The sequence below is a fragment of the Salinarimonas ramus genome (assembly GCF_014645695.1).
GTDB classification, from domain to species: Bacteria; Pseudomonadota; Alphaproteobacteria; order Rhizobiales; family Beijerinckiaceae; genus Salinarimonas; species Salinarimonas ramus.
Window position 1 is genome coordinate 389149 of the sequence record NZ_BMMF01000002.1, and the last position, 55130, is coordinate 444278.

General features: G+C 71.1%; 60 protein-coding genes and 1 pseudogene (2 of these 61 only partly in view). 40 read left to right on the top strand and 21 right to left on the bottom strand.

Features of this window, described 5'->3' with window-relative positions; translation table 11 throughout:
* Positions 1–753 carry the 3' portion of a histone deacetylase family protein gene (locus tag IEX89_RS04190; RefSeq protein WP_188909878.1) on the top strand. Its footprint begins 276 nt before the window's first position, so only the last 753 of its 1029 coding nucleotides appear in the window; its start codon lies off the left edge, out of view; its stop codon occupies positions 751–753.
* 10 nt (positions 754–763) lie between these two features.
* Here IEX89_RS04190 and cutA read toward each other — a convergent pair whose 3' ends face one another.
* Positions 764–1081 (bottom strand): divalent-cation tolerance protein CutA, encoded by a 318-nt coding sequence (cutA, locus tag IEX89_RS04195; RefSeq protein ID WP_188909879.1) that lies wholly within the window; start codon positions 1079–1081, stop codon positions 764–766.
* Positions 1082–1131: 50 nt separating this feature from the next.
* Here cutA and IEX89_RS04200 point away from each other — a divergent pair, with 50 nt between their 5' ends.
* The 3 genes from IEX89_RS04200 to IEX89_RS04210 are packed head-to-tail and all read left to right on the top strand — an operon-like array spanning position 1132 to position 3012.
* Positions 1132–1902, top strand: coding sequence for an NAD kinase (locus tag IEX89_RS04200; RefSeq protein ID WP_188909881.1), 771 nt, complete (start codon positions 1132–1134; stop codon positions 1900–1902).
* 18 nt (positions 1903–1920) lie between these two features.
* A complete protein-coding gene (locus tag IEX89_RS04205) occupies positions 1921–2412 on the top strand; it encodes a response regulator (RefSeq protein WP_188909883.1) in 492 nt (163 codons plus the stop codon).
* A gap of 6 nt (positions 2413–2418) precedes the next feature.
* Entirely contained in the window at positions 2419–3012 is a 594-nt protein-coding gene (locus IEX89_RS04210) for a hypothetical protein (protein ID WP_188909885.1), read from the top strand.
* Between the two features lie 16 nt (positions 3013–3028).
* On the opposite strand, the gene IEX89_RS04215 is transcribed toward IEX89_RS04210, so the two are convergent.
* From IEX89_RS04215 to IEX89_RS04225, 3 genes are all read right to left on the bottom strand, one after another.
* Complete coding sequence (locus tag IEX89_RS04215) at positions 3029–3496, bottom strand: DUF1203 domain-containing protein (protein WP_188909887.1); 468 nt, start codon at positions 3494–3496, stop codon at positions 3029–3031.
* A 90-nt stretch (positions 3497–3586) separates the two neighbouring features.
* Complete coding sequence (locus IEX89_RS04220) at positions 3587–4801, bottom strand: DUF2336 domain-containing protein (protein ID WP_188909889.1); 1215 nt, start codon at positions 4799–4801, stop codon at positions 3587–3589.
* Positions 4798–5718, bottom strand: a complete 921-nt coding sequence (locus tag IEX89_RS04225) for a transglycosylase SLT domain-containing protein (protein ID WP_188909897.1) — start codon at positions 5716–5718, stop codon at positions 4798–4800. Before IEX89_RS04225 ends, IEX89_RS04220 begins: the two co-directional genes overlap by 4 nt.
* 132 nt (positions 5719–5850) lie before the next feature.
* Between IEX89_RS04225 and IEX89_RS04230 the strand changes: the two genes are divergently transcribed.
* A complete protein-coding gene (locus IEX89_RS04230; protein WP_188909899.1) occupies positions 5851–6336 on the top strand; it encodes a MaoC family dehydratase in 486 nt (161 codons plus the stop codon).
* A gap of 29 nt (positions 6337–6365) precedes the next feature.
* On the top strand, positions 6366–7232 hold the full coding sequence (locus IEX89_RS04235) for an HpcH/HpaI aldolase/citrate lyase family protein (RefSeq protein WP_188909901.1): 867 nt from the start codon (positions 6366–6368) through the stop codon (positions 7230–7232).
* 7 nt (positions 7233–7239) lie between these two features.
* On the opposite strand, the gene IEX89_RS04240 is transcribed toward IEX89_RS04235, so the two are convergent.
* From IEX89_RS04240 to dusA, 3 genes are all read right to left on the bottom strand, one after another.
* The gene (locus tag IEX89_RS04240; RefSeq protein ID WP_188909903.1) at positions 7240–8070 is read right to left on the bottom strand and encodes a sulfite exporter TauE/SafE family protein; all 831 of its coding nucleotides are present in this window, start codon (positions 8068–8070) and stop codon (positions 7240–7242) included.
* 126 nt (positions 8071–8196) lie between these two features.
* Positions 8197–8652, bottom strand: a complete 456-nt coding sequence (locus tag IEX89_RS04245) for a PaaI family thioesterase (protein WP_308423807.1) — start codon at positions 8650–8652, stop codon at positions 8197–8199.
* Complete coding sequence (dusA, locus tag IEX89_RS04250; protein WP_188909905.1) at positions 8649–9656, bottom strand: tRNA dihydrouridine(20/20a) synthase DusA; 1008 nt, start codon at positions 9654–9656, stop codon at positions 8649–8651. Before dusA ends, IEX89_RS04245 begins: the two co-directional genes overlap by 4 nt.
* 284 nt (positions 9657–9940) lie before the next feature.
* Here dusA and rpmH point away from each other — a divergent pair, with 284 nt between their 5' ends.
* From rpmH to IEX89_RS04280, 6 genes are all read left to right on the top strand, one after another.
* Positions 9941–10075, top strand: a complete 135-nt coding sequence (gene rpmH, locus IEX89_RS04255; RefSeq protein WP_188909907.1) for a 50S ribosomal protein L34 — start codon at positions 9941–9943, stop codon at positions 10073–10075.
* A gap of 31 nt (positions 10076–10106) precedes the next feature.
* A complete protein-coding gene (gene rnpA / locus IEX89_RS04260; protein ID WP_188909909.1) occupies positions 10107–10655 on the top strand; it encodes a ribonuclease P protein component in 549 nt (182 codons plus the stop codon).
* Positions 10656–10661: 6 nt separating this feature from the next.
* Positions 10662–12500 (top strand): membrane protein insertase YidC, encoded by a 1839-nt coding sequence (gene yidC / locus IEX89_RS04265; RefSeq protein WP_188909911.1) that lies wholly within the window; start codon positions 10662–10664, stop codon positions 12498–12500.
* Positions 12501–12622: 122 nt separating this feature from the next.
* A complete protein-coding gene (locus IEX89_RS04270; protein ID WP_188909913.1) occupies positions 12623–12853 on the top strand; it encodes a type II toxin-antitoxin system CcdA family antitoxin in 231 nt (76 codons plus the stop codon).
* A gap of 146 nt (positions 12854–12999) precedes the next feature.
* Positions 13000–13233 (top strand): antitoxin, encoded by a 234-nt coding sequence (locus IEX89_RS04275; RefSeq protein WP_188909915.1) that lies wholly within the window; start codon positions 13000–13002, stop codon positions 13231–13233.
* Positions 13230–13634: a type II toxin-antitoxin system VapC family toxin gene (locus IEX89_RS04280; RefSeq protein ID WP_188910083.1), complete on the top strand. Its 405-nt coding sequence runs from the start codon at positions 13230–13232 to the stop codon at positions 13632–13634. Before IEX89_RS04275 ends, IEX89_RS04280 begins: the two co-directional genes overlap by 4 nt.
* A 23-nt stretch (positions 13635–13657) precedes the next feature.
* Here IEX89_RS04280 and IEX89_RS04285 read toward each other — a convergent pair whose 3' ends face one another.
* Entirely contained in the window at positions 13658–13942 is a 285-nt protein-coding gene (locus IEX89_RS04285) for a hypothetical protein (RefSeq protein WP_188909917.1), read from the bottom strand.
* 108 nt (positions 13943–14050) lie between these two features.
* On the opposite strand from IEX89_RS04285, the gene IEX89_RS04290 reads away from it, so the two are divergent.
* Entirely contained in the window at positions 14051–14827 is a 777-nt protein-coding gene (locus tag IEX89_RS04290) for an RNA methyltransferase (protein WP_188909918.1), read from the top strand.
* A complete protein-coding gene (gene murI / locus IEX89_RS04295; RefSeq protein ID WP_188909921.1) occupies positions 14824–15609 on the top strand; it encodes a glutamate racemase in 786 nt (261 codons plus the stop codon). The genes IEX89_RS04290 and murI overlap by 4 nt, the downstream gene beginning before the upstream one ends.
* Here murI and IEX89_RS04300 read toward each other — a convergent pair.
* Entirely contained in the window at positions 15606–16514 is a 909-nt protein-coding gene (locus IEX89_RS04300) for an SMP-30/gluconolactonase/LRE family protein (RefSeq protein ID WP_188909924.1), read from the bottom strand. The two genes, murI and IEX89_RS04300, sit on opposite strands and share 4 nt — an antisense overlap.
* Positions 16515–16618: 104 nt before the next feature.
* On the opposite strand from IEX89_RS04300, the gene IEX89_RS04305 reads away from it, so the two are divergent.
* The 4 genes from IEX89_RS04305 to IEX89_RS04320 all read left to right on the top strand — a co-directional run bounded on the left by IEX89_RS04305 (position 16619) and on the right by IEX89_RS04320 (position 19277).
* Positions 16619–17407 carry an SDR family NAD(P)-dependent oxidoreductase gene (locus IEX89_RS04305; protein WP_188909926.1) on the top strand — a complete coding sequence of 263 codons (789 nt, stop codon included), beginning with the start codon at positions 16619–16621 and terminating at the stop codon, positions 17405–17407.
* Between the two features lie 127 nt (positions 17408–17534).
* Positions 17535–18029, top strand: coding sequence for a ferritin-like domain-containing protein (locus IEX89_RS04310; RefSeq protein WP_188909928.1), 495 nt, complete (start codon positions 17535–17537; stop codon positions 18027–18029).
* 119 nt (positions 18030–18148) lie between these two features.
* Positions 18149–18988, top strand: coding sequence for a serine O-acetyltransferase (gene cysE / locus IEX89_RS04315; protein ID WP_188909930.1), 840 nt, complete (start codon positions 18149–18151; stop codon positions 18986–18988).
* A gap of 73 nt (positions 18989–19061) precedes the next feature.
* Positions 19062–19277 (top strand): DUF3126 family protein, encoded by a 216-nt coding sequence (locus IEX89_RS04320; protein WP_188909932.1) that lies wholly within the window; start codon positions 19062–19064, stop codon positions 19275–19277.
* A 36-nt stretch (positions 19278–19313) separates the two neighbouring features.
* Here the strand turns inward: IEX89_RS04320 and IEX89_RS04325 are convergent, their stop codons facing one another.
* The 5 genes from IEX89_RS04325 to IEX89_RS04345 all read right to left on the bottom strand — a co-directional run bounded on the left by IEX89_RS04325 (position 19314) and on the right by IEX89_RS04345 (position 23304).
* Positions 19314–20324 (bottom strand): hypothetical protein, encoded by a 1011-nt coding sequence (locus IEX89_RS04325; RefSeq protein ID WP_188909934.1) that lies wholly within the window; start codon positions 20322–20324, stop codon positions 19314–19316.
* A gap of 49 nt (positions 20325–20373) precedes the next feature.
* Complete coding sequence (locus tag IEX89_RS04330) at positions 20374–21000, bottom strand: alpha-ketoglutarate-dependent dioxygenase AlkB family protein (protein ID WP_188909936.1); 627 nt, start codon at positions 20998–21000, stop codon at positions 20374–20376.
* Positions 20997–21617, bottom strand: coding sequence for a 2,3-bisphosphoglycerate-dependent phosphoglycerate mutase (locus IEX89_RS04335; RefSeq protein ID WP_188909938.1), 621 nt, complete (start codon positions 21615–21617; stop codon positions 20997–20999). Before IEX89_RS04335 ends, IEX89_RS04330 begins: the two co-directional genes overlap by 4 nt.
* Positions 21618–21657: 40 nt before the next feature.
* On the bottom strand, positions 21658–22458 hold the full coding sequence (dapB, locus tag IEX89_RS04340) for a 4-hydroxy-tetrahydrodipicolinate reductase (protein WP_188910085.1): 801 nt from the start codon (positions 22456–22458) through the stop codon (positions 21658–21660).
* Positions 22459–22551: 93 nt separating this feature from the next.
* On the bottom strand, positions 22552–23304 hold the full coding sequence (locus IEX89_RS04345; protein ID WP_188909940.1) for an SOS response-associated peptidase: 753 nt from the start codon (positions 23302–23304) through the stop codon (positions 22552–22554).
* A gap of 100 nt (positions 23305–23404) precedes the next feature.
* On the opposite strand from IEX89_RS04345, the gene IEX89_RS04350 reads away from it, so the two are divergent.
* Entirely contained in the window at positions 23405–23914 is a 510-nt protein-coding gene (locus tag IEX89_RS04350) for a hypothetical protein (RefSeq protein WP_188909942.1), read from the top strand.
* Positions 23914–24408 (top strand): peptide deformylase, encoded by a 495-nt coding sequence (locus IEX89_RS04355; RefSeq protein ID WP_188909944.1) that lies wholly within the window; start codon positions 23914–23916, stop codon positions 24406–24408. Before IEX89_RS04350 ends, IEX89_RS04355 begins: the two co-directional genes overlap by 1 nt.
* Before the next feature lie 24 nt (positions 24409–24432).
* Here IEX89_RS04355 and IEX89_RS04360 read toward each other — a convergent pair whose 3' ends face one another.
* The gene (locus IEX89_RS04360) at positions 24433–25383 is read right to left on the bottom strand and encodes a hypothetical protein (RefSeq protein WP_188909945.1); all 951 of its coding nucleotides are present in this window, start codon (positions 25381–25383) and stop codon (positions 24433–24435) included.
* Positions 25384–25842: 459 nt separating this feature from the next.
* On the opposite strand from IEX89_RS04360, the gene IEX89_RS04365 reads away from it, so the two are divergent.
* The 4 genes from IEX89_RS04365 to IEX89_RS04380 all read left to right on the top strand — a co-directional run bounded on the left by IEX89_RS04365 (position 25843) and on the right by IEX89_RS04380 (position 30502).
* Complete coding sequence (locus IEX89_RS04365) at positions 25843–26331, top strand: DUF3800 domain-containing protein (protein WP_280513906.1); 489 nt, start codon at positions 25843–25845, stop codon at positions 26329–26331.
* A gap of 233 nt (positions 26332–26564) precedes the next feature.
* Positions 26565–28484, top strand: a complete 1920-nt coding sequence (gene dnaK, locus IEX89_RS04370; protein ID WP_188909953.1) for a molecular chaperone DnaK — start codon at positions 26565–26567, stop codon at positions 28482–28484.
* Between the two features lie 187 nt (positions 28485–28671).
* A complete protein-coding gene (gene dnaJ / locus IEX89_RS04375) occupies positions 28672–29820 on the top strand; it encodes a molecular chaperone DnaJ (protein ID WP_188909955.1) in 1149 nt (382 codons plus the stop codon).
* A 70-nt stretch (positions 29821–29890) separates the two neighbouring features.
* Positions 29891–30502, top strand: coding sequence for a class I SAM-dependent methyltransferase (locus tag IEX89_RS04380; protein WP_188909957.1), 612 nt, complete (start codon positions 29891–29893; stop codon positions 30500–30502).
* 17 nt (positions 30503–30519) lie between these two features.
* On the opposite strand, the gene IEX89_RS04385 is transcribed toward IEX89_RS04380, so the two are convergent.
* Positions 30520–31842, bottom strand: a complete 1323-nt coding sequence (locus IEX89_RS04385) for an aspartate aminotransferase family protein (RefSeq protein ID WP_188909959.1) — start codon at positions 31840–31842, stop codon at positions 30520–30522.
* A 91-nt stretch (positions 31843–31933) separates the two neighbouring features.
* Here IEX89_RS04385 and IEX89_RS04390 point away from each other — a divergent pair, with 91 nt between their 5' ends.
* Complete coding sequence (locus IEX89_RS04390) at positions 31934–32923, top strand: lysylphosphatidylglycerol synthase transmembrane domain-containing protein (protein WP_188909961.1); 990 nt, start codon at positions 31934–31936, stop codon at positions 32921–32923.
* Between the two features lie 58 nt (positions 32924–32981).
* Here IEX89_RS04390 and IEX89_RS24680 read toward each other — a convergent pair.
* Positions 32982–33701 (bottom strand): annotated as a pseudogene (locus tag IEX89_RS24680) (CDP-alcohol phosphatidyltransferase family protein); the annotation flags it as partial.
* A gap of 196 nt (positions 33702–33897) precedes the next feature.
* Between IEX89_RS24680 and IEX89_RS04400 the strand changes: the two are divergent.
* Positions 33898–34371 carry a hypothetical protein gene (locus IEX89_RS04400; RefSeq protein WP_188909963.1) on the top strand — a complete coding sequence of 158 codons (474 nt, stop codon included), beginning with the start codon at positions 33898–33900 and terminating at the stop codon, positions 34369–34371.
* A gap of 17 nt (positions 34372–34388) precedes the next feature.
* Here the strand turns inward: IEX89_RS04400 and pncB are convergent, their stop codons facing one another.
* The 3 genes from pncB to IEX89_RS04415 all read right to left on the bottom strand — a co-directional run bounded on the left by pncB (position 34389) and on the right by IEX89_RS04415 (position 37297).
* On the bottom strand, positions 34389–35684 hold the full coding sequence (gene pncB / locus IEX89_RS04405) for a nicotinate phosphoribosyltransferase (RefSeq protein WP_188909965.1): 1296 nt from the start codon (positions 35682–35684) through the stop codon (positions 34389–34391).
* Positions 35685–35781: 97 nt separating this feature from the next.
* Entirely contained in the window at positions 35782–36414 is a 633-nt protein-coding gene (mobA, locus tag IEX89_RS04410; protein WP_188909967.1) for a molybdenum cofactor guanylyltransferase MobA, read from the bottom strand.
* Positions 36407–37297 carry a formate dehydrogenase accessory sulfurtransferase FdhD gene (locus IEX89_RS04415; RefSeq protein WP_188909969.1) on the bottom strand — a complete coding sequence of 297 codons (891 nt, stop codon included), beginning with the start codon at positions 37295–37297 and terminating at the stop codon, positions 36407–36409. Before IEX89_RS04415 ends, mobA begins: the two co-directional genes overlap by 8 nt.
* Positions 37298–37857: 560 nt before the next feature.
* Between IEX89_RS04415 and IEX89_RS04420 the strand changes: the two genes are divergently transcribed.
* The 6 genes from IEX89_RS04420 (at position 37858) to IEX89_RS04445 (ending at position 44925) form a co-directional block, all read left to right on the top strand.
* The gene (locus tag IEX89_RS04420; protein WP_188909972.1) at positions 37858–38835 is read left to right on the top strand and encodes an efflux RND transporter periplasmic adaptor subunit; all 978 of its coding nucleotides are present in this window, start codon (positions 37858–37860) and stop codon (positions 38833–38835) included.
* Positions 38832–42092 carry an efflux RND transporter permease subunit gene (locus IEX89_RS04425; RefSeq protein ID WP_188909974.1) on the top strand — a complete coding sequence of 1087 codons (3261 nt, stop codon included), beginning with the start codon at positions 38832–38834 and terminating at the stop codon, positions 42090–42092. The genes IEX89_RS04420 and IEX89_RS04425 overlap by 4 nt, the downstream gene beginning before the upstream one ends.
* 35 nt (positions 42093–42127) lie before the next feature.
* Complete coding sequence (locus IEX89_RS04430) at positions 42128–42736, top strand: GNAT family N-acetyltransferase (RefSeq protein ID WP_244645082.1); 609 nt, start codon at positions 42128–42130, stop codon at positions 42734–42736.
* A 1-nt stretch (position 42737) separates the two neighbouring features.
* Positions 42738–43031: a DUF167 domain-containing protein gene (locus IEX89_RS04435; protein WP_188909976.1), complete on the top strand. Its 294-nt coding sequence runs from the start codon at positions 42738–42740 to the stop codon at positions 43029–43031.
* A gap of 92 nt (positions 43032–43123) precedes the next feature.
* Positions 43124–43867: a TetR family transcriptional regulator gene (locus tag IEX89_RS04440; RefSeq protein WP_188909978.1), complete on the top strand. Its 744-nt coding sequence runs from the start codon at positions 43124–43126 to the stop codon at positions 43865–43867.
* Between the two features lie 167 nt (positions 43868–44034).
* On the top strand, positions 44035–44925 hold the full coding sequence (locus IEX89_RS04445; protein ID WP_188909980.1) for a LysR family transcriptional regulator: 891 nt from the start codon (positions 44035–44037) through the stop codon (positions 44923–44925).
* 343 nt (positions 44926–45268) lie between these two features.
* Here IEX89_RS04445 and msrP read toward each other — a convergent pair whose 3' ends face one another.
* Positions 45269–46225: a protein-methionine-sulfoxide reductase catalytic subunit MsrP gene (msrP, locus tag IEX89_RS04450; RefSeq protein ID WP_188909983.1), complete on the bottom strand. Its 957-nt coding sequence runs from the start codon at positions 46223–46225 to the stop codon at positions 45269–45271.
* A 215-nt stretch (positions 46226–46440) separates the two neighbouring features.
* Here msrP and IEX89_RS04455 point away from each other — a divergent pair, with 215 nt between their 5' ends.
* The 8 genes from IEX89_RS04455 to IEX89_RS04490 form a co-directional block, all read left to right on the top strand.
* Entirely contained in the window at positions 46441–47211 is a 771-nt protein-coding gene (locus IEX89_RS04455; RefSeq protein WP_188909985.1) for an HpcH/HpaI aldolase family protein, read from the top strand.
* A 137-nt stretch (positions 47212–47348) separates the two neighbouring features.
* Entirely contained in the window at positions 47349–49325 is a 1977-nt protein-coding gene (locus IEX89_RS04460) for a bifunctional 2',3'-cyclic-nucleotide 2'-phosphodiesterase/3'-nucleotidase (RefSeq protein ID WP_188909987.1), read from the top strand.
* Positions 49326–49542: 217 nt separating this feature from the next.
* Positions 49543–50661, top strand: a complete 1119-nt coding sequence (dnaN, locus tag IEX89_RS04465) for a DNA polymerase III subunit beta (protein WP_188909988.1) — start codon at positions 49543–49545, stop codon at positions 50659–50661.
* A 40-nt stretch (positions 50662–50701) separates the two neighbouring features.
* A complete protein-coding gene (gene recF, locus IEX89_RS04470) occupies positions 50702–51847 on the top strand; it encodes a DNA replication/repair protein RecF (RefSeq protein ID WP_188909991.1) in 1146 nt (381 codons plus the stop codon).
* 36 nt (positions 51848–51883) lie between these two features.
* Positions 51884–52678 carry a CPBP family glutamic-type intramembrane protease gene (locus IEX89_RS04475; RefSeq protein WP_188909993.1) on the top strand — a complete coding sequence of 265 codons (795 nt, stop codon included), beginning with the start codon at positions 51884–51886 and terminating at the stop codon, positions 52676–52678.
* A gap of 108 nt (positions 52679–52786) precedes the next feature.
* The gene (locus IEX89_RS04480; protein WP_188909995.1) at positions 52787–53677 is read left to right on the top strand and encodes an alpha/beta hydrolase; all 891 of its coding nucleotides are present in this window, start codon (positions 52787–52789) and stop codon (positions 53675–53677) included.
* 88 nt (positions 53678–53765) lie between these two features.
* Positions 53766–54746, top strand: a complete 981-nt coding sequence (locus IEX89_RS04485; protein WP_188909997.1) for a lysylphosphatidylglycerol synthase domain-containing protein — start codon at positions 53766–53768, stop codon at positions 54744–54746.
* A gap of 279 nt (positions 54747–55025) precedes the next feature.
* A protein-coding gene (locus tag IEX89_RS04490) for an ABC transporter ATP-binding protein (protein WP_188909999.1) crosses the window boundary here: on the top strand, positions 55026–55130 show its start. Its footprint extends 618 nt past the window's final position; only the first 105 of its 723 coding nucleotides appear in the window; it begins with the start codon at positions 55026–55028; its stop codon lies off the right edge, out of view.

A 55130-nucleotide genomic window follows, 5' to 3' on the forward strand; every position in this document is an offset into this window, starting at 1 on the left:
TTCGCGCGCCCGCACATGAGCCGGCGCCCGGAGGGCATGCTCGGCCTCATCGGCTACCACACCGCCGATACGTCGACGCCGATTCGCCCGGGAACGTGGGAGGCGGTGCACGCCGCCGCGCAGGTGGCCGTCAGCGCCGCGGACGCGGCGCTCGAGGACGGTCGCGCCTACGCGCTCTGCCGTCCGCCCGGGCACCATGCCTATGCCGACTCGGCCGGCGGCTTCTGCTTCCTCAACAATTCCGCCATCGCGGCCGAGCGGCTGCGCACCCGCCATTCCCGGGTCGCCGTGCTCGACATCGACGTTCATCACGGCAACGGGACACAAGGCGTCTTTTACACACGCGGTGACATCCTCACGATCTCTATCCACGCGGATCCTGCGGATTATTTCCCCTATTACGCCGGGTACGCGGATGAAGTCGGGGTCGGCGACGGCGAGGGGGCAAATCGCAACATCCCCCTCCCCCACGGCTCCGGCGACGCGCCGTGGCTCGCCGCCATCGAGGACGCGCTGGAGGGCATCGCCCGCTTCGCGCCCGGGGCGCTCGTCGTCGCGCTCGGCCTCGACGCGTCCAAGGACGATCCGATCGGCGCGCTGGCCGTGACCACCGACGGCTTCGCCCGCGCGGCCGAGACGATCGCACGCGCGGGGCTCCCCACGGCCATCGTCCAGGAGGGCGGCTATCTCTGCGAGGCGCTGCCGCGCAACCTGCGCGCCGTCCTCGACGCCTACGACGCGGCCTGCGGCTGAGCCGCGACGATCACGCCCCCGTCGCTCCCATCAGCCACGCGGTCGTGGGCGCGTCGGCGCCGACGGGGATCGTGAGGACCACCGGCGTCTCGTAGGGATGCGTCTCGCGGATCGTCGCCGCGACCGCCTCCTCCAACCCCGAGCGCGTCTTGACGAGGCCGACGATCTCGCCGGCCTCCTCGATCGCACCCTGCCAGGAATAGACGCTGCGCATCCCCGGAATGAGGTTGACGCAGGCCGCGAGCCCGCGCTCCACGAGCGCGCGCGAGACGGCGGCCGCGGCCGCCTCGTCGGGAAAGGTCGTGTAGACGAGGAGCGGGCGTTCCATGCTATGCCTCCCGGTGTGCGTTTCGTCCCGACGATAGGTGGCGCAGTCTCATGAGCCGTGGCAAGGCGATCGCGTTCGTGGCGAGCGAGCATCCCGAGGCGCAGGCCGCCGCGGAGCGCCTGCGCGCGCGCTATCCCAACGTCGTGCCGGAGGCCGCCGACATCGTCGTGGCGCTCGGCGGCGACGGGCTGATGCTGCAGACGCTCCATCTCTTCATGGGCGTGGAGAAGCCGATCTACGGCATGAATCGCGGCTCCGTCGGCTTCCTCATGAACGACTACCGCGAGGACGGCCTGATGGAGCGCCTCGCCAGCGCCCAACGCGCCGTGGTGCATCCGCTGCTCATGACCGCGGTCGACACGCAGGGGAAGATGCACACGGCACGCGCCATCAACGAGGTCTCGCTCTTGCGCCAGACGCATCAGGCGGCCAAGCTGATCATCGCGGTGGACGGCAAGGTGCGCATGCCCGAGCTCATCGCCGACGGGATCCTCGTCGCGACCCCGGCGGGCTCCACCGCCTACAATTTCTCCACCGGCGGGCCGATCCTGCCGCTGAACGCCCCGCTCCTGGCGTTGACGCCGATCTCCGCCTTCCGCCCGCGGCATTGGCGCGGCGCGCTCCTGCCGGACCACGCCCGCGTCGCCATCGAGGTGAAGGAGCCCGAGCTCCGCCCCGTCGCGGCAGTGGCGGACCACACCGAATTTCGCCGCGTCGCTCGGGTGGAGGCCTCCCTCGATCGGACGGTGGACCTCGTCATGCTGCACGATCCCGGCCACGGCCTCGACGAGCGGATCCTGCGCGAGCAGTTCGGCCCCTGACGCGTCGTGTGAGCCGCCATGCGCATCGCCTTCGAAAACCTGAGCTTCATCGTCGCCGAGGACGACCCGTTCTGGCGCCGGCTGGTGGTCGCCTGGCTCGAGGCCTTCGGCGCGCGCTCCGTGCGCGACACCGCCGACGGCGCCCGCGCGCTGGCGCTGATGAACGAGGCGCCGGCCGACGTCGTCGTCACCGATTGGGAGATGCCGGGGCTCGACGGCATCGCGCTCACGAAGGCGCTGCGCGATCGCAAGACGAGCCCGGACGCCTTCGTGCCGATCCTGATGCTCACCGCCTACGGCGAGCGCGGGCGGGTGATGCGGGCGATGCGCGCCGGCGTCAGCGGCTATCTCGTCAAGCCGACGACGCCGCAGGCCTTCTACGAGCGCCTTCTCGCCGTCCTCGCCGACACGCGGCCCTTCGTGGCGACGCCCCATTATTTCGGGCCGGACCGCAGCCGGCCGCAGAGCTTCGCAGGCCCGCCCGCGCCGCCGCCCGTACCGGAGGAGTGAGCGAGCGTGCGCATCATCCCCGCCCCCCGCGACAAGGCAGCCGCCAAGAGCCGCGACGGCAAGACGGGCTCGTCGGCCAAGTCCGCAGCCGGAAAGCCGTCCGGCACGAAGCCCTCCCCCGCGAAACCCGCGCCTCCCCGCGAGACGGTGCCCGTCCCGGATCGTTTGCGGGCGAAGGCGCTCGCCTTCGACGCGGATTACGAGGAGGCGCTCGCCGCCGCGGTGTCGCGGGCGCAGGCCGCGGAGGTGCGGGTGCGGGCGCAGGCGGGCGAGACCCTCGCCGAGGAGGCCGCGCGCTGCGCCGGCATCGTGGAGGGGTTCGACCCGGCTCAGGCCGCCTCGCGGACGCGCTCGCTGCGCGCAGCCCACCGCCTGCGCGGCGCGGCGCTCGGCCTCGCCGTACCCGTCGTGGCGCGCATGGCGGCGAGCCTCGCGCGGCTCGTCGAGCGCGCGGGCGCACGCACGCCCGTCGCTCTCGTCGCCGCGCATGCGGACGCGATCCGCGCCGCGGTGTCGCCGAAGGCCGAGCCGCGCGCGGCCGAGGTGGTGGCGCGTGAGCTGGAGGTGGCGGTCGACGCCGTGCTCGCGCGCCTGAAATGACGCGCCGAGGCGGTCGCTACGCCCGCTCGATGCGCCCGGAATAGCAGCCGCGCTTCGCGTAATGCGCGTGGATGACGCTGACCTTCGGATCGGCGAGAAGCCGCTCGATCACCGGCTCCACCACGGCGCCCTCCACCACGTCCGCGTCGCGCATCATGCCCTCGTCGTCGAAGGCGCGTAGCGAGAGCAGGCGCCGGCGCATCACCTCCGGCACGATTCCCACCCGGTCGAACGTCTCCCGCGCGCCCTCGCGCACGAAGATCGCGTGCGTGGCGCGGTAGGGCGACGAAGCGGGCATGGAGACGTGGTTGAGGAGGAGCACGGTCTCGCCCACCGGGACCTCGCGCATCTCGATGCGATCGGGATAGCCCGGCTCGCCGTCGACGATCATGCGGCGGGCGTTGTGCAAGGCCAGCGCCTCGTCCGAGAGGCCGTAGAGCGGGAGAAAGGGTTCCGGCGAGAGGCCGGTGATGCGGAAGGTCATGGCTTCGTCCTCGGAATGGTGCAGTGGTCGATGCGCCGGAGGACACCACGGCCCGGGCCGAGCCGGCCACCCGTTTCCGCTGCTACCGCGTCACGCGGCGATCCCGAGCCTGCGCGAGCGGATCGCCTCGACGATCCCGCGCTCCACGTGGGAGAGCGCGACGTCGAGGGCGGCGTCCTCCGCCATGACGCGGCTCGCCTCGCGCGCCTCCTCGCGGGCGGCCTCCACCTCGTAGCGACGCAGAAGGACGAGGAGCTTGCCCGCTTCCTCCGCCGGCAGCGCCGCGCAGGCGGAGAGCACCCGCTCGACCATGCGCCGGGAGAGCTGCGCGCCGACGCCCGCCCCCTCCCCTTGCGGCTCGCGCAGCGCCGAGAACGCCGCCTCGAAGGCCGGAAGCAGCGCCGGCGGCAGCTTCGCGCGGCGGTAGAGCGCGGGGAAGCCGGCCCCGCGCGGATCGTGCAGCAGCGCGACGACGCGCTTGGCCGGCATGTCCGCGAGATCGGCGAAGGCGGCCTCGACGAAGGGCATGGCGCGCGAGAGGACCGCACGAAGGATCATCGCAGGCGTCAGCTGCCCCGTACGTCGCAGGTGGGTGACGAGCCGCAGCGCGTCGGCAGCCGGGCCGGCGGAGAGCGCGACGGTCGTCTTCTCCCGCGCCTCGCGCACGATGCGCGCGGAGCGCTCCGCCGACAGCCAGCCGCGCTCGACCACGAAAAGCTCGAGGCGCGACGCGAGCGCCACCGCGATCGCCTGGCGCACGTCCACGGGGCAATCGGCGCGCGCGAGCAGCGCTTCGCGGATCTCGGGATCCTCGCCGAGCCGCTCGTTGATCCGCGCGAAGGTGGAGACGGCGAGGGTGGCGCCGGGATTGCCGAGGAGCTCCGACACGGCCTGGGCGCAGGCGATCTCGGCGAGCGCGGCGGCGACGGCGGAGGTCAGGCGCGGGCGCAGCGCGATGGCGGTCTGGACGAAGTCGTCGCCGAGGGCAGCGGCGTCGACGAGGTCGGCGTCGGTCAGGAGCGGCGAGCGGGCGAGCACCAGGGCGGCGATGGCGCTCTGGTCGGAGGCGAGCGCGACGACGATGTGGCGCGGCGCGTCGGGCGCGTTGGCGACGGCCTCCGCGAGGGCCCGCCGCACGAGCGGCGAGGGATCGTCGAGCATCGCGGTGAGCGCGGTCTCGGCGTCGCGGCGATCGGCGGGGGCGAGCTCGCCGTAGAGATAGGCGCGGGCGAGCGCGCTCACGGCCTCGGCGCGATCGCCGGGAGACGCGGTGCGGGCCCAGAGCAGGAAACGGCGAACGATCATCGCGCCCCCCGTGCGATCGCCGCGAGGTCGAGCGGACCCGACGGCGGGGCCGCGCGTACGGTGCTCGCGGCCGCCGGGACGGCGGCCGGCGTCGGCATCGCGCCCTCCGGCGGCGCGCTCCACAGGCTCGCGACGGCTCCGGAGACGGGGCCCGGTGCCGCCTGATCGGTGCGGAAGAGGCCGTGGAAGGCCGGGCCGTCGGCGCGGGCGAAGGCGAGCGGGGTATCGGGCGCGAAGGCCGGCGCGGCGCTCGCCGCCGTCGTCGCGGTGCCGCGCGCGCGCTCGTGGGCGGCGGCGATGACGCGGTAGAGCTCGCCGACGCTGCGCGGCGCGCCCTCCGCATCGCGGAAGAGTGCGGGGTTCGCCTCCGCCGCCCGCGGGAACAGCGCGGTGGCGGACGTCTGCGGGTCCGTGCTCGCGGCGCGGATCAGCGTCGCCGCGCCGCTCGCGCCCAGCACGTGCGCCACGGCGAGATCCGATTCGCTGGGCGCCCGGCCGAGCGCAGCCTCGAGCGCCTCGGCGTTGCGGTTCGTCAGCACGCCGGCGAGCTGGGCCGCGATGCGCGGGTCCTCGCGCAGAGCGAGGATCTCGGCGCGCATCCGCGGGTCGGCGACGCCGAAGCGGCCGTCGGCGTCGCGCGTGATCGCGCGCGCCTCCTCGCCGAGCCCGAGGCGCGCGCCCTCGCCGTCGACGAGGCCGAGCCAGGTCTGCTCGATGAACTGGAAGAGCCCCGTGGCGGAGGACGTGCTCGCCTTCGCGCTCGGGTCGAGCGCCGATTCGCGTTGCGCGGCGGCGAGGAGGTAGTCGAAACTCAGCCCGTTCGCCCGCGCGCCGTCGCGGATGGCGTCGACCACCGGCGGCGGCGTCGCCGCCCCGGCGGGGCCGTTCTGCGCGGGAAGCGAGGTGAACAGGAACATGACGCGCCGCTCGTTCTCCGGCCCGGTCGCGCGGGGCGGGCGCGGCTCGGGTCAGGAGCGCATCCTCGCCCGATCATGGTAAACGAAGGCTTTAAGCGGCGCCGTTCGTGCGCCGACGAAGAGGAGACGCACATGCCCGACGAGGCGCAACGCCACCCGCGCGGCGGGATCTACTTCGAGGATTTCGCGCCCGGCAGCGTCATCCCCCATCGCCTCACGCGCACCGTGACGCAGATGGACAACATGCTGTTCTCCAACATGACGCTGAACCCGCAACCGCTGCACATCGATGCGCATTTCTGCGAGACGCAGACCGAGTTCGGCCGCCCGCTGATGAACTCGCTCTTCACGCTGGGGCTGATGATCGGCATCTCGGTGAACGACACGACGGTGGGCACGACGATCGCCAACCTCGGCATGACCGACGTGACCTTCCCCGCGCCGCTCTTCGAGGGCGACACGATCCGCTGCGAGACGGAGGTGCTGGAGAAGCGCGAATCGAAATCGCGCCCCAATGCGGGCATCGTCACCTTCCATCACAGGGCCTTCAAGCAGGACGGCACGCTCGTCGCGCAATGCCGCCGCCAGGCCTTCATGCTCAAGCGCCCCGCCGCCTGAGACGCCCACATCCGAGGAGCCCCGTTCTCATGCGTTCCTACCTCTTCGTCCCCGGCGACAGCGAGAAGAAGCTCGAGCGTGCGCTCTCCGCCGGCGCGGACGCGCTCATCGTCGACCTGGAGGATTCCGTCGCGCCCGGCGAGAAGGCGCGCGGACGCGAGGTCGCCGCCGCCTTCCTCGCCCGCGCCGCGGAGCAGGAGGGCGGGCCGCGCCTCTACGTGCGGGTGAATGCGCTCGACACCGATCTCATCGGCGCGGATCTCGATGCGGTGATGCCCGCGGGTCCCGCGGGCATCGTGCTGCCGAAGGCGTCCGGCGGGCAGGACGTGGCGCATCTCGCGGCGATGGTCGCCGTGCGCGAGGCGGAATACGCGCTGCCCGACGGCGCGACCGCGATCCTCGCCATCGCCACGGAGACGGCGCGCGGCGTCTTCGCGCTCGGCACATACGGCGGCTCGAGCCATCGGCTGCGGGGGCTCGCCTGGGGCGGCGAGGACCTCTCCGCGGACATCGGCGCGGAAGCCAACCGCGATGCCGCCGGCGCCTATACCGAGCCCTACCGGCTGGTGCGCGCGCTCGCGCTGATGGGCGCGGCCGCGGCCGAGGTCGACGCCATCGACGCCGTCCACACCACGTTCCGGGACCTCGATGCGCTCGCCGCCGAATGCCGCGAGGCCCGCCGCGACGGCTTCGTCGCCAAGCTCGCGATCCACCCGGCGCAGGTGCCGGTGATCAACGAGGCCTTCACGCCTTCATCCGACGAGATCGCCCGGGCGCGGGCCATCGTCTCGGCCTTCGAGGCGAATCCCGGCGCGGGCGTGGTCGCCATCGACGGCGAGATGATCGACATGCCGCACTTGAAGCGCGCCCGCCGCGTGCTCGCGCGAGCGGGGTGACGAACGGTCACTCGAAGATCGACACCACGAACCGCAGGCACACGAGCGCGAGGAAGATGCCGAAGGCGACCTCGAGCTTACGCTTGGGCCAGGCGTGGGCGAGGTTCACGCCGATCTGGGCGGTGATCAGCGTCGTCGGCACGACCAGCAGGAAGCCCAGGAGCGAGACGAAGCCGATCGCGTCGGGCGGCAGGCCCTCCTTGCCCCAGCCGGCGAAGACGTAGCCGATCGCGCCGGGGATCGAGATGATCAGCCCCAGCCCCGCGGACGTCGCCACGGCCTGGTGGATGCCGCGCCCGTGCAGCGTCATCAGCATGTTCGAGATCTGCCCGCCGCCGATGCCCATCAGCGCCGAGGCGAGGCCGATGAAGGAGCCGTAAGCGCGAAGCAGCCAGCCCTTCGGCAGGTCGGTGGCGAGCCGCCAGGTGTCGTTGCCGAAGAGGAGCTTGATCGAGTTGAAGCCGGCCACGAGGATGAAGACGAGCTTGAACACCCACGGATCGGCGAAGCGCGCCACCGCCGAGCCGACGAGCACGCCCACGATCACCGGGACCGCCCAGGACTTCAGGAGCGCCATGTCGACGGCGCCCTTCTTGTAGTGCCCGCGAAAGGACTTGATCGAGGTGGGAATGATGATGGCGAGCGAGGTGCCCACCGCCAGCGGCATGCGCACCTCCTCGTCGACGCCCAGCAGCCGGAAGGCCTCGAACAGGATCGGCACGATGATCGCGCCGCCACCGACGCCGAACAGGCCCGCGAGCACGCCCGCCAGCGCACCGGCCGCGAGGAGGCCGGCGGCGAGCATCGCGAGATCGCCGAGGGGAATGCCGAGGAACATGGAAAGCCCGCCTGTCGCGCACGTGAGGTTACGCTGCCGTATGCGGGTTCGGCGACCGGCGCGCAAGCGGCGCGCCGGCCAGGGCGGTTTGGCATTACCCCACCGGGCGCACACCCGTGCGCGCGATCAGTCCACGATCCCGGCGCGATCCTCGATCGCCATCAGCGTCGCCGTGAGGAGCGCGCAGAGCTTGCGGCTCCCGGCGTCGCCGGCGATCGCCTCGGCGAACACCTCCGCCTGGGAGAGCGTGAGCGTGCGCCCGGCCTTCACCACGGTCCCGATCGCCACGAGGCGCGCGCCGGCGGCCGGGGCGAGGAGGTTGATCTTGAACTCGGCGGTGAGGACGCCGCGGCCCTCCGGCATGCGCGTGAGCGCGGCGTAGCCGGCGGCTGAATCGGCGATGGTCGCGACCGCTCCGGCATGCACGAACCCGTGCTGCTGGAAGAGCGCCGGCACGACGGGCAGCACGATGACGACTCGGCCGGGCTCGACGGATTCGAGCGTGGCGCCGAGCGTCGTCATCAGCGCCTGCTTGGCGAAGCTCGCCTCGATGCGGGCCGCGGTGGCGGCGAGAGACGTCACGCGGCGTGCTTCCGCGCATCCGCGGCGTCCGCCGCGCGGCGCACGTGGGCGACGGCCTCGCGAAGGGTCTCGAGCCCCGCGCCCGGCTTCACAGCCTCCATGGCCAGGTGGCGGCGATAGGCGCGCGCGCCGGGACGCCCGGCGAAGAGGCCGAGCATGTGGCGCGTGATGGTCGACAGCCGCGCTCCCTCCGCCAGCCGCGCGGCGACGTAGGGCTCGAAGGCCTCAACCGCCTCGAACCCGTCCGCCACGGGCGCCGGCTCGCCGAACAGATCCGGGTCGACACGCAGCAGGATCTCCGGGTCGTGATAGGCCGCGCGCCCCAGCATCACGCCGTCGACGTGATCCAGTGCGTCGCGGCAGGTCTCGATCGTGGCGATGCCGCCGTTCAGGGCGACGGGGAGGTCCGGCAGGCGCGCCTTGAGCCGGTGCACGCGCCCGTAATCGAGGGGCGGCACGTCGCGGTTCTCCTTGGGGGAAAGCCCCTGCAGCCAGGCTTTTCGCGCATGCACGACGAGGGCGTCGGCGCCGGCGGCGACCACGGCGTCGGCGAGCGCGTCGAGCGCCGCCTCCGGATCCTGGTCGTCGACGCCGATGCGGCACTTCACGGTGACGGGCACGGATACGGCAGCCTTCATCGCCGCCACGCAGTCGCCCACGAGCGCCGGCTCGCGCATCAGGCAGGCGCCGAAGCGCCCGTCCTGCACCCGGTCGGACGGGCAGCCGATATTGAGGTTCACCTCGTCGTAGCCGAGATCCGCGCAGATCCGCGCCGCCTCGGCGAGCTCGCTCGGATCCGACCCGCCGAGCTGCACGGCTACGGGATGCTCCGCCTGCGAGAAGCCGAGCAGGCGTTCGCGATCGCCGTGGATCACGGCGCCGGTCGTCACCATCTCCGTGTAGAGCCGCGCGCGCCGCGACAGGACGCGATGGAACGCCCGGCAGTCGCGGGTCGTCCAGTCCATCATCGGTGCGACGCAGAAGCGGATGTCGTCTGGAATCATGGCTCCGAGATAGCCGCGAGGCCGCGCTGCGGCAAGCGCCGGCGAGCTCTCGGGGCCCCGCGCGGGCCCCCGTTCCCACCGCCGACGGCGCGTTGACTTTCGGGGTCCCATCCTGCATAAGCCGCCCGACTGGAGCGGCGCTCGTGCGAGCGACGTCGGCTCCCCTGTGCACCACGACACGATTCGGGCCGTCGAAGCGCGAGCAGCGCGTGCGGGTCTCTTTCACGGAGACCGCGTGCCGCCGGGAATGCGGCCCCGAGACAGACGAGAGCGGAGACGAGGCCGTGAAGAGGACGTATCAACCCAGCAAGATCGTGCGCAAGCGCCGTCACGGCTTCCGTGCGCGCATGGCGACGGTCGGCGGCCGCAAGGTCATCGCGAACCGTCGCTCCAAGGGGCGCAAGCGCCTCTCCGCGTGAGGAGAGGCGGGTCGTGGAGGGCGATCGAGCGATGCGCGGACCTGACGACGCGCCGCTTGTCGGTCGCCTGACGAAACGACGGGAGTTCGTCGCGGCGGCCTCGGGCCGCCGTTTCCATTCGGAGCGCATGACGGTCCAAGGCCTCAGGCGCGACGACGAGGGGACGCTGCGCGTCGGCTTCACCGTGACCAAGAAGGTCGGCCACGCCGTCGAGCGCAACCGCATCAAGCGGCGGCTGCGCCACGCCGCGCGCGAGGCCCTCGCTCGCGGCGGCGCCGACCTCGGCTGCGGCGCGCGGCATGACGCCGCGGCGGATCGCGTCCCGGACGCGCCCCTCCCCCCGCATCCGCTGCCCCCGGCGGATATCGTCGTCATCGCGCGACGTCCGGCGCTCCAGGCGCCGTATTCTTCCCTCATTGACGATCTCGCGCGCGCCCTCCACGTGGTGACGAAGCCCGGCGGCGCGCGGCCCGATCGCGGAGGCGCCCCGCGCGGACCCCGCCGCGGGCGCGGCGACGCCTCCGGGCAGACGAGCCGGCGCGACGCGCCACCTTCCGGCCTTTCCGAAAAGACACCGTAGAGCTCCATGCGCGACGAAGACTCCCGCAACCTGATCCTGGCGATCGTCCTCTCGGTGATCGTGTTCGTCGGCTGGACGTATTTCTACGCCGCCCCGCAGGCGCAGCGCGAAGCCGACCTCGCGGCTCAGCAACAGGCGGCCCAGGCGGTCGACCCGGCCCGGCCGAACCTGCCGCTGCCCTCCGACGGCGGCGTCGCCCCCGGCGCGCCGACGCAGACCGTCGCCCCCGGCACGAATCTGCCGGCGACCCGCGAGGCCGCGATCGCGGCCGCGCCCCGCATCCCGATCTCGACGCCCTCCAAGGAGGGCTCGATCAACCTGCGCGGCGCGCGGATCGACGACCTGATCCTGAAGGACTACCAGGAGACGACGGACCCCGATTCGGACCCGATCGTCCTCCTTTCCCCCTCGAACAGCGCCAATCCCTACTATGCCGAGTTCGGCTGGGTCGGCGGCGGCGAGGTGCCCGGCGGCCTGCCCGATTCGCAGACCGTGTGGCAGACGAACGACGAGGCGCTCACCCCCGCGACGCCGGTGACGCTCACCTTCGTCAACGAGGCGGGCCTGACCTTCGAGCGCACCATCACGGTGGACGAGGACGCGCTCTTCACCGTCGAGGACCGCGTCCTCAACGAGACAGGCGCGCCCGTCACGCTCTACCCCTACGGCTTGGTCTCCCGCCACGGCGTGCCGAACGTCATGGGTTACTTCGTGCTGCACGAGGGCTTCATCGGCGTGCTGGGCGAGGAAGGCCTGCAGGAATGGGGCTACGACGACGTGGCGGAGGCCGAGCGCCTCTCGGCCAACGTCACGGGCGAGAGCTGGGCCGCGGAGACCGGCGGCTGGGTCGGCATCACCGACAAGTACTGGGCCACCGCCATCGTGCCGGACCAGGACACGGCCTTCACCGGACGGTTCACGTCGGAGGCGAGCGGGGGCAGCCCGGTCTTCCAGGCCGACGCGCTGGGTGCCGCGCGAACGCTGGCGGCGGGCGAGGAGCTCGTTTCGACCAAGCGCCTCTTCGCGGGCGCCAAGGAGGTCGACGTCGTCGACGGCTACGCCGAGGCCTTCGACATCCGCCAGTTCGACCTCCTGATCGATTGGGGATGGTTCTACTTCATCACCAAGCCGATGTTCTACGCGCTGGACTTCTTCTTCACGATGTTCGGCAATTTCGGCGTCGCGATCCTGATCGTGACCGTGATCCTGAAGCTGTTCTTCCTGCCGCTCGCCAACAAGTCCTACGCCTCCATGGCCAAGATGAAGGCCGTGCAGCCGGAGATGATGGCCATCCGCGACCGCTACGGCGACGACCGGATGAAGCAGCAGCAGGAGCTGATGGAGCTCTACAAGCGCGAGAAGATCAATCCGGTGGCCGGCTGCTGGCCGGTGCTGATCCAGATCCCGGTCTTCTTCGCGCTCTACAAGGTGCTGTTCGTCACGATCGAGATGCGGCACGCGCCCTTCTTCGGCTGGATCCAGGATCTCGCCGCGCCGGATCCGACGTCGATCTTCAACCTCTTCGGGCTCATCCCCTGGGAGACCCCGGCGCTGCTGACGGTCGGCATTTGGCCGATCCTCATGGGCGTGACGATGTTCGTCCAGATGAAGATGAACCCCGAGCCGCCGGACCCGGTGCAGAAGGCCGTATTCACCTGGATGCCGGTGATCTTCACCTTCATGCTGGCGTCGTTCCCCGCGGGTCTCGTCATCTACTGGGCCTGGAACAACCTCCTCTCCGTCCTGCAGCAGGGCTTCATCATGCGCCGCCACGGCGTGAAGATCGAGCTGTGGGACAACATCAAGAAGATGCTCGGCGCCGGACGCGCCGCGGCGAAGGGGTGACCGCACGGACCTCGCTCGCACCAGGCGAGCAAGGTCGCTTCTCCGGCGCGAGATCGCTCGCACCTTTGCGCACGATGGCCGGACGCAGTACGCTCGTGCGGCATTCGACGAGGGCCCGGTCCATGCACATCGATGCTCGAAGCGAGGGACGGATCGCCGTCGCGGAAGAGCTGCTCCGCGAGGCGGAGCGGCACGAGGTGGACGTGTCCCGAGCGGCGGAGGACGGCCTGCGCCGCGCCATCGAGAGCGCACGCGTGGCGCGATGGCTCGCCGAGAACGAGACCGCGATCGACGGCGCGAACCGTTGGGTCGAGACCAACGGCCTGCCGCTCGCCGGCTTCCGCCCCGCCTGATGCCGGACCTGCAGGGTCCTAGACCGAGACGCCATAGGTCAAAATCGTAAGCGAGGCGGCTGTCGGCGGCCGCAACGTTCATATGCCGTGTGCTTGCCCTCCGACCGGCGCAGGCCTATGTTTGAAGCATAGGCCGGAGGGATGCCATGAACGAAGTGCGTCGGGTCAGTCTGTTCCGCAATGGCCGAAATCAGGCAGTCCGCATTCCGCGCGAATATGAGCTGCCCGGGACGGAGGCGATCGTACGCCGCCAGGGCGCGACGCTCGTGATCGAGCCCGTACCGGCAACCTCACTGCTCGAATGGCTCGCGACGGCGGAGCCGGTCGACGAGTCTTGGCCCGAGGTCGACGATCCGCCGCCTGAGGAGGTCGAACTCTGAAGTACCTTCTCGACACCAACGTACTCTCGGACCTGATTCGAAACCCGAGATCTAGCCCCGTCACCTCACGCATCGCAGCAGTGGGTGAGCATGCCGTGCTCACGAGCCCCTTCGTCGCATGCGAGCTGCGCTACGGTGCGATCAAGAAGGACTCGAGCCGTCTTGCCGCGGCGGTCGACGCGCTGCTGCAGCGCCTTGTCGTGGCCGATATCGACACCAATGCTCTCGTGCATACCTATGCTCGCGCACGTGCTGATCTGGAGCGCGCAGGAGAGCCTATCGGCGCCATGGACCTCCTCATCGCGTGCCATGCCCTGTCGCTCGGCTGCGTTGTCGTCACGCGCAACCGGCGTGAATTCTCACGCGTGCACGGCCTAGCTGTCGAGAACTGGCTCGACTGATACCACCCCCGCCCACCGTCCCCTCACTGCAGCCCGTTTCCGCCCGGCGGGGTGATCGCGATCGGCGGTGGCTCGAGGCGGGGGAACATCTCCAGCCGGTCGATGCGTTGGCGCAGCTGTCCTTCCTCGAAAGTCTGCTGGCGCTCGAACTCGCCGAGACGTCGCTGGAGCTGCAGATCGCGGTTGGTGCGATCGATCGTGCGCTCCGCCGGCGTGCGCAGGGGCAGAGGCCCCGGCGCCTGCGCGGCGGCCGGTGAGAGCGCGAGGAGGAGCGCGGACATCGCCGCGGGGAGGATGCGTATCGTCATGCCCTAGAGATGGGGATGCGACCATGGCCACGCCAAGGCGGGCCGTCGCGGACACCACGACATGGCCCGGCTCTTCCGCTCGGCCCGCGCTTTGGCTAAAGCACGAGCATGAGCACCGAAAGCAGCACTTCGAGCGACACCCGGGCGCCGGTCGTCATCCTGGTCGAGCCGCAGATGGGCGAGAACATCGGCATGGCCGCCCGCGCCATGGCGAACTTCGCGCTTCCCGAGATGCGCCTCGTCGCGCCTCGCGACGGCTGGCCGAACCCGGCCGCGACAGCGACGGCCGCGGGGGCGACGCATCTCCTCGAGAGCGCCACGGTCTTTCCCGACACGCGCGCGGCAATCGCCGACCTCACCCTCGTCTACGCGACGACGGCGCGCGAGCGCGGGCAGATGAAGCGCGTCCTCGGCCCGAAGGAAGCCGTGGCGGAGGCCCGCCCGGCGATCGCCGGCGGGGGGCGCGTGGGCATCCTCTTCGGGCGCGAGCGCGAGGGGCTGTGGAACGACGAGATCGCGCTCGCGGACGCGATCCTCACCTATCCGGTGGACCCGGCCTTCCCGTCCCTGAACCTCGCCCAGGCGGTGCTGCTTTTGGGCTACGAATGGTTCTCGCAGTCGCAAGAGGGCGCGCTGCCCTTCGCGGAGGTGGAACGGGTGCCGGCGTCCCGCGAGATGGTGGTCTCGTTCTTCGACTTCCTCGAGGCCGAGCTCGACGCGCGCGGCTTCTACCCGCCCGAGAAGCGCACCACCATGACCCGCAACATGCGCGACATGTTCCTGCGCCGCGGCCTCTCCGAGCAGGAGGTGCGCACCTTCCGCGGCGTCGCCTCGACGCTGATGCGCTCGCCGCGCAAGCTGGCGGGCGACGAGCCGGCGGCGTGACGCGCCTCCTGGTCCTCGATTCCGGCGTCGGCGGGCTGACCGTGCTCTCCGAGATCCGCCGGGCGCGCCCGGACGCCGAGATCCTCTACCTCGCCGACGACGCGTTCTTCCCCTATGGCGGTCTCGCGGAGGAGGCGCTCGTCGCGCGGGTCGTGGCGCTCGTGGAGGAGAGCCTGCGCGACTTTCCCGCGGACGGCGTCGTCGTCGCCTGCAACACGGCCTCCACGCTCGTCCTCGCGCCTCTGCGGGCGCGACTCGGGATCCCGATCGTCGGAACCGTCCCCGCGGTGAAGCCCGCGGCCGCGGCCTCGCAGACGAAGCGCTTCAGCGTGCTCGCGACGCCCGGCACCGTGCGGCGGGACTATACCCTCGCGCTGATCGCCGAGCACGCGGCCGGCTGCGCCGTCACCCTCGTCGGCGCGCCCCGCCTCGCGGCCTACGCGGAAGCCGAGCTCATGGGCGCGCCCGTGCCGGACGCCGATCTCCTGGCGGAGATCGCGCCCAGCTTCGTCGAGGCGGACGGCACGCGCACGGACGCGGTCGTCCTCGCCTGCACGCACTACCCCCTCCTCGTCGCGCGCTTCGAGCGGATCGCCCCCTGGCTCGTGGCCTGGCTCGACCCCGCGCCCGCAATCGCGCGGCGGGTGACGAACCTCTTCGGCGAGTCCGCCGCGGACGCGCCGCCGGCGCCGGCCGCGATCCGCTTCACCAGCGGGCGCACGCCGGCGCCGCCCCTCGCCGAGGCGCTCGCCGCCCGCGGGCTGACGCTCGCCCGGCCCTAGCCCAGCGCCGGCAGCGGCCCGGCGAAGCGCCGCTCGGGCAGACCGCGGATGCCCTCCCCCGCGAGATCGCACACGAAGATGCCGCCGGCGAGCGGCTGGTTCGCATAGTCGGCCGGCGAGAGGCTCTCGCGCGCCGTCGTCACGTAGAGCCGATCGAGGTTCGGCCCGCCCAGGCAGCAGCAGGTGACCTGGCGCGCGGGAACGGTGACGCGGATGTCCGGCGTGCCGTCCGGCCGGTAGCGCTGCACGCATCCCCCGTCGAAGCGCGCGTTCCACAGCCCGCCCTCGGCGTCGACGCAGGCGCCGTCCGGCACGCCCTCGCTCTCGTCGAGCCGCACGAACACCGACCGCTCGCCGAGCGCGCCGGTCCCCGGCTCGCGCGGGAAGCGCCAGATCGTCCGCGTCGGGCTGTCGGCGAGATACATGGCCGTGCCGTCCGGCGAGAAGCCGACGGCGTTGGTAATGGAGATGCCGGAGACGAGCGTCGTCTCGCCGGCGCCGTCGAAGCGGATCACCCGGGAGACCGGCGCGAGGTCGACCTCGTCCATGCCGCCCACCACGAAGGCGCCGTCGGGATCGCAGCGCCCGTCGTTCATGCGCGTCTGCGGCAGGTCCGGCTCGAACGTGGTGAGCCGCGCGCGTGCGCCGGTGCGCGGATCGTAAACGAAGAGCCCGCTCGCGAAGGCGCCGATCGTGCGCCCGCTCCCGTCCGCGGCGAAGGCGAAGGCGGTGAGGCGCTCGGGCAGGGCGAGGCTCCGGAGGTCGCGGCCGTCGGCATCGCAGGAGAGGACCAGGCGAGCGTGGATGTCCGTCCACCACAGCCGCCCGTCGTCCGGGTTCCACTGGATGCCCTCGGCGAGAACCGCGCCGGTGGGCACGAGGAGCCGGGCTTCGAGGGTGCGCATGGTGCCTCCGTCACGACGTGTAATCAGCCGGCGAGACCTTTGACGATCGCGCGCGCCGCGTCTAGCGTCCGGCTCGCCTCGCCTCCTCCCCACCGGAGCCCAGCATGACCCAGCCGAACGCCACCGGCGAGCCCCGCGCCCGCTACCGCGACCTCGCGGAGAAGACCGTCTTCGTCTCAGGCGGCGCCACCGGCATCGGCGCGGACCTCGTCACCGCCTTCGCGCATCAAGGTGCGACGGTCGCCTTCGTCGATCTCGACGCCGAGGCGGGCGAGGCCTTGCGCACGCGGCTCGAGGCGCAGACCGGCGCGCGCCTCGCCTTCACCCGGGTGGACGTGACGGACACGGCCGCGCTCGTCGCCGCCATCGACGCCGCCGCGGGCCATCAGGGGCGCCTCGACGTCCTCGTCAACAACGCCGCCAACGATCGCCGCGCCGCCGTCGAGACCGTCGGCCCGGCGGACTGGGACGCGGCCATGGCCGTGAACCTGAAGCACCAGTTCTTCGCCGCCCAGGCCGCCCACCGCCACATGAAGCCGCGGCGGGCGGGCTCGATCCTCAATCTCGGCTCGACGTCCTACAAGCTCGGCGTTCCCGACCTCACGGCCTACGCCACGGCGAAATCCGCCGTGCGCGGCCTCACCCGCCAGCTCGCCCGCGAATGGGGGCGCGACCTCGTGCGCGTGAACGCCATCGTGCCCGGCGCCATCCTCACCGAGAAGCAGCTCGCGCTTTGGATCTCCCCCGAAAAGGAGCGCGAGATCCTCGCCCAGCAATGCCTGCCCCGCCGCCTCGTCGGCTCGGACGTCGCCGAGATGGCCCTCTTCCTCGCATCCGACGTGTCGAGCGCCTGCACCGGCCAGGATTTCGTCGTCGACGGCGGACTGACCTGAGGGGGCGCCACCTCTCGATGGCGCAGCACGGCCGCACGCGACATCCCGTCCGGCCACGCTCCGGAACCGCGCCCTCGCTCGACGGGTTTTCCTCGCGAGGAATCCCGAACCGTGAAGGAGCGACCCCATGAAAGGTCCCGCAGTATCCTTGAAGCATCTCCAGCGTGCCATCACGATGGAGCTGACCACCGTCAACACCTACGAGCTCCAGGCCGCGAAGCTGCGCGACTGGGGCGTCGACCAGCTCGCCGACCGCATGTCGGAGGAGGTCGAGGAGGAGCGCGGCCACTTCCACCGCTTCCTCGACCGCTTGCTGTTTCTGGAGGGCGAGGCCAACGTCCACGATCTCGACCCGATCAAGCAGGACGACACCATCCGCGCCATGTTCGACACGCAGCTGAAGATGGAGAACGAGGCACGCGACTATTACGACAAGGCCGCCCGCGAAGCCCGCGACGCCGGCGACCTCGGCACGTTCGACCTCTTCCGCTCGATCCTCAAGGACGAGGAGGAGCACATCGACTTCGTCGAGACCCAGTTCGACCTCATGGAGCTGATGGGCGACCAGCTGTACGTCTCGCGGCAGGTGTCGTCGACGGCGGAGCAGGAGGAGGAGGACTGACGGTCGGCCGCTGCGCCTCGACGCCAGGCTTCCGCTCTGGCAGGATCGCGCCGCCGGGGGTTCTTCCCGGCGGCGGCGTTCCTACCTCTGGGGAACGTCACCCGAGAGAGGGCCCGAGCATGAGCCAGCCGCGCGTCAAGACGAACGAGATCGATCCCGTGGTGGGCACCGTGGACCCCGTCTGGGCGCGGGCCCGCCGCGAGGCGGAGGCGGTGGTGCAGGCGGAGCCGTCGCTGACGAACTTCCTGCTCACCAACATCCTCAATCACCCCTCGCTCGAGGCCGCGGTGATCCACCGCGTCGCCGCGCGGCTCGCGCATCCGGCGCTCTCGGCGACGCTCATCGAGCAGACCTATCGCGAGGCGCTGCGGCAGGCCCCGGACATCGGCGAGGCCTTCCGCTCCGACATCCTCGCCGTCGCCGATCGCGACCCCGCCTGCACCCGCCTCATCGAGCCGATGCTCTACTTCAAGGGCTTCCACGCCATCCAGACGCACCGGCTCGCGCACTGGCTGTGGACGAACGGGCGCACGGATTTCGCGCTCTACCTGCAGAGCGTCTCCTCCGAGGTCTTCCAGACGGACATCCACCCCGCCGCCCGGATGGGTCGCGGCGTCTTCCTCGACCACGCCACCGGCCTCGTCGTCGGCATGACGGCGGTGATCGAGGACGACGTTTCCATGCTGCAGAACGTGACGCTCGGCGGCACGGGCAAGGTGGAGGGCGATCGCCACCCGAAGATCCGCCGCGGCGTGCTGCTCGGCGCAGGCGCCAAGGTGCTGGGCAACATCGAGGTGGGACATTGCGCCCGCATCGCGGCCGGCTCCGTCGTGCTCAAGGACGTGCCGGCGAACACCACGGTCGCGGGCGTGCCCGCCAAGGTGGTGGGCGAGGCCGGCTGCGCCGAGCCCGCGCGCACGATGGACCAGATCCTCGCCGAGAGCATCCCTCCCGCGTGAGCCGCGGGTTGCCCCGGGCGCGCGCGCGTGTCATGCGGGGGCGATCCACGCACGAACCGAACGAGGCCGTTCCTTGACGAAATCCGAGCTCGCCAAAGTCGAAGGCTACCTGCGCCGCACCTTCTCGAACCACTCGATCAGCGTTCGCGCGCGCCCGAAGAAGGACGATTCGGCCGAGGTCTACATCGGCGACGAGTTCATCGGCGTGCTCTTCCTCGACGACGAGGACGAGGACCGCTCCTACCAGTTCCAGATGGCGATCCTCGACACCGACCTCGACGAGGCCTGAGCGCGCCCGCGCGCGCCCTCCCCTGTTGCCGCTCGCTCACCGCGGGGTGAGCGAGTCGGCGAGCGTGCGGAAGCGCGGCGCCCAGGTGTCGCGCTCCTCCGCCCGGGCGACCGCGATGACGCGGATGAAGCCCTGATCCAGGAAGCGGATCGTCTGCTGCACGACGACCGGCACGCCCGAACGCTCCGTCGCCGTCGCCACCGCCTCGTGCCAATCGGCATTGTCCTGCCGGAAGGTCTCGGCCCGCTCGATCCGAATGTTCTCGAGCCCCGCCAGCCCGTTCAGCGCCCGGCGCGCAAAGTCGTCGCGACGATCCTCGGGGGGCGAGATCTCCTGCGAGGCCGCGACGATGACGACGGGCTGGTCCGCCTCCTCGACGACGTTGTCCTCGCCCTCGGTGAAGAGCACCGAATTGCCGCCGGTGACGCGCACCGGCCGGAAGCCCGCGCGATCACCGATGGCGAAGGGCAGCGCCCCGATCTGATCCTCCAGCCCCGGCGGCTCGCGCAGGGCGATCGTGCCGAGCGCCGCCTCGATGGCCTGGCGCGTATAGGCCGGCTGCAGCGGGACGCGCTGGGCGATCACGATCGCCGTCTGGTCGGGCGTACGGGCAGCGACCACCCACTTGTCCACCGTGAGGCTCTGCTGGAGCCGCTGCTCACCGGAGACCATGAAGGCCTCCGTCGCGCCCTCGATCTCCACGGGCTCGCGCATCGGCTCGGCGAAGCCCTGGGCGGGCAGGTTCTCCGGCGCGTAGCGCGTGGAGATCGCCTCCCACTCCTCCGCAGGCGCCGTGATCAGCGCGATGAAGGTGCCGTCCTGCGGGTTCTCGAAGCCGAGGAAGCGGGTGGAGGGCCGCATGCCGGGTAGCGGCGCGACGCCGATGGAGGCGCCGGGCAGGAACGTCACCTGCTCGGCCGGGCGGACCTCGGGCGCGCTCGCGGCGGGGTCGGGGCTCGTCGTCTGCGCGAGGCTCGGCGTCGCCGCGGGCACGACCAGCGCGAGCGCCAGGGCGCAGGCGGCGAGATGGCGGGGGAGCGTGGTCATCGAGGGTACCTCCCGTCGGCGCCGGACGGGCCGGCGCTCGTTCTCGGTGTCAGGCGGGCGGGGTGACCCGCCGGAGCGTCAGGTTGATGCGGCCGGGCGCGTCGAGCAAGGTCGAGGAGCCGGCGAGGATGCGATCGATTCCGTGGAAGACGAGCCGCGAGGGCCCGCCGATCACCACCGCGTCGCCGGATGCGAGCCGGATCGAGCGCGTCGGCGCCTTCCGCTCGGTCCCGCCGAAGCGAAAGATCGCCGTGTCGCCGAGGGACAGCGAGACGACGGGCGCCTCGAGATCCGCCTCGTCCCGGTCCTGGTGGAGGCCCATCTTGGCGCTCGCCTCGTACCAGTTGACGAGGCAGGCCTCGGGGGGATGCGGGTAGGCGGCGAGGTCGTCCCAGGCGGCACGCACGAGATCGGGCATCGGCGGCCAGGGCGCCCCGGTGACCGGATGCGTCGGCTGGTAGCGATAGCCGCCCTCGTCCGAGACCCAGCCGAGCGCGCCGCAATTCGTCATGCGTACGGAAAACGGCTTTCCCGTGCGCGGCATGCGTGGGGTGAAGAGCGGGGCGGCGCGCACCGTCTCGCGCAGGGCGTCGCGCAGGCGGACCTGCGCGGCACCGTCGAGATAGCCGGGGACGTGGAGGAGCCCCGGCGCGAGCGCGAGCCGCGGCGCGCTCACTGGTCGATCGTCTCCTTCGAGATCACCCGCGTGTCCTCGCCCAGGCGGTAGACGAAGGGGATGCCCGTGGGCAGCTCGAGCTTCGAGACCTCCTCCGTCGTCATGCCGTCGAGCACCATCATCAGCGCGCGCAGCGAATTGCCGTGGGCGGCGACGAGGACGCGCTCGCCGCGCATGACCCGGGGCAGGATCTCGCGGATGTAGTAGGGCAGCACGCGGGCCACCGTGTCCTTCAGGCTTTCGCCGCCGGGCGGCTGCACGTCGTAGGAGCGCCGCCAGAGGAAGACCTGCTCCTCGCCCCACCTGGCGCGCGCGTCGTCCTTGTTGAGGCCGGCCAGATCGCCGTAATCGCGCTCGTTGATGGCGGCGTCGGCGATGGTCGGGAGCCCCTCCTGGCCGAGCTCGCCCAGCATGATCCGGCAGGTGTGCTGGGCGCGGGTCAGCGCGGAGGTGAAGGCGACGTCGAACTGGTAGCCGCGCGCCTTGAGGCGCCGCCCGCCGAGCTGCGCCTCCTCGACGCCGAGCTCGGTGAGCTCCGGGTCCTTCCAGCCGGTGAAGAGGTTCTTCTTGTTCCAGTCGCTCTGCCCGTGGCGGGCCAAGACCAGGAGACGCTCCATGGAGGGGGGATCCTTCTCGCGGTTGTCGATGGGGGTGAGATCAGCCCAGGCCGAGCACGTCGGCCATGGAATGGAAGCCCGGATCGCGCCCGCGCGACCAGAGCGCGGCCGTGACCGCGCCACGGGCGAAGAGCGCGCGGTCCTCGGCCACGTGGCGCATCTCGATGCGCTCGCCGGGGCCGGCGAAGATCACGGTATGGTCGCCGACGACGGAGCCGCCGCGCAGCGTCGCGAAGCCGATGTCGCCCTCGCGCCGCGCGCCGACGTGCCCGTCACGGCTGCGCACGGCCGTGTCCACGAGCGAGACCTCTCGCCCGGCGGCGGCCGCTTCGCCCAGGAGGAGCGCGGTGCCGGACGGGGCATCGACCTTGTGACGATGGTGCATCTCGACGATCTCGACGTCGAAGTCCGGCCCGAGCGCGGCGGCGGCGCGCCGCACCAGGCTCGCGAGCAGGTTCACGCCGAGCGACATGTTGCCGGACTGGACGACGACGCAGCTCTCGGCCGCCTTCCGGAGCGCGGCGAGATCCTCCGCCGCGAGACCCGTCGTGCCGACGATGTGGGCGATGCCGCGCTCGGCGCAGAGCACGGCGAGCGCACGCGTCGCCGCCGGGGCGGTGAAGTCGAGGACGGCCTCGGCCCCCTCGATCGCCCGCGCCGGATCCTCGCCGATCGCGACCCCGAGCGCCGGGAGCCCGGCGAGCACGCCGGCATCGGCCCCGACGGCGTCCGAGCCGGAACGCTCGAAGGCGCCGGAGAGCCTGCAGCCCTCCGTCTCGGCGATCGTCCTGATCAGCATCCGACCCATCCGCCCGGCGGCGCCGACCACGGCGAGACGCATCTCCTCCATCGCGCCCTCCTGCGAAGCGTGCACCGCGGGTATAGGACGCCGGCGCGCACGAGGAAAGTGTCCCGTGCGCGCGACGCCTTGTCCTCACAGCAGCCGCCCCTGCCCGTCCTCGTCGGAATTGCGCGTCGGCGCGCCGCGGGCGGTGCCGCCGCCTTCGGGCGCAGGGGCTTCCGCAGCCAGCGGCTCCACGTTCGAGGGATCGTCGTTGGCGACCTTGTTCACCCGCGGCGAGACGGGGTGCATGGTCAGCCACGCGTCCGGGCACGGCCGCGCCAGCGCGCGCGCCTCCGCATCACTCGTGCCCTCCACGTCGAGCCAGCGGCGCACGCCCTCCTCGCCGAGGATCGCGGGCATACGGTCGTGGATCGCGGCGAGCGTGCCGTTGGCGCTCGTCGTGACGATGGCGGCGGTGTCGATCTCGCCGCCGGTCGCGTCGCTGTAGGTCTCCCACAGGCCCGCCATGGGCATCGGCCCGCCCGAGGCCATGCGGATCAGGTAGGGCGCCTTGGTCTTGCCCTCCCGGCGCCATTCGTAGAAGCCGTCGGCGAGGAAGATGCAGCGCCGCCGCTTCATCGCGGCCTTGAAGGTGGGCTTCTCCAGCAGCGTCTCGGAGCGGGCGTTGATCACGAGGGGGAAGTCCTTGGGGTCCTTCACCCAGCCCGGCAGGAAGCCCCAGCGCACGAGCTTGAAGTGCGGGGCGCCGTTCTCGCGCACCACGATGGGCACGGGCTGCGTCGGCGCCACGTTGTAGCGCGGCGGGAAGTTCGGCGTCTGCGCATAGCCGAACGCCTCCCGGAAGACCTCGGGCGTGAGCGCGATGACGAAACGACCGCACATGGGCTCCCCTTCCCTCCGATCGCGATCGGAAGTAACGCTTTGTTCGGTCCCGTCCGCCAGGATGGGCCACCGAGGACGACCCCGCGACGGCGCACCACCCATGCACGGCCCGATCGACGAGACGCACGCGGCGCCGGCGCCTTCGGACGCCGCCATCGAGGGCCTCTCGAACGACTACCTCAACCATTACAGCGAGGTCCTGATGCTCGTCGAGCTGGCGGCGCAGGATCCCGACGCCGTGGACGATCTCGCCGCCTGGCGGCCGGTGGACTATCCCACCTATTTCGGCGCCTCGCACCTACGCCGCGCGCCGGCGGCGCGGGCCGCCTACGAGGCGCTGCCCGACGAGCGGCGCGCCGCCTTCGAGGCGCTGACGCGGGCGATGGACAATCTCTCGACGACGGCGATCCGGGCGCTGCGCCCACCCTGTGAGCCCGACGACGCGGCGCACGTCGCCGAGGTCACCGGCCCGGCGCTGCGTCGCCTCATCGCGCGCGCGAGCGCCTTCCTCAATTCCGGCGGGCGCGAGCTGCCGGACGAGGCCGAGGTCGAGGCCGCCCAGCGGGCCACGGATCGGCTCCTCGAGCGCACCCTCGCGGAGACCGGCTGATGCCGGTGCGCGCCATCGTGCGCTTTCCGGATCCGGTGCTCTCGCAGCCGGCGGAGGCGATCGGCACGCCGGACGACGCGACCCGCGCGCTGGCGCAGGACCTCCTCGACACGATGCGCGCGGCGCCCGGCGTCGGCATCACCGCCCCGCATGTCGGCGTCCTCGTGCGCCTCGTCGTCATCGAGCTGCCGGGAGACGCCGCGCCCGCCTTCTATTGCGACCCGCGCGTGATCGCCGCGTCAACCGAGACCGCGCGGTTCACGGAAGGCTCGGTGTCGATGCCCGGGATCACGGACGAGGTGGAGCGCCCCGCGCGGGTGCGCGTCGCCTTCAGCGACCTCGACGGCACGCCGCGGGAGGAGGAGGCGCAGGGCTTCCGCGCGGCCTGCCTGCAGCACGAAATCGACCAGCTCGACGGCGTCTTCTGGCTGCGCCGCCTCACGCGCCTGCGCCGCGAGCGCGCGATGAAGCGCTGGGAGAAGGCGCGGCGCTGAGAGACCGGCGCCGGCTCGGCGAGATCAATTGTCGTTCGGCAGGATCGACAGCGGCGCCGGCCCGGGCGTGGCCGCCGCCGGCGCGCTCGCGGCCGGGCGCAGGGCGGGCGCGGAGGTGGCGCCGAGGCGCTCCTGAAGCGCGGCGGCGCGGGCCTGCGTCCAGCGGGCCGCGCACAGGCCCTGGCGATCCTCGCCGGCGTAGCGCGCGCAGGTCGTCACCCGCTCCGCCGAGAAGCCCGCCTGCTCGGCGAGGACGGCGCGAAGCGCATCCCCCTCGCTGCGCTCGGAGAGCGTGCGGAAGGCGGCGCGCACGGCTTCGTCGGCCTCCGCGAGATCGCGCTCCAGGCGCGCGGGATCGGTGGGCAGCGCCTCGGGCTGCGGGCCCCACATGCCGCTCGCATCGACCCGGCAATCCGCCGCCTCGAAGGTGCACAGGCCCTCGGTCCACAGGAGCGCCGCATCGGCGAAGAGCGTGACGACGACCGGGCAGGCCGGCGCCGCGAGGCGGTAGCGCGCATAGCGCCCGAGCGGCGTCACCGGCTGCAGGGCGACGCCCGCCTCCCCGTCCGCGATGGTGACGGCGCAGGCCTCCTGCGGGTTCGCGATCCCCTGCCCTTCGAGCGTCAGCGTCGCGACGAGGCCGCCCTGCGGGCCGCGGGCGATGTCGAGCGCGCCCGTGCGCGCGTCGCGGTGGAGCGTCAGCTGGGTGATGTCGGCCGGCGGAGGCAGCGCGGCCCGCTCGGCGGCCGGAGCGTTCGGCGGGATCGGCGCCGCGGGAGCGACGGGAGACGTCGGCGCGACGGGTGCGGGGACGCTCGGGCTCGGCGCGATCGGCGCGGGCTGCGGCGCGCCCGCGGGCGGCTGCGAGAACTGCGCGCCGGGCAATTGCAGCGGCTGCGCCGACGCCGCGCCCGGGAGCGCGGATACGAGGAGCGGCAGCGAGAACGCGAGGGCGCAGAGGGCTGTGCGGGACAAGTACGAGGTTCCGGAACCGTTCGCGACCGCTCGACCCTAGGCGAGCCGCGCTCCGGAGTCCATCGTGGGGGCGAAGACGACGAAGCGGGTCTTGCGTTGAGCGATGGAAGATCCTACGATCTCCACGCGGTTGGGAGGTCTGCCTTTGCAGACCGTCGGAGAGCTGCTCCGCCCGGCCGCCTTTTCATGCCCGAATCCTGTTTGCCGACGATGCATCTCCTCTACCTGGACGATTCCGGTTCGGTGAAGAACCCGGACGATCCTCACATTGTCTTGGCCGGGCTCGCTGTCTTCGAGTGACAGCCGCACTGGTTTTCCCAGGAGCTGGACAGCCTCGCGGCCGAGATCTGGCCAGATGCACCGTGGAGCCTGGAGTTCAGAGGCGCCGACATCTACGCCGGACGTCGGCATTGGCGCGGAATTCCTCGTGAAGAGCGGATCGCAGCTTATACTCGCGCGATGCAAGTGCTCGGCCGATCAGGTCGCGTCAGGCTCTTCGGCGCGGTCATCCACAAGAGAGCCGTGTCTCCGGAAGATCCGATGGAGCTCGCCTTCGAGCAGCTCTGCAACCGATTCGATCGGCTGCTCGGACGCATGCACCGCGCGGGAGACACGCAGCGAGGCATGATCATCCTGGACGAGACCTCGTACGAGACATCTCTCCAGGCGCTGGCACGCGATTTCCGACTCATGGGTCATCGATGGGGGCAGCTGCGGAACCTCTGTGACGTTCCGCTCTTCGTGAACTCGCAGGCGACCCGGATGATACAGTACGCCGACATGATCGCGTATGCGCTGCGGAGGTACTACGACAAAGGAGATTCGTCTCTCTTCGATCTCGTCGCCCACCGTTTCGATGCCGAGGGCGGCGTGCTTCACGGGCTCGTCCACTACACGCCGAGCGGTGAGGAGTGCCATTGCTTCACCTGCCGGCAGCGGCGCACATGAACCGCGATTCCAGCACCGCTCCACCCTTGAACGGCCGCGCCCTCCCGCCCATGTCCCGCCTTGCGGCGTGATTTGGGCGAGCCTATATCAGCCGCGACCCGAACGGGGCCGGAGCGCGGCGCGTGCACCACGCGCGACACGGCCGGCTCCAGCCGAAATGGAACGTGTGAAGTCAGCCATGGGCCGAGTCGCTACGGGGCTCGGCGGTCTGCTTTGAAGTGAGGGATCCCGCCATGGGTAAAGTCATCGGTATCGATCTGGGCACGACGAATTCCTGCGTCGCGGTGATGGAGGGCTCGAGCCCTCGGGTCATCGAGAACGCCGAGGGCGCGCGCACGACGCCGTCCATCGTCGCCTTCACCGACGAGGGCGAGCGCCTCGTCGGCCAGCCGGCCAAGCGCCAGGCCGTCACCAATCCGGAGCGCACCTTCTTCGCGATCAAGCGCCTCATCGGGCGCACCTTCGACGATCCCACGACGAAGAAGGACCAGGCGCTCGTCCCCTACAAGATCGTGCGCGGCGGCAACGGCGACGCGTGGGTCGAGTCGGACGGCAAGCAGTATTCGCCCTCGCAGATCTCCGCCTTCACCCTTCAGAAGATGAAGGAGACGGCGGAGAGCCATCTCGGGCAGCCGGTCACGCAGGCCGTGATCACCGTCCCCGCCTACTTCAACGACGCCCAGCGCCAGGCGACCAAGGACGCCGGCAAGATCGCCGGCCTCGAGGTGCTGCGCATCATCAACGAGCCCACCGCGGCGGCGCTCGCCTACGGCCTCGACAAGAAGCAGACCGGCACGATCGCGGTCTACGACCTCGGCGGCGGCACGTTCGACATCTCGATTCTCGAGATCGGCGACGGCGTCTTCGAGGTGAAGTCGACGAACGGCGACACCTTCCTCGGCGGCGAGGACTTCGACATGCGCGTGGTCGAGTACCTCGCGGCGGAGTTCAAGAAGGAGCAGGGCATCGACCTGACGAAGGACAAGCTCGCGCTCCAGCGCCTCAAGGAGGCCGCCGAGAAGGCGAAGATCGAGCTCTCGTCCACGACGCAGACCGAGATCAACCTGCCCTACATCACCGCGGACGCGTCGGGCCCCAAGCACCTCGCGCTCAAGCTCTCGCGCGCCAAGTTCGAGAGCCTGGTCGACGACCTGATCCAGCGCACCGTCGAGCCCTGCCGCAAGGCGCTCAAGGACGCGGGCCTGTCGGCGGGCGAGATCGACGAGGTCGTCCTCGTGGGCGGCATGACCCGCATGCCCAAGGTGCAGGAGACGGTGAAGTCCTTCTTCGGCAAGGAGCCCCACAAGGGCGTCAACCCGGACGAGGTCGTCGCCATCGGCGCCGCGGTCCAGGCGGGCGTGCTCCAGGGCGACGTGAAGGACGTGCTGCTGCTCGACGTGACCCCGCTCTCGCTGGGCATCGAGACGCTGGGCGGCGTGTTCACGCGCCTCATCGACCGCAACACCACGATCCCGACCAAGAAGAGCCAGGTCTTCTCCACGGCGGAGGACAACCAGAACGCCGTGACGATCCGCGTCTTCCAGGGCGAGCGCGAGATGGCGGCCGACAACAAGCTGCTCGGCCAGTTCGATCTCGTCGGCATCCCGCCCGCGCCCCGGGGCGTGCCGCAGGTCGAGGTGACCTTCGACATCGACGCCAACGGCATCGTCAACGTCCAGGCCAAGGACAAGGCGACCGGCAAGGAGCAGGCGATCCGCATCCAGGCCTCCGGCGGCCTGTCCGACGCCGACATCGAGAAGATGGTCAAGGACGCCGAAGCGCACGCGGCGGAGGACAAGCAGCGCCGCGAGCTGGTCGAGGCGAAGAACCAGGGCGAGGCGCTCGTCCACTCCACGGAGAAGTCGCTCAAGGATTACGGCGACAAGGTCTCCGAGGACGATCGCCAGGCGGTTCAGACCGCGCTGGACGCCCTGCGCGAGGCGCTCGGCGGCGAGGAGCTCGAGACGATCAAGTCGCGCACCAACGACCTGATGCAGGCGTCCATGAAGCTCGGCGAGGCCATGTACAAGGCCCAGGCCGAGCAGGGCGAGGCCGGCGCCGAAGGCGGCGAGGGCGAGCAGAAGTCCGACGAGGACGTGATCGACGCCGACTTCCAGGAAGTCGACGACGAGGACAAGAAGAAGCGCGCGTGACGATCGCGCGAGGCTGAGCGGCGCCGCGTTCGATCGGTCCCCGACCGGGGATCGGCGGGCGCGGCGTCCGCGTGCTCCACCCGCACCGGCGGGCGCACGCGCCCGCAACGGATGATACGAGGCCCGGGTCCGAGCCCCGGCCGCTCGCCGACCCGGCGAGGCGACCCGATCGAAGGCACCTCACCAGATGTCGAAGCGCGACTATTACGAGATCCTCGGCGTTGAGAAGACGGCGGACGAGAAGGCCCTCAAGAGCGCCTTCCGCAAGGCCGCCATGCAGTGGCACCCGGACAGGAATCCCGGCAACGCCGAAGCCGAGCTCAAGTTCAAGGAGCTCAACGAGGCCTATCAGGTCCTCTCCGACCCGCAGAAGCGCGCCGCCTACGACCGCTTCGGCCACGGCGCCTTCCAGGGCGGCGGCGGGCCGGGCGCAGGCCCCGGCTTCGGGCCGGACTTCTCCGACTTCATGTCGGACATCTTCGAGAATTTCTTCGGCGAAACGGGCCCGCGCCGCGGCGGCCGCGGCGGCGGAACGCCGGGTCGCGAGCGCGGGGCGGACCTGCGCTACAACCTCGAGATCACCCTCGAGGACGCGTTCGAGGGTAAGACCGAGGAGCTGAAGATTCCCACCGCGCTGGCCTGCGAAGCCTGCGGCGGCAGCGGCGCCAAGCCCGGATCGAAGCCCAAGACCTGCGGCACCTGCAACGGCTACGGCCGCGTGCGCGCGACGCAGGGCTTCTTCACCATCGAGCGCACCTGCCCCACCTGCCTCGGCCGCGGCGAGGTGATCGACGATCCCTGCGAGATCTGCCAGGGCGCCGGCCGCGTCACCCGCGAGCGCACGCTGTCGGTGAATATTCCCAAGGGCGTCGAGGACGGCACGCGCATCCGCCTCGCCGGCGAGGGCGAGGCCGGCCTGCGCGGCGGCCCGGCCGGCGATCTCTACATCTTTCTTTCCATTTCGCCGCACTCGTTCTTCCAGCGCGACGGGGCCGATCTGTTCGCCCGCGTACCCATCCCGATGGTCAAGGCGGCGCTCGGCGGAGAGGTGACGGTGCCGACGATCGACGGCTCGGACGCACGCGTCTCCATCCCCGCCGGGACCCAGACCGGCAAGCAATTCCGCATGCGCTCCAAGGGCATGCCGGTGCTCCGTTCACGTGACGTGGGAGATCTGTACATCCAGGTCGTCATCGAGACGCCACAGAACCTGACGAAAAGACAAAAGGAGCTCCTGCAGGAGTTCGAGGCCGAGTGCTCCCGCGACACGCACCCGGAAAGCCACGGGTTCCTCAACCGGGTTCGGGACTTCTTCGGTGGAACCGGCCGGGCTTGACGGGCGTCTGTGTCGTTGTTCTATACGGCTTGTCCGCTTCGTCGGGCCGCCGCCAGGAAAGGAATCACGCGTGCTGCCTCAATCCCATCGGCACCCGCAGAAGAAGGTTCCGGTCGATCTCGACGACGAAGCGCGCTTCCTGCGCTCCTGGATCGAGCGCCCGCTCGTCACCGGCGCGGTGACGCCCTCCGGCAAGCTCCTCGCCAGGACGATGGCGTCCTACGTCGACCCGCGCGAGCCCGGCCCCGTCATCGAGCTCGGGCCCGGCACCGGTCCCGTGACGGAGGCGCTGGTGCGCCGCGGCATCGAGCAGGAACGGCTCGTCCTCGTGGAGTTCAATCCCGATTTCTGCCGTCTCCTGCGTCACCGCTTTCCCCGCGCCACGGTCGTGCAGGGGGACGCCTACGACATCCGCACCACCGTGAGCGAGCTCCTGGCGGAGCCCGCGGCCGCGACGATCTCCTCGCTGCCGCTGTTCACGAAGCCGGTGGAGCAGCGCCTCGCGCTCCTGCGCGCCGCGCACGACCTCTCGCGCGCGGGCTCGCCCTTCATCCAGTTCACCTATGCCGTGGTGCCGCCCATCCCCAAGCATCCCAGCGAGTACACGGCGACGCCCTCCCAGCGCATCTGGCTCAATCTGCCGCCGGCCCGCGTCTGGGTCTATCGCCGCCCGACCGCGTGACGTCTAGCGAGCGGCGCTCAGGCGAGCGCCGCATCGACCGCCTCGCCGAGCCGGTCGACGATCTCCGTCACGTCCTGCCGCGTCACGATGTAGGGCGGCGCGAGCAGCACGTGATCGCCCCGCCGGCCGTCGATCGTCCCGCCCATCGGATAGACCATCAGGCCCCGCGCCATCGCCTCGCGCTTGATGCGGGCGTGGAGCTTGCGCGCCGGATCGAAGGGCTCCTTCGTGGCACGGTCCGCGACGAGCTCGATCGCCTGGAACAGCCCGCGCCCGCGGATGTCGCCGACATGAGGGTGCGAGCCGAAGCGCGCGGCGAGGTCCTCGCGCAGCCCCTCCCCCATCGCCCGCACGTTCTCGAGGAGCCCGTCGCGCTGCACGATGGTCTGCACGGCGAGCGCCGCGGCGCAGGCGACCGCATGCCCGAGATAGGTGTGGCCGTGCTGGAACAGGCCCGAGCCCTCGCGGAAGGCGCGCACGATGCGATCGGAGACGAGCGTCGCGCCGATGGGGCCGTAGCCGCCGCCCATGCCCTTGGCGATGGTCATGAGGTCCGGGGAGATCCCCTCCTGCTCGCAGGCGTGGAGCGTGCCCGTGCGACCCATGCCGCACATCACCTCGTCGAGGATCAGGAGCACGCCGTGCCGATCGCAGATCTCGCGCACCCGTGCGAAATAGCCCGGCGGCGGCGTCAGCGCGCCCGACGTGGCGCCGCCCACCGTCTCGGCGAGGAAGCCGATCACGTTCTCGGAGCCGAGCCTCGCGAGCGTCTCCTCCAGCTCGTCCGCGAGCCTCGCACCGTAGGCCTCCGGCGTCTCGTCCTCGCGCTGGTCGCGATAGGCGTAGGTCGGCGAGACGTGGTGCGCCTCCACGAGGAGCGGCGCGAACTGGGCGCGGCGCCATTCGTTGCCGCCCACCGCCAGCGCGCCCAGCGTGTTGCCGTGATAGGATTGCCGCCGCGCGACGAACAGGCGCCGCTGCGGCTCGCCGATCTCGACGAAGTACTGCCGCGCCATCTTCAGCGCCGCCTCCACCGCCTCCGAGCCGCCGGAGACGAAATAGGCGTGGGAGAGGCCGGCCGGCGCGTGCGCGATCAGGTGATCGGCGAGCGCCTCCGCGACGTCGGTGGTGAAGAAGCTCGTATGGGCGTAGGAGAGCGCGTCGATCTGGCGTTTCATGGCCTCGCCGACCTCGGAATGCCCGTGGCCGAGGCAAGACACCGCCGCCCCGCCGCTCGCGTCGATATAGGTGCGGCCGGCCGCGTCCCGGATGCGGATCCCTTCCCCGGCGACGGCGACGGGATAGGTATGCGAGAGCGTGCGGTGGAGGACGTGTGACATGCGGGACGATCCGGCGTCGCCGGCTCCTGATCGAGGTGTTTCAGATCGCTATCATGATGAAACAGACCATTCAATGCGGGAAAGCGCGCAGGTGAGCGCCGCCGACGGGACCGGCGGCGTCGCCACGCGGGGGCGCCTCGCCAGGCTCCTCGCCGACGCGCGGGTGCGCGTGTGGCTGCGCGTCGCGGTGCTCGTCCTGCTGATGGCGCTGCTCTTCCGCCTCGTAGACGGGCGCGAGACGCTCTCCGCGCTCTCGCGCGCGCAGGCGGGGCCGCTCCTTGTCGGCCTCCTCCTCGTCCAGGCGCAGATCGCCTTCTCGGGCGTGCGCTGGCGTCTCACCGCCAAGCGGCTCGGGGTGCCGATCACGTTGCGCACCGCCGTGCGCGAGTACTACATCGCGACCTTCCTGAACCAGGTGCTGCCAGGCGGCGTCGCCGGCGATGCCGTGCGCGCGATCCGCAACCGCGATCACGACGCCGACGGCGCGCCGCGCTGGCGCCCCGTGGTGCGCTCCGTGGTGCTCGAGCGTGCCGCCGGGCAGGTCGTGTTCTTCGCGGTGGCGGCGATCGGGCTCGCGCTGACGCCCGTGGCTCTGGCCCGCGCGGCGCCGGACGGCCTCGGCACCATCATCGCGATCCCCGTCGCGGTGGTCGCGCTCGCCGCGCTCGCGGTCGCGGCGGCGAGCCGCATCGGGCCGAAGGGCCTTCGCGCGGCGCTGGCGGATCTCGGGCCGGACGTCGCGCGGGTGTTCTGGAAGCGCGGCATCTGGGCGCCGCAGCTCTTCCTGTCGACCACGATCGTGGCGAGCTACATCGCGGTCTTCGCCCTCGCGGGCATGGCGCTCGGCGTCGTCCTGCCGGCCATCGCCTGGATCGCGCTCGCGCCGCTCGTGCTCGCGGCGATGCTCATCCCCGTTTCGATCGGTGGCTGGGGCGTTCGCGAGGGCGCGGCGGCGGCTCTGCTCCCGCTGGCGGGCGTCGACGCGTCCCACGCCCTCGCGATCGCGATCCTGTACGGGCTGACGAGCCTGGTGGGGAGCCTGCCGGGCCTCGCCCTCCTGGGCCTTCGTCGGCGCCGCTGAGGCGGTTGGCCCGCCACAGGTCGCGCACGTCCACGCCGAAGGACCACACGAGCGCGAGAAGCGCCACGCCCGCGATCACCTGGCTCCAGGGTGGGACGATCACCGGCAGCATCAGCGCGATCAGGCTCGCGCCCTGCAGGACGCACACGGCCTTGCGGCGAAGCGAGGGGCCGAGCGGGCGCTCGAGCCAGGGCAGCAGGCGCCGCGCCGCGAGGAAGACGTAGTAGGTCGCGCCGATGAGGAGCACCCACGCCCCCGCCTTGTCGAGCCGCCAGGCGGCGACCGCGAGGAGCGTCAGCAGGAGCCCGTCGACCTCCACGTCGAAACGTGCCCCGAAGCGCGATTCGAGCTTCAAGCGGCGCGCGAAGAAGCCGTCGAACCCGTCGAGCGCCAGCGACGCCAGAGCGAGGCCGAGCACCACGAGGCCGATCGGCGCGCCGGGCGCCGCGACGCGATCGACGTCGATGAGCATGCCGGCAAGCGCGCAATTGATCGCCGCGCGCACCAGCGTGACGCCGTTGGCGGCGCCGAAGCGACCGTGCGGGTGATAGGGACGTATGCGCCAGGCGACGACGATCGCGACGACGGCATAGAGGCCGAGCGCCGTGCCGATGGCGAGCGCCGTCGGCTCGGCGAGGCTCGCCGCCGCGACGCCGAGCGCCAGCAGCACGGCGAGCCCGCCCGCGAGCGCGGCGAGCGTCCGCGGCAGCGGGTCTCCGCCGCCCTCCCCGCGGATGCGGACCGGTTCCCCTGCGAAACGCCCCGACAGGACGCCCATTCTCGTACACTCCGTGCTCGACGTCGATCAGTAGACGTCTACGCACCGAGAAGCACGACGGTTTCGCGGCTTATCTGCGGCAGCTGAGCGCGTCACGTGCGATCCACGCGCGACGCATTCTAACGTCGAACTTGATCACTGGATGAGGATGGATCATAATCTTACGTTAAGTACTTTTCTCGAGTGGAGAACATCCGTGTCCGTCGACCAACATATCGGGCGTCTCGCCGGTCCGCCTTCATCGACCGACACGCCCTACGTCGCGGCGCCGCCGACCGTACCGTCGCCAGAGGTGTCGCGCATCCTCGCGGAAATCGCGAGCCTCATGCCGCTCCTGGCGCAGAGCGCACCTGCGGAGGGCGGCGCGCCGGTGCAGGATCCGGTCCTGCGATCGCGTTTGCAGGTCACCACGGGTGAGCTCCAGGCGCTCCGCGAGGACGAGCCGCTCGACGCCGCCGACAACGAACGCGTACGGCAGCTGGAGCAGCTCATCGCCTCGCTGCAGGCCGCGATGAGCGCGCAGATGACGGAAAGCGCGACGAATGCGACGGGCAGCGTGATCTCGTCCGGCCAAGGCGGCGAGGCCGAGTGGGCCGCCGCGCAGCTGGAATGGCTCAACGCCATGCTCGCCGCGGCGCAGCCGCCGAGCGTCGCGCCGACGCGAGGCTGAGCGCGCGCGTCCGTCGCTCAGACGAGCACGGGCTGCGCCACCTGCCGCTCCACGTCGAACACCCGGCGATAGCGCTCGACCTCGTCCGCCGGGCCGATGGCCTTCGTCGGGTTGTCGGAGAGCTTCACCGCGGGGCGCCCGTCGACGGAGACGACCTTGCAGACGATGGAGATCGGGTCGAGCCCGTCGTCGGCGACGAGGCCGCGGAAATCGTTCGTCAGCAGCGTCCCCCAGCCGAAGCCCAGCCGCATGCGGCCGTTGAAGCGCCGGTGGATGCGGATGATCGGCTCGACATCGAGCCCGTCGGAGAAGATGGCGAGCTTCTCGCGCGGGTTCTGGCCGCGGGTCTCCCACCAGCGAATCGCCTCCTCGCCGCCCTCGATCGGCTCCTTCGAGTCGATGCGGATGCCCGTCCAGGAGGCGACCCAGCTCGGCGCCTTGGCGAGGAACTGCGTCGTGCCGTAGGTGTCGGGCAGGATGATGCGCAGGTTGCCGCCGTAATCCTGCATCCAGTCGGCGAGCACCTCGTAGGGCGCGCGCGCCATCGCCGCCTCGTCGTGGCGCGCGAGCGCGGTGTAGACCATCGGCAGCTCGTGGGCGTTCGTGCCCACGGCCTCCACCTCGCGCCGCAGCGCGATGAGGCAGTTCGACGTGCCGGAGAAGGAGGGGCCGAGCCCCTCCATCATCGCCTGCACGCACCAGTCCTGCCAGAGGTAGCCGTGGCGCCGGCGCGTCCCGAAATCGGCGATGGAGAGATTCGGCAGCTGCTTGAGCGCCTGGATCTTCTCCCAGACCCGCGCCATCGCCCGCGCATAGAGCACCTGGAGCTCGAACTTGCCCATGGAGCGCGTCACCCCGCGCGAGCGCAGCTCGTTGAGGATGGCGAGGGCGGGGATCTCCCACATGGTGGTCTCGATCCACGGCCCCTCGAAGGTCAGCACGTATTGCCCGTCGTGCTTCTCGAGGTGGTAGTCCGGGAAGCGGAAGCTCTCGAGCCAGGCGATGAAGTCCGGCGAGAACATCTGGCGCATGCCGTAGAACGTGTTGCCGCGCAGCCAGGTGGATTCGCCGCGCGTGAGCGAGAGCGAGCGCACGTGATCGAGCTGCTCGCGCAGCTCGCCCTCGTCGACGAGGTCGGCGATGCGCACCGAGGTCGTGCGGTTCTGGATGCCGAAAGTCACGCGCACGTCCCGATGCCGACGGAAGATCGTCTGCGCCATCAGGAGCTTGTAGAAGTCGGTGTCCAGCACGGACCGGACGATCGGGTCGATCTTCCAGTTGTGATTGTAGACGCGGGTGGCGATGTCGACCATGCGCGGAGAGGCTCCCGACGGGTGCGCGGAGACGGACCTTAGCCGAGGCGGGGCGTGGACGAAAGGTCGCGCCCCAAGGGCATGCCCCGCCCCAGCGTCAGGCCTCGGCGTGCGCCGCCGCCAGGCGCTCGGCCTCGTCGATGTCCTCCGGCGCGTTGGCGTTGAAGAACGGATCGACGGGCACGCTCGGCCAGGCGGCGTGCGCGATGCCGTGGCGGGCGGTGAACCGGTCGATTTTGCGCAGGTCCTCGACGACGAGCGCGTGGCGCAACGCCTCGCGCAGGGAGACCGGCCACAGCGCGTTGACCGGATGCGTGCGCCCGTCGCTCTCCGCGCAGGCCAGCGACACCCCCGCCGCGGCGCGCGCGGCGTGGAGCCGCGAGACGAGGTCGCGCGGCGCGAAGGGCGTGTCGGCGGCGAGCGTCACCGCCCATTCCACGTCCGGCCGGTTCGCCGCCGCCCAGTCGAGCCCCGCGAGCACCCCCGCGAGCGGGCCGGCGAAGCCAGGCACGTCGTCGGCGACGACCGGGAGCCCCGTCTCGGCGAAGCGGGCGGGATCGCCGTTGGCGTTCAGCACGAGCCCCACGCATTGCGGCGCGAGGCGCTCGATTACGCGCGCGAGGATGGAGCGGCCGCCCACGGTGCGCAGCGGCTTGTCGCCCCCGCCCATGCGCCGCGCGAGCCCGCCTGCGAGGATGATGCCCAGCGTCGCCGGATATGCCTCACTCATCGCCGCCACCCTCGTCCTTCGCACCCTTGCGCCGATGCCGCGCGCTCTCCTCCTCCACGTAGGAGAGCTCCTGATCGTAGACGATGCGCTCCTCGCCCGAGAGCGCGATGAAGCGCTTGCCGCGCGCCCGCCCGATGAGCGTGAGCCCGGTCCGCCGCGCGAGATCGACGCCCGACGCCGTGAAGCCGGAGCGCGAGACGAGGACCGGGATGCCCATCCGCACGGTCTTGATCACCATCTCCGAGGTGAGCCGGCCCGTCGTGTAGAAGATCTTGTCGGCCCCGCTCTCGCCGGCGCGGAACATCCAGCCGGCGATCTTGTCGACGGCATTGTGACGCCCGACGTCCTCCATGTAGACGAGCGGACGGTCCTCCCGCGCCAGCACGCAGCCGTGGATCGCGCCCGCTTCCAGGTAGAGCGAGGGCGTCGTGTTGATCGCGTGCGTGAGGCGGTAGAGCCAGGAGGTGCGAAACGCCACCTGAGGCAGCGCGATCTCGTCGATCGCCTCCATCAGGTCGCCGAACGTCGTGCCCTGGGCGCAGCCGGAGGTTTGCGTGCGGCGCTTGAGCTTGTCCTCGAAATTCGTCTCGTGGGCGGTACGAACGACGACGACCTCGAGATCCTCGTCGTACTCCACCTCGGTCACCTCGTCGCGCGGGCCGAGCATGTTCTGGTTCAGGAGGTAGCCGAGCGCGAGGTATTCCGGATGGTCGCCGATCGTCATCATGGTGACGATCTCCTGCGCATTCAGGTACAGCGTCAGCGCCCGCTCCATGGGGACCGACGTCTCGATCGGCGCGCCGCGCTCGTCGACGCCCGTCACGCGGCGGGTGAGCCGCGGATCGCCGGGATCGGGCGCGATGACGAAGGGATTTTCTGACATGCTGATTGGCGTGCTCATGGCCACACGTTAGCGAAGCCGCCGGCGCCTGTCGCGGGGGCGGATCGCACAGGCGCGTGCACATACCCGCCCGTTGCGGCGGGTGCGATATTGCAGTAGGCGACGGACGTGCTATCTTGAGGACGGAGTGAGGAGGGAGGGTCTCCCCTCCCTCCTCGTTTCGTCACTTGCCTATGGCCAAGCGGAAGGCGAGCGTCCATCTCGCCTTCCGCACCACCTGCAAGGTGACGGACAGGCTTATTCGCGGCAGCAGCCACGACATCGCGATATCCTCCGTACGGTCGGGCGAGGCTCGCGCCCCCGAGGCGCTCGGAGCCTATCTCCGAGCACGGGGCGATGGACCGCCCTGGGCTTCCGCCGACCGCATCCCGGCGTTCCAAAGGTTGAACTTCAGTCGTCCGGTATACTCTTGCTCGCCGATCGGAGCGGGCATGACAAGCCTGCCTGCCACCCGCAATCCTCCGGATGCGGGCGCGCCTTGAACCTGCGTCGGAGCCATTATATTAGAGATCTCTAATTCAAATGAGATCCGAGGCTCCGCCATGTTCCGTGTTCCAAGCCGCCTCCCCCGCGCTGCCGTCGTCGCAGGCGCGCTCGTCGCCCTCGTCTCCGCCGTGCCCGCCCTCGCCGCGCCGCTCGCACCCACGACGATCGTCGAGACGAAGGCCGTCTACGGCACGGTGGAGGCGCGCGAACGAGCGCCGGCGCGGGCGCGCATCGGCGGCACGCTCGTCTCGCGGGACGTCGAGGAGGGCGATCTCGTGGAGCGCGGCCAGGCGATCGGGCGCGTCGTCGACGAGAAGATCGCGCTCCAGCGCGACGCGCTCGAGGCGCGGCTGCGCTCGCTCGCGGCCGAGCGCGACAATGCCCGCACCGAGCTCGGTCGTGCCGAGGAGCTCGTCAGCCGCGGCGTCTCGACCCAGCAGCGCGTCGACCAATTGCGCACGCAGGTCCAGGTGCTCGACGGCCAGATCGCGGCGGCCGAGGCCGAGCGCGCCGTGCTCGATCAGCAGACGACCGAGGGCACGATCCTCGCGCCGATCGCAGGCCGCGTCGTTTCCGCGCCCGCGACGCCGGGCTCGGTCGTCATGCCCGGCGAGACCGTCGTCACCATCGCCGGCGGCGGCCTCTTCCTGCGGCTCTCACTGCCCGAGCGTCATGCCGACCTGCTCGAGGAGGGCGCGTCGGTCGCCATCTCGACGAGCGAGGGCACGCACGAGGGCGTCATCGCCAAGGTCTATCCGCTCATCGAGAACGGGCGCGTGCAGGCCGACGTCGAAATCGCGGACATCGGCGGCTTCTTCGTCGGCGGGCGCACGCTCGTCGAGGTCCCCGTCGCGACCCGCGAAGCGATCGCAATCCCCGTCGATGCCGTGGAGACCCGCGGCGGTCTCGATTTCGTCACCCTCGCCGGCCCCGACGGGCCCCGCGAGGTCGTCGTTCTCCTCGGCGCGCGCCTGCCCGATGGCGCCGTCGAGATCGTGTCCGGCCTGCGTGCCGGCGACGAGGTGATGCAATGAGCACCGCACCCCAGAAGCTCGGGATCGCCGGCGCGCTGACGCGTGCCTTCGCGACCTCGCCGCTCACCCCGCTCCTGCTCCTCGCCTCCCTGGCGCTCGGCCTCGTCGCGCTGGTGACGCTGCCGCGCGAGGAGGAGCCGCAGATCTCGGTTCCCATGGTGGACATCCACCTCCAGGCCGCGGGGCTGCGCGCGCAGGACGCCGTCGAGCTCGTCACCGAGCCGCTCGAGACCATCGTCAAGTCGATCGACGGCGTGGAGCACGTCTATTCGCAGACGCGCGACGACGGCGCCATGGTCACCGCCCGTTTCGAGGTCGGCACGCCCTCCGACGACGCGATCCTGCGCGTGCACGAGAAGGTGCGGGCCAATCTCGACCGCATTCCCGTGGGCATACCCGAGCCGCTGATCGTCGGGCGGGGCATCGACGACGTGGCCATCGTCGTCCTCACCCTCGCTCCCGAGCCCGAGGCGGCGGACCGCTTCACGGCCGCCGATCTCACGCGGATCGCGCGGGAGCTGCGCGTCGAGGTCTCGAAGATCGAGGATGTCGGCCTAACCTACCTCGTCGGCGAGAAGCCTGTGGAGATCCGCGTTTCGCCCGATCCCGCGCGGCTCGCGCAGATGGGCGTCACGCTCCAGCAGCTTTCGGGCAAGATCGAGGGCGCCAACCGCGCCTTCCCCGTGGGCCGGGTGCGCGTCGACGGCGGGCAGATCGCGCTCGCGGCCGGCGAGACCCTGTCGAGCCCCGCCGAGATCGGCAACCTCCTCGTCACCACCCGCGACGGCCGGCCGGTCTACGTCCGCGACGTGGCGGACGTCGCCTTCGCCTTCGACACGAGCGAGACCTACGTCCTCGACTGGTCGCGCTCGGAGGAAGGCGGCCTCACGGCGGCGCCGGCGGTCTCGCTCGCCGTCGCCAAGCGCCCCGGCGCCAACGCGGTGGAGATCGCGCACGCCGTGATCGCCCGCGTGGAGGCGCTGGAAGGCTCGCTGGTTCCCGACGGGATCGCGGTGCGCGTCACCCGGGATTACGGCGAGACGGCGAACGAGAAGGCCAACGAGCTCCTCTTCCACCTGGCGCTCGCGACGGTCTCGATCATCCTGCTCGTCGGCCTCGCCATCGGCGTGCGCGAGGCGCTCGTCGTCGCCATCGTCATCCCCGTGACGATCCTGCTCACGCTCTTCGCCGCGAACATGATGGGCTACACGCTCAACCGCGTGAGCCTGTTCGCGCTGATCTTCTCCATCGGCATCCTCGTCGACGACGCCATCGTCGTCATCGAGAACATCGCCCGCCATTGGGGCATGCGCGACGGCCGCGGCAAGGTCGCGGCGGCGATCGACGCGGTGGCGGAGGTGGGCAATCCCACCATCGTCGCGACGCTCACCGTCGTCGCCGCGCTCCTGCCGATGCTCTTCGTCTCCGGGCTGATGGGCCCCTACATGAGCCCGATTCCCGCAGTGGCATCGGCTGCGATGATCTTCTCGTTCTTCGTCGCCGTCATGGTGACGCCGTGGCTGATGGTGAAGCTCGGCCGCGCGCACGGGAGCGAGCACGGGAGCGAGCATGCCGGCGAGAGCGGGCACGGCGCCCATCACGGCGGGCTCCTCGGGCGCGCCTATGCCGCCGTCGCGCGCCCGCTCCTCGCGAGCCGGGCCCGCGCCATCGCCTTCCTGGCTCTGGTGGGCGTCGCGACGCTCGTCTCGCTCGTGCCCTTCGCGACCCGCGACGTGACGGTCAAGCTCCTGCCCTTCGACGACAAGCCGGAGCTCTCCGTCGTCGTCGACCTGCCCGAAGGCGCGAGCGTCGAGGAGACGAACCGCGTCCTCGGCGACCTCGCCCGCGCCCTCGCCGGCATGGAGGAGATCGTCGGCCTCAGGAGCTTCGCCGGCACGGCCGCGCCCTTCGACTTCAACGGGCTCGTGCGCCACACCTACGTTCGCGCGGAGCCGCAGCTCGGCGAGATCCAGGTCGGCCTCGCGGCCAAGGACGAACGCGCCCGCGCGAGCCACGCCATCGCCCTCGACATGCGCGAGCGCCTGGCCGACGTGGCGGTGCCCGCGGGCACGGCGGTGAAGGTCGTCGAGCCTCCGCCCGGCCCGCCGGTCCTCGCGACGCTGCTCGCGGAGATCTACGGCCCGGACGCCGAGATCCGCCGCGCCGTGGCGGCGCGGGTGCGCGAGGCCTTCGAGGCGGTGCCGTTCGTCGTCGATGTCGACGATTCCTTCGGCACGCCCGCCGAGCGCCTGCGCCTCGCCCTCGTCGACGATGCGCTCGAGTTCCACGGCGTCGAGCAGCGCGACGTGTTCGACACGATCGGCGCGCTCTACGGCATGCGGACCATGGGCTACTCGCATCGCGGAGAAGGGCGCGCGCCGATCCCGATCACGCTCGCGCGTCCGCGGGCCGAGCGCGTCGTCGACGAGGCGGCGCTGACGACGCCGATCCCGACGAACCTGCTCCCGGGCGACCGGGGCGTGGTGGAGCTCGGCGACGTCGTCGAGGTGGTGACGGAGCGCGCCTCCTACCCGATCTTCCGGCGCAACGGACGTCCGGCGGAGATGGTGACGGCGGAGCTCGCAGGCGCCTTCGAGGCCCCGCTCTACGGCATGCTCGCGGTCGAGGAGCGCCTCGCCGCCATGGATTGGGGGGACCTGCCGCGCCCGGAGATCCGCTATGCCGGCCAGCCCCTCGACGACGCGACGCCGGTCCTGCTCTGGGACGGGGAATGGGAGGTGACCTACGTCACGTTCCGCGACATGGGCGCGGCCTTCGCCGTGGCGCTGCTCGCGATCTACATCCTCGTCGTCGCACAGTTCGGCTCGTTCAAGGCGCCGCTCGTCGTTCTGACGCCGGTGCCGCTGACGCTGATCGGCATCGTCTTCGGGCATTGGCTGTTCGGGGCGCCGTTCTCGGCCACCTCGATGATCGGCTTCATCGCGCTCGCGGGGATCATCGTGCGAAACTCGATCCTGCTCATCGACTTCATCCGCCACGCGGACCCCGCCGGGCGGACGCTGGTCGACGTGCTCGTCGAGGCGGGGGCGGTTCGCTTCAAGCCGATCCTGCTCACCGCGCTCGCCGCGATGATCGGGGCGGCGGTGATCCTGTTCGACCCGATCTTCCAGGGGCTCGCCATCTCGCTGCTCTTCGGGCTGATCTCGTCCACGCTGTTGACGGTTCTGGTCATCCCGGCGATCTACGTGGCCATCAGGGGCGAGAGCGGGCCGACGACCACCGCGGTGCGGGGGTGAACGGCGGCCGGCGGGGAGCGGGGAGGAGACGATCGATGCGACCGCCCTCCCCCACTCCCACCCCGGTCGACCCCTCGCCGGACCGTTGGCCGATGGTGCGCCCGGCGAGGCTCGAGACCGAGCGGCTCCTCCTGCGGCCCTGGCGCGACGCCGACCTCGCGCCCTTCGCCGCGCTCAACGCCGATGCGCGCGTGATGGAGCACTTCCCGAGCGTGCTCGATCGCCTCGACAGCGACGCGGCGGCGGGGCGCTTTCGAGCCGCCTATGCCAGACGCGGCTACGGGCTGTGGGCGGTGGAGGTGAAGGGTGGCGCGCCCTTCATCGGCTTCGCGGGGCTCGCGCCCGCGCCCGACGATCTCCCCTTCGCACCCGCCATGGAGATCGGCTGGCGGCTCGCCGCGGATCATTGGGGCGTCGGCTACGCCACCGAGGCGGCGCGCGCGGCCCTCGCCTTCGCCTTCGAGCGCCTGCGCCTGCCCGAGATCGTCAGCTTCACGGTGCCCGAGAACGTCCGCTCCATCGCCGTGATGCGCAAGATCGGTCTCGCCCGCGACCCGGCGGGTGACTTCCTCATGCCGGCGCGACGGCCGGGACGCGTCGCGCGCCTGCACGTGCTCTACCGCCTGCGCCGTCCGGAAGGCTGAGATGGCGCGAAAGAAGACGGCGAAGACGCGCGCGCCCTGGGCGGACGAGGTGGGCGAGACCCTCCTCGTGCGCGTGACGCCAAAGGCCTCCGCCGAGCGCATCGCGCCGGAGCGCGACGAGACCGGCGCGCTCGTGCTGCGCGTCGCCGTCACCGCCGCGCCGGAGGACGGCAAGGCCAACGCCGCCGTCATCGCGCTCCTCGCCGAGGCGCTCGGCCTGCCGCGCTCGGCGCTCGCGATCGTACGCGGCGAGACGGCGCGCACGAAGACGATCCGCGTCGCGCACCGCCGCTGATTCCCGATCGCTTTCGGATTTTATGCGGCGTCGCGACGCTTCCCCGTCGCATCTCGTGCGTTATCTTGGCGCTGGAGCCCGAGGAGGAACGCATGACCGACGCCGCCACCAAGCCGGACCGCGACGCCATCGTCGAGGCGCTGATGGCGCTCGCCGCCGAGCGGCCGTGGGACGACATCGAGCTCGGCGACATCGTCGAGAAGGCCGGCATCACGCTGGCCGCCTTCCGCGCCGCCTTTCCCTCGAAGGGCGCCGTGCTCGCGGCCTTCGCTCGCAAGATCGACATGGAGGTGCTCGACGGCACCACCGAGGAGCTCGCCGACGAGCCCGCCCGCGAGCGGCTCTTCGACGTCTACATGCGCCGCATCGATGCGCTCGCGCCCTACAAGACGGCGCTCAAGCGCATCAATTTCGCGGTGAGGCGGGACCCGATGACGCTGGCCGCGCTCAACCGCGTGGCATTGAATTCCCAGCGCTTCATGCTGGCGGCGGCGGGCATTCCTACCGAGGATTCGCTCGGGCCCGTGCGCATCCAGGGCGCCGTGCTCGTCTTCGCCAACGTCATGGAGACCTGGTACGACGACGACAGCCCCGAGCTCGCCCGCACCATGGCGCGCCTCGACCGCGAGCTGAAGCGCGGCGAGCGCACGATGGAGCGCGTGGGCGACGCCGAGCGCATGCTCGCTCCCGTCCGAGCCCTCGCCGACGCCCTCCTCGACGGCGGCCGTCGCCTGCGCCGAGACGGCCTGCGCGGCCGCCGCCGCCGCGGCACGGACGACGAGGCGCCGCCCGCGGGCGCAGCGGGCGAGATGGAGGATCCGGCGGCGGCGATTTGAGCCTGGCGAGGGGCGCGGCAGGATTATTCACGCCTTCGTCCCCCTTCCCATGCGTCCGGCGCAGGTCTCCCCTTGCGGCAGGGCTGCGGAATCGGGACAATGGCGCCAAAGCAGGCAGCCGTGTTCCCCGAGCCGATCCCCGGCGACGGCCGCTGGAGGGCGTGGCGTTGGATTGGGACAAGATCAGGATCTTCTTCACCGTCGCGGAGGCGGGCTCGTTCACCCGCGCCGGCGAGGATCTCGGGCTGAGCCAGTCGGCGGTGAGCCGGCAGATCAGCGCGCTCGAGCGCGACCTGCGCGCGCCGCTCTTCCACCGCCACGCGCGCGGCCTGCTGCTGACCGAGCAGGGCGATCTCCTGTTTCGCGCCGCGCGCGACATGAAGATGCGCCTCGAGACCACCCGCGCGCGCCTCACCGAGACGGCCGAGCGCCCCTCGGGCGACCTGAAGGTGACGACGACGGTGGGCCTCGGCTCGCTGTGGCTCACCCAGCGCCTGCCCGAATTCTTCGACCTCTATCCCGAGATCCGCGTGGAGCTCATCCTCTCCAACGAGGAGCTAGACCTCGCCATGCGCGAGGCGGACGTCGCGATCCGCCTGCGCCAGCCGACGCAGCCGGACCTGATCCAGCGCCGGCTCTTCACGGTGCACTTCCACATCTACGCCTCGACGGGCTACATCAAGCAGTTCGGCGAGCCCAAGACGCTGGCGGATCTCGACAACCACCGGCTCCTCGCCTTCGGCGGCGACCAGCCCTCCTACCTGCTGGCGGTGCACTGGCTCTCGACGGCGGGGCGGGACGTGCGCAATCCGCGCCCCTACCATTGCGTGATCAACAACATCTCGGGGCTCAAGACTGCGGTGGAGAGCGGCGCCGGCATCGCCGTGCTGCCGGACTACGTCGCGGACCAGGACAACGGCCTCGAGCAGATCCTGCGGGACGTCGAGATGCCCTCCCTCGATTCGTACCTCGTCTACGCGGAGGAGATGCGCCAGGTGGCGCGGGTGCAGGTGTTCCGGGACTTCCTGGTCTCGAAGGCGCAACGCTGGGCTTACTGAGTCGCCTCATAACGAGCATGACGCGCGGAACTGCAACTCTGAGCAAAGAGAGTTGCACGATACGGTCGGCTAGGGCGGCTTGGCCCCGCGAGGTATGCAACGGACGCAAGGGTGCGTCTCGTCGGTGTGCATTGCAAAAAGGCAGCGTGCCCTCCATATCGGCAGTGGCTGAAGGCGATGGAGCCGCTAGTCCTCCCGGCGGCGTTCCATTTCGGCCGTTCCCCTCTGGAGGGTTTCGACACTCCCAGTCGAAGCTCGACAACCTTGAAAGGCCGCTTCCGCAAGTCGGAAGCGGCCCTTTTTTTGCGCCGGCGCGGACGCGGCCCGGTGCGCGGGCCGCGACTCACATGAAGAGCCGCTCGCCCTCCATGCCCTCGTAGAGCGAGGCCACCCACTCGCCGTAGCCGTTGTAGATGACCGTTGGGCGCTCCTCGTCGGTGCCGAGCATGCGCTCCGTCGCCTGGCTCCAGCGCGGATGGGGCACTTCCGGGTTCACGTTGGCCCAGAAGCCGTATTCCTGCGCGGCGAGCTCCTCCCAGAAGGAGACCGGGCGCTCGTCCGTGAAGGTGACGCGCACGATCGACTTGATCGACTTGAAGCCGTACTTCCACGGCAGCGCGAGGCGGATCGGCGCGCCGAACTGCTCGTCGAGCGGCTTGCCGTAGATGCCGGTGACGAGGAAGGCGAGCTCGTTCGTCGCCTCCTCCATCGTTACGCCCTCGACGTAGGGCCACGGATACCAGCTCTGGCGCTGGCCCGAGGCGACGTCCGGGTTCATGAAGGTCTCGAAGCGCAGGTAGCGCGCCGAGGAGAGCGGGCGGGCCATTTCAACGAGATCGGCCAGCGGGAAGCCCGTCCACGGCACCGCCATGGCCCAGGCCTCGACGCAGCGCAGGCGGTAGAGCCGCTCCTCAAGCGTCATGGCGCGCACGAGCTCGTCGATGTCGATCGTGCGCTCCTCCTCCACCATGCCGTCGACGACGATCGACCACGGCCGCGTCTCGAGCCGCTGCGCGGCGGCGGCGACACGCTTGGAAGAGCCGAACTCGTAGAAGTTGTTGTAGTTGGAGGCCACCGCCTCCTCCGTCACCGGCCGGTCGAGGGTGAAGCGCGGGTCTTGCGGCGCGGGGTAGAGATCCGCCGTCGGGTCGCTCTCTTGGGCCTGCGCCAATCGCGGCAGCGCGGCAGCGCCGATCATGCCGGCACCGCCGGCCATCAGGCTGCGCCGGCTCAGCCAGACGCTCTCGGGGGTGGCGGCGCTCTCGGGCAGCTCCCAGCCGCGGGGTCGCTTGATCAACATGGATGCACTCCTCATGACTGTGCGTGAGGGTCGACCTGGAACGCGGGCGTCGCAAGTCAAACCTTCGCGGGCGAAGTCAAACCTTCGCGAGAGGCGGCGCCCGAAGACGGCGCCTGCGGCTGGGCGCCAACCCGCCTCGCGCACCTTTGCGCTTCCTCTTCGCGGTGAGGACGCGCTACGTTTCGCGACCCGTCGCCGCAGGAGCAGAGCCCACCATGTCCGCAACCTTCCGCCTCGCCGAGCGTCTCGCCGAGAACCGGCCCCTCGTCTCCGCCTGGTGCGGCATGCCCACGCCCGAGACCGCGGGGCTGCTCGCGGCGGAGGCGTTCGACGCGGTGACGCTCGACATGCAGCACGGCGCCATCGACTTCCGCGAGGTGCTGCAGGCGATCCCGCTCGTCGCCGCGCACGGCAAGCCGACGGTGGTGCGCGTGCCGGTGGGCGCCTTCGCCACCGCCTCGCGGGTGCTCGACGCAGGAGCTGCGGGCATCATCGCGCCGATGATCAACAGCGTCGCGGACGCGCGCGCGCTCGTCGCCTACACCAAGTTCCCGCCGGTGGGCGAGCGTTCCTGGGGTCCCGCCGGCGCGCTCGCGCTCAACGGCCTGCAGCCGCCGCAGTACTTCCAGCGCGCCAACGACGCCGTCATGGTGCTGGCCATGGTGGAGACCCGCGCCGCCCTCGACATCGTCGACGAGATCCTCGCGGTCGACGGGCTCGACGGCATCTTCATCGGCCCCGCCGACCTCTCGATCACGCTCTCGGGCGGGGCGGGCGTGAACCCGGCCGCGCCGGAGGTCGACGAGGCGCTCGACCATGCGCTGGCGCGCACCCGCGCCGCCGGCAAGCGCATCGGCGTCTACGCGCACATCCCGGAGCGCGCGGCGCTGTTCAAGTCCAAGGGCTTCGATTTCGTGGCCGCGAGCTCCGATGCGAACTTCATGCGTGCAGGCGCGCGGGCGCTGCTGGGCGGGCTCGCGGGCTGACGGGTCCGGCGAGGCGGGTCACGCGCTGCGGGTCTGTGGATTTCTTCTCGGACCGGTCTTCCATCCGTCACGATTCCGGCGCAACGCTCGCGCGACAGGCCGCGCGGACGAACGACGCGGCTCCGGAGACGAAGCTCATGACCCGCACGCCCCTCCTCACCCGCCGCTCCTTCCTGGCGGGCGCCGCCGCGACGACCGGTGCGCTCGCGACGATGCATCCGTTCTCCCTGCGCGCGCAGGCGAACACGGCGCATCTGCGCGTGATGGAGACGACGGACCTCCACGTCCACGTCTTTCCTTACGATTACTATGCCGACAAGCCGGTCGACACGCTCGGCCTCTCGCGCACCGCGGCCCATTTCCGCGCGATCCGCGCCGAGGCGACGAACGCGATCCTCGTCGACAACGGCGACTTCCTGCAGGGCAACCCGATGGGCGACTACATCGCCTACGAGCGCGGCATGAAGGCGGGTGACACGCACCCGATCGTCGCGGCCATGAACGTGCTCGGCTACGACGCCGGCACGCTCGGCAACCACGAGTTCAACTACGGCCTCTCCTTCCTGGAGAGCACGCTCGCCGGCGCGAACTTCCCCGTCGTGTGCGCCAACGTCGCCTCGGGCGCGCTCGCGAGCGACCCGCGCGCGGACCGCACGTTCGTGAAGCCGTACGTGATCCTCGATCGCACGGTGACGGACGGCGCGGGCGTCGCTCATCCGATCAAGATCGGCCTCATCGGCTTCGTGCCGCCCCAGATCATGAACTGGGACAAGCGCCATCTCGAGGGCAACGTCGCCGCGCGCGACATCGTCCAGGCGGCGCGCGCCTACGTCCCGCAGATGCGCGAGGAGGGCGCGCAGATCGTCATCGCCCTCTCGCATTCGGGCATCGACCCCTCCGCCGGGGACGGCGCGGAGAACGCGGCGCTGCTGCTGGCCGGGATCGAGGGGATCGACGCGCTCGTGCTGGGCCACCAGCATCTCGTCTTTCCGGGCGAGAGCTTCGTCGACATGGCCGGGGTGGATGCCGGCGCGGGGACGCTGCGCGGCAAGCCCGCGGCCATGGGCGGCTTCTGGGGCTCGCATCTGGGCGTCCTCGACCTGATGCTGGAGCGCACCGCGGACGGCTGGCGCATCGCCGCCTCGACCTCCGAGGCGCGCCCGATCTCCAAGCGCAACGAGGACCGCTCGATCACCGCGCTGGTCTCGGACGAGGCGGACGTGCTCGCGGCCGCGCAGGCGGAGCACGAGGCGACGCTCGCCTATGTCCGCCGCCCCGTCGGCGAGACGGCGGCGCCGCTCCACTCCTATTTCGCGCTGGTCGCCGACGATCCGTCGGTGCAGGTCGTGAGCCAGGCGCAGACCTGGTACATCGCGCAGATGATGCAGGGCACCGAGTGGGAGGGCCTGCCCATCCTCTCCGCGGCGGCGCCCTTCAAGGCGGGCGGCCGCGGGGGGCCGGAATACTACACGGACGTCCCCGTGGGCCCCGTCGCCATCAAGAACGTGGCCGACCTCTACCTCTATCCGAACACCGTGCGCGCCATCGTCGTCGAGGGCGCGACGGTGAAGGAGTGGCTCGAGATGTCGGCGGGCATGTTCAACCAGGTCGCGCCCGGCGAGGCCGACCAGGTGCTGATCAACCCCGACTTCCCGAGCTACAATTTCGACGTCATCGACGGGGTGACCTACGAGATCGACCTGACTGAGCCCGCGAAGTACGACGCGAAGGGCGAGGTGGTGAACCCGGACGCCGCGCGCATCGTGAACCTCGCCTTCGAGGGCAGGCCCGTCGACCCGGCCGAGCGCTTCGTCGTGGCGACGAACAATTACCGCGCGGGAGGCGGCGGCAACTTCCCCGGCGTGACCGAGGACAAGGTCGTCTTCGTCGGGCCCGACACGAACCGCGACGTCCTCGTGCGCTACATCGTCGAGCAGGGCACGATCGACCCGCGGGCGGACGCGAACTGGCGCTTCGCCCCGGTCCCGGGCGCGACCGTCCTGTTCGACACCGGCCCGAAGGCGCGCGACCTCGTGGCCGAGGTCACGGGCGTCGCCATCGAGCCCGCCGGCGACGGCGAGAACGGCTTCGCGCGTTTCCGCATCACGCTGTGAGGCCCGGCACCGCCCCGCGGGGAGGTCGGCGAGCGCAGCGAGACGGGTGGGGGCGAGAAGCGCCGGCCGCTCGCCCCCTCCGGTCCGCCTTCTGTGCATCGCCGCATCGTCGCCCTTGCGTTCCCGGTGCGGCTTCGCCAATCTGCGCTCCCTGTCGACTGCGCCCGCGACGCTCTGGTAGCGCCGCGGGCGCCATTGCCGAAAATCGGGTTTCGCCATGAAGGTCACCGTCGAGCGCGCCTCTCTCCTGAAGGCGCTGGGTCACGTCCACCGCGTCGTCGAGCGACGCTCGACGATCCCGATCCTCTCGAACGTGCTCGTGCGCGTGGACGCGGAGGGGCTCGGCCTCAAGGCGACGGACCTCGACATGGAGGTGACGGAGACCATCAAGGCCGACGTCGTCCAGCCCGGCTCGACCACGATCCCCGCCCACGTCATCTACGACATCGTCCGCAAGCTGCCCGACGGCGCGCAGATCTCGCTCGAGGCGACCGGCGAGGCCGGCCAGATGGTGCTGCGCTCCGGGCGCTCCAAGTTCACGCTGCAGACGCTGCCGGAGACCGACTTCCCGGACCTCGCCGCCGGCGAGATGAGCGTCTCCTTCGCCGTGAAGCCGGGCGATCTGCACAAGCTCATCGAGAAGACGCAATTCGCGATCTCCACAGAGGAGACGCGCTACTACCTCAACGGCATCTACTTCCACACGATCGAGAGCGAGGGCGAGACCGTGCTGCGCGCGGTGGCCACCGACGGCCATCGCCTCGCGCGCGCGCAGATGCCGGCGCCCGAGGGCGCGGCAGGCATGCCCGGCATCATCGTGCCGCGCAAGGCCGTCGCCGAGATCCTCAAGCTCGTCGAGGAGGGCGGGGAGCTCATCCGCGTCGAGCTCTCCCCGGCCAAGATCCGCGTGAGCTTCGACAGCGTGATCCTCACCTCGAAGCTCATCGACGGCACCTTTCCGGACTACCAGCGCGTCATCCCCGCGGGCAACGACAAGTCCCTCGTCGTCGATCGCGACCTCTTCGCCAAGGCGGTGGACCGCGTCTCGACCATCTCCTCGGAGCGCGGGCGGGCGGTGAAGCTCGCCATCGGCGACGGACGCGTGACGCTGTCGGTGAACAACCCGGATTCCGGCTCGGCCACGGAGGAGATCGAGGTCGAGTACGAGGCGAGCCCGCTCGACATCGGCTTCAACGCCCGCTACCTCCTGGACATCACGAGCCAGCTCGACGGCGACACCGCCCTCTTCAAGCTCGCCGATCCTGGCTCGCCGACCCTGATCCAGGACAAGGAGGGCGCACCCGCCCTCTACGTCCTCATGCCGATGCGCGTGTGAGGACCGGCTACGCCGGCATCTAGGCCGGCCGGATGCGAGCATGAGCGACGAGACGGGGGCCGGCCCGCGGGTCACGCGGCTCCTCCTGCAGGATTTCCGCTCCTACGCGACGCTCGACCTCGCGCCGCGCGCGGGCGTCGTGGCGCTCGTGGGCGAGAACGGCGCCGGCAAGACCAACATCATCGAGGCGATCTCGCTGTTCGCACCCGGCCGCGGCCTGCGCCGGGCGGATTTCGCCGCCATGGCGCGCCAGGGTACGAGCGGCTTCACCGTCTCCCTCACGCTGGACGGCGCCTATGGCGAGCATCGCCTGGGCACGGCGACGACGCTCGCCGGCGAGGGACGCTCGCGGGTGTGCCGCATCGACGGCGCGCCGGCCCCCTCGCCCGCCGCCTTCGGCGAATACCTGCGCCTCGTCTGGCTGACCCCCGATCTCGACGCGCTCTTCCGCGGCCCGGCGGGCGACCGCCGCCGCTTCCTCGACAGGCTCGTCCTCGCCGTCGATTCCGAGCACGGCGCGCGGGTCTCGGCGCTGGAGCGGGCGCTGCGCAACCGCAACCGGTTGCTCGAGGAGAACGGCGAGCCGCGCTGGCTCGACGCCGTGGAGCGCGAGGCGGCGGAGCTCGGCATCGCCGTGGCCGCCGCGCGCCGGGAGACGGTGGCGCGCCTCGACGGGCTCGTCGCCGAGACGCACGACCCCGCCTCGCCCTTCCCCTTCGCGCGGCTGGGGCTCGAGGGCGAGATCGACGACCTCGTGGCGAGCCTCCCCGCCATCGACGCCGAGGACCGCTACCGCGCGCTCCTGCGCGAAGGCCGCGCCCGCGATCGCGCCGCGGGGCGAACCCTCGTCGGGCCGCAGGCGAGCGATCTCGCGGTGCGTCACGGTCCGAAGAACATCCCCGCCCATCTCGCCTCGACGGGCGAGCAGAAGGCGCTCCTCGTCGGCCTCGTCCTGGCCCATGCGCGGCTAACCACGACCATGACAGGCCTCGCCCCCCTCGTCCTCCTCGACGAGGTCGCGGCCCATCTCGATCCACGCCGGCGCGCGGCGCTCTACGAGGAGCTGTTCCGGCTCGGCGGCCAGATCTGGCTCACCGGCGCCGACCGCGCGCTGTTCGCGGAGCTCGCGAACCGAGCGGACATCGTCGCCGTTGGTGAGGGCCGGGCGACCCCGCTCGGTGCCTGAACGCCCTCCCCTCCTCCCGCCCCACGGTCGTCCTCCATGCGTTTCGCCTTGCCTTTCCTCGCCTGGTTCGCCCTCGGCTTCGTCGGCATCGCCGTGATGGCGACGCGGATCGGGCTCGACGCGCTGCGGGCGGTGGAGGGCGCTCCGCAGATGTCGGACGGGCTCCTGCGCGCGCTCCTGATCGTGCAGCCGGCGGTGCTCCTCGCCGTCGCGGTGGCGGTGGGCGTGGCGCTCTCGGAGCGGGCAGGGCTGCGCTCCTGGCTGACTGCACGGCTGCGCGGCGATCCGCTGCCGCTCGTCTCGTTTCCCTCCATCGTCGGGACGCTCGCGCTGACGACGGCGCTCGCCCTCGTCGCGCTCCTCCTCGATCTCGCCTTCCGCCTGCTCGCGCCGGACGCCTTCGTCGGCCTGCCGGGGCCCGATCTCGCGCTGATCCCGCGGCTCTCCGCGCTGCTCTACGGCGGCATCACCGAGGAGCTGATGCTGCGCTACGGCCTGATGACCGGCCTCGCCTGGGCCGTGCTGGCGCTGATGCGCGGGCGCGCCGGAGGGCGCAGCACCGATGGCAGGCACGCCGGCGCGATGTGGGGCGTCATCGTGCTCGTCGCGATCCTGTTCGGGGCCGGCCACCTGCCGGCGCTCTCCGCCAGCGTCGAGCCGAACCTCGTCCTCGTGATCCGCACCATCGCCATCAACGCCATCCTCGGCACGCTCTACGGTTGGCTCTATTGGCGCTACGCGCTCGAGCACGCGATCCTCGCCCACGCCTTCACCCACGGCGTGTTCTGGCTCGCGGGGCCGCTGATGGCGTCCGTCGCGGGGCTCGCGTGAGGCACTCGTCGGCGCGCGCCATGAAACCTCCTGATGACAGCCCGCGCGCGGCGCGCTATCAGCCTCGCAGTGCAGCATCGCCCAGCGCCCGCGGGGAGCCGACGCGCCATGCCGAGCCAGACCTCACCCACCGATACGGGCGCCCCGCGGGGCGGCTACACCGTGCAGACGCGCCGCGTCGCGCGGGCGAACGCCCCGGCGCTGGAGCTCGTCGAGACGCTGCCCGACGGCGCGCGTACCGGCGCGCCGCTCCTCCTGATCCACGGCGCCTTCGGCGGCGCGTGGATGTGGGCGGAGCATCTGGGGCCCTATCTCGCCCGGCGCGGGCGCGCCTCGCTCGCCGTCTCGCTACGCGCCCACGGCGGCTCGGAGGGGCGCGAGAGCCTGCGCGACATCACGCTGGACGACTACGTCGACGACGTGCGCTTCGCGCTGGAGCGCCTGCCGCAGGCGCCGGTCGTCGTGGGGCATTCGCTCGGCGGGCTCCTCGCGCAGAAGCTGATCGGCCGCGCGCAGATGCGCGGGCTCGTCCTCGTCTCTTCGTTGCCGCCAGAGGGCCTCGCCACGGTCAACCTGCGCACGGCGATGACGGAGCCCGTCGTCTGGCTCGACGCCTTCCTCGGCGCGGCGGTACCGGAGGCGGCGTCCGCGGCGGCGGCCATGACCAACGGCGCGCGCACGCAGCTCTTCTCGGACGGGCTCGCCCCCGCCCGCGCGCGCCGCTACGCGGCGATGATGGTGCCCGAGGCGCCCCGCGCGCTCGCCCAGGCCAACGTGCCGGGGCCGATCCTCTCGGCCTTCCTCACGCGCCTGCCGACGCTCGTCGTCGGCTCGGCGCAGGACAGGCTGGTGTGGCGCTCGTGCACCCTGCGCACGGCTTTCTACCACGCCGCGCGCCACGAGACGCTCGACCCCTCCGGGCACTTCCCCATGCTCGACGTCAGCGCGGAGACGCTCGGGCGCAAGATCCTCGCCTGGCTCGACGCGGAGGGGCTCTGACCCGCGCGCCCGCGCGCAAACCGCTTTGCGGGCTCGCGAATCTCGTTTACGTCCGTGGAAGCCGGCGCTGGCCGGGCCGGATTTCCGCATGAGACGCGCGCTCGACTACATCTGGCCGGTCGTCGGCCTCCTGGCGGTGGCGTTCTCGTTCTGGCTGCTCGCCGAGGAATTGCGCGCCATCTCCGCCGAGGACGTGCTCGACGCCATGGCGGCCATCGGCCCCTGGCAGCTCGCCGCCGCCGCGGCGGCGACGGTCGCGGGCTACGCCATGCTCGCGTGGTACGACCGGATCGCGCTCCTGCATCTGGGCGTGACGCACATCTCCTGGACGTTCATCACGCTCGCCTCCTTCACCACCTACGCGCTCTCGCACAATATCGGCGCCTCCGTGCTCTCCGGCGCCATGGTGCGCTACCGCGCCTATTCCTCGCGCGGGCTCTCGACGAGCCAGATCGCGATCCTGGTGGGGCTGTGCTCCTTCACCTTCGTGCTGGGCGTCGTGCTGCTGGCGGGGCTCGTCCTCGTCTTCGAGCCCTACGTGCTGGCGCGGCTCACGGGCCTCCTGCCGGGCTTCATGGAGATCGAGGCGCTGGCGCGCGGGGTGGGCGCGCTGCTGCTCTGCCTCGTCGCGCTCTACCTGGTTGGCTCGCTCATGGGCCTGCCGCCCCTGCGCATCCGCGCCTTCCGGCTCGACTATCCGCGCCCGGCGGTGACGCTGCGCCAGCTCGCGGCCTCGACGCTCGATCTGCTGTTCACGGCAGCGATCGTCTACTTCCTGCTGCCGTGGGACCAGAACCCGGGCTATTTCGTCGTCCTCGCCGTGTTCCTCGCCTCGTTCTCGGCGGCCTTGATCTCTCATGCGCCCGGCGGGCTCGGCGTGTTCGAGCTCGTCTTCGTGGCGGCGATGCCGGACATCCCGGACGCGGAGCTCCTCGCGGCTCTCGTCCTGTTCCGCGTGCTCTACCTGCTCATCCCCTTCGCCTTCTCCCTCGTGGTCGTCGCGATCTTCGAGCGACGCAAGCTCGCGCAGGCGCTCAAGGAGCGCACGCGGCGGATCAAGAAACGCTGAGAAAGCGGGGGAGCAAAAAAATTGGGCCGTCCCGAAGGACGGCCCGCCTCTGACTGTTTGCGTTCACGACCCCGATAAACCGGGGGGCTGGGGGGCTGACGTGTCCGGCAAACCGAAGCCGCGAACCAGCGAGGCATGATCATTGATCGCAGCCCATCGGGGCGGCCACTGGGCGCGAAAACGGCGAAACTGTGATTTTGCCGTTTTGGACCGAAAAACGAGCTCTATCATTGATCAAGGTCATGGCGAGTGCTCGTAAATCGGTATTTCTCGCCATTCATGAACGTCGAGAGCACTACACGGCTTGTCTTCCGCACGCACGGCCTCGCCAAGGTGTACCGCACCGGCGACGTCGAGGTGAACGCTTTGCGCGGCGTGGACTTC

Coding starts and splice junctions, on each gene's coding strand:
- cutA (WP_188909879.1), bottom strand. CDS start 1,081: ATGGAACGCCCGCTCCTCGTCTACACGACCTTTCCCGACGAGGCGGCC.
- IEX89_RS04200 (WP_188909881.1), top strand. CDS start 1,132: ATGAGCCGTGGCAAGGCGATCGCGTTCGTGGCGAGCGAGCATCCCGAG.
- IEX89_RS04205 (WP_188909883.1), top strand. CDS start 1,921: ATGCGCATCGCCTTCGAAAACCTGAGCTTCATCGTCGCCGAGGACGAC.
- IEX89_RS04215 (WP_188909887.1), bottom strand. CDS start 3,496: ATGACCTTCCGCATCACCGGCCTCTCGCCGGAACCCTTTCTCCCGCTC.
- IEX89_RS04220 (WP_188909889.1), bottom strand. CDS start 4,801: ATGATCGTTCGCCGTTTCCTGCTCTGGGCCCGCACCGCGTCTCCCGGC.
- IEX89_RS04225 (WP_188909897.1), bottom strand. CDS start 5,718: ATGTTCCTGTTCACCTCGCTTCCCGCGCAGAACGGCCCCGCCGGGGCG.
- IEX89_RS04230 (WP_188909899.1), top strand. CDS start 5,851: ATGCCCGACGAGGCGCAACGCCACCCGCGCGGCGGGATCTACTTCGAG.
- IEX89_RS04235 (WP_188909901.1), top strand. CDS start 6,366: ATGCGTTCCTACCTCTTCGTCCCCGGCGACAGCGAGAAGAAGCTCGAG.
- IEX89_RS04240 (WP_188909903.1), bottom strand. CDS start 8,070: ATGTTCCTCGGCATTCCCCTCGGCGATCTCGCGATGCTCGCCGCCGGC.
- dusA (WP_188909905.1), bottom strand. CDS start 9,656: ATGATTCCAGACGACATCCGCTTCTGCGTCGCACCGATGATGGACTGG.
- rnpA (WP_188909909.1), top strand. CDS start 10,107: ATGCGCGGACCTGACGACGCGCCGCTTGTCGGTCGCCTGACGAAACGA.
- yidC (WP_188909911.1), top strand. CDS start 10,662: ATGCGCGACGAAGACTCCCGCAACCTGATCCTGGCGATCGTCCTCTCG.
- IEX89_RS04270 (WP_188909913.1), top strand. CDS start 12,623: ATGCACATCGATGCTCGAAGCGAGGGACGGATCGCCGTCGCGGAAGAG.
- IEX89_RS04275 (WP_188909915.1), top strand. CDS start 13,000: ATGAACGAAGTGCGTCGGGTCAGTCTGTTCCGCAATGGCCGAAATCAG.
- IEX89_RS04285 (WP_188909917.1), bottom strand. CDS start 13,942: ATGACGATACGCATCCTCCCCGCGGCGATGTCCGCGCTCCTCCTCGCG.
- IEX89_RS04290 (WP_188909918.1), top strand. CDS start 14,051: ATGAGCACCGAAAGCAGCACTTCGAGCGACACCCGGGCGCCGGTCGTC.
- IEX89_RS04300 (WP_188909924.1), bottom strand. CDS start 16,514: ATGCGCACCCTCGAAGCCCGGCTCCTCGTGCCCACCGGCGCGGTTCTC.
- IEX89_RS04305 (WP_188909926.1), top strand. CDS start 16,619: ATGACCCAGCCGAACGCCACCGGCGAGCCCCGCGCCCGCTACCGCGAC.
- IEX89_RS04310 (WP_188909928.1), top strand. CDS start 17,535: ATGAAAGGTCCCGCAGTATCCTTGAAGCATCTCCAGCGTGCCATCACG.
- cysE (WP_188909930.1), top strand. CDS start 18,149: ATGAGCCAGCCGCGCGTCAAGACGAACGAGATCGATCCCGTGGTGGGC.
- IEX89_RS04325 (WP_188909934.1), bottom strand. CDS start 20,324: ATGACCACGCTCCCCCGCCATCTCGCCGCCTGCGCCCTGGCGCTCGCG.
- IEX89_RS04335 (WP_188909938.1), bottom strand. CDS start 21,617: ATGGAGCGTCTCCTGGTCTTGGCCCGCCACGGGCAGAGCGACTGGAAC.
- dapB (WP_188910085.1), bottom strand. CDS start 22,458: ATGCGTCTCGCCGTGGTCGGCGCCGCCGGGCGGATGGGTCGGATGCTG.
- IEX89_RS04345 (WP_188909940.1), bottom strand. CDS start 23,304: ATGTGCGGTCGTTTCGTCATCGCGCTCACGCCCGAGGTCTTCCGGGAG.
- IEX89_RS04350 (WP_188909942.1), top strand. CDS start 23,405: ATGCACGGCCCGATCGACGAGACGCACGCGGCGCCGGCGCCTTCGGAC.
- IEX89_RS04355 (WP_188909944.1), top strand. CDS start 23,914: ATGCCGGTGCGCGCCATCGTGCGCTTTCCGGATCCGGTGCTCTCGCAG.
- IEX89_RS04365 (WP_280513906.1), top strand. CDS start 25,843: ATGCAAGTGCTCGGCCGATCAGGTCGCGTCAGGCTCTTCGGCGCGGTC.
- dnaK (WP_188909953.1), top strand. CDS start 26,565: ATGGGTAAAGTCATCGGTATCGATCTGGGCACGACGAATTCCTGCGTC.
- dnaJ (WP_188909955.1), top strand. CDS start 28,672: ATGTCGAAGCGCGACTATTACGAGATCCTCGGCGTTGAGAAGACGGCG.
- IEX89_RS04385 (WP_188909959.1), bottom strand. CDS start 31,842: ATGTCACACGTCCTCCACCGCACGCTCTCGCATACCTATCCCGTCGCC.
- pncB (WP_188909965.1), bottom strand. CDS start 35,684: ATGGTCGACATCGCCACCCGCGTCTACAATCACAACTGGAAGATCGAC.
- mobA (WP_188909967.1), bottom strand. CDS start 36,414: ATGAGTGAGGCATATCCGGCGACGCTGGGCATCATCCTCGCAGGCGGG.
- IEX89_RS04415 (WP_188909969.1), bottom strand. CDS start 37,297: ATGTCAGAAAATCCCTTCGTCATCGCGCCCGATCCCGGCGATCCGCGG.
- IEX89_RS04420 (WP_188909972.1), top strand. CDS start 37,858: ATGTTCCGTGTTCCAAGCCGCCTCCCCCGCGCTGCCGTCGTCGCAGGC.
- IEX89_RS04425 (WP_188909974.1), top strand. CDS start 38,832: ATGAGCACCGCACCCCAGAAGCTCGGGATCGCCGGCGCGCTGACGCGT.
- IEX89_RS04430 (WP_244645082.1), top strand. CDS start 42,128: ATGCGACCGCCCTCCCCCACTCCCACCCCGGTCGACCCCTCGCCGGAC.
- IEX89_RS04435 (WP_188909976.1), top strand. CDS start 42,738: ATGGCGCGAAAGAAGACGGCGAAGACGCGCGCGCCCTGGGCGGACGAG.
- IEX89_RS04440 (WP_188909978.1), top strand. CDS start 43,124: ATGACCGACGCCGCCACCAAGCCGGACCGCGACGCCATCGTCGAGGCG.
- msrP (WP_188909983.1), bottom strand. CDS start 46,225: ATGTTGATCAAGCGACCCCGCGGCTGGGAGCTGCCCGAGAGCGCCGCC.
- IEX89_RS04455 (WP_188909985.1), top strand. CDS start 46,441: ATGTCCGCAACCTTCCGCCTCGCCGAGCGTCTCGCCGAGAACCGGCCC.
- IEX89_RS04460 (WP_188909987.1), top strand. CDS start 47,349: ATGACCCGCACGCCCCTCCTCACCCGCCGCTCCTTCCTGGCGGGCGCC.
- dnaN (WP_188909988.1), top strand. CDS start 49,543: ATGAAGGTCACCGTCGAGCGCGCCTCTCTCCTGAAGGCGCTGGGTCAC.
- recF (WP_188909991.1), top strand. CDS start 50,702: ATGAGCGACGAGACGGGGGCCGGCCCGCGGGTCACGCGGCTCCTCCTG.
- IEX89_RS04475 (WP_188909993.1), top strand. CDS start 51,884: ATGCGTTTCGCCTTGCCTTTCCTCGCCTGGTTCGCCCTCGGCTTCGTC.
- IEX89_RS04480 (WP_188909995.1), top strand. CDS start 52,787: ATGCCGAGCCAGACCTCACCCACCGATACGGGCGCCCCGCGGGGCGGC.
- IEX89_RS04485 (WP_188909997.1), top strand. CDS start 53,766: ATGAGACGCGCGCTCGACTACATCTGGCCGGTCGTCGGCCTCCTGGCG.